Here is a 55904-nt window from a genome sequence, read left to right as displayed (position 1 = left end):
ACGGCCGCGGCAACATGATCCCGACCAACACCGATGCCAATGTCGTGCTGGGACGCCAGGGCACCAGCCTCGCCGGCGGGCATATGTCGCTCGATCCGAAACTCGCCCAGGCGGCGGTGGCCAAGGGCATCGCCGAGCCGCTCGGGCTCGAAGTCCACTCCGCCGCCAACGCCATCGTCCAGGTGGCGAACGCCAACATGGCCGATGCCGTACGCCTGATCTCGATCAGCCGCGGCTACGATCCGCGCGATTTCGCGCTGGTCGCCTTCGGCGGCGCCGGCGCGCTGCACGGCGCCGAGATCGCCCGCGACCTGGCGATCCCGGTCGTCATCGTGCCGCCCAATCCCGGCGTCACCTCGGCGCTCGGCTGCCTGCTCGTCGATGTCCAGCACGACCTTGGCCAGACCTTCATCAGCGAGGCGACGAAGACCGACATGGCGACGCTGCAAGGCCTGTTCGCCAGGCTGGAGGACGAAGCCTGGGAGTTGCTGCGGCAGGAGGGCGTCGAGCGCAAGGACGTCATCCTCGAGCGCTCCGTTGACATGATGTACCAAGGCCAGTGGCGCTCCCTCTCGGTGCCGTTCGGAGCAGCGCTGCACTCCATCGACGAGCTCATCGCCGCCTTCCACGCGCTGCATGAGCGCGAATACAATTTCCGCCGCGACGACGCGCCGGTCGACATCTACCGCGTCAATCTGAGCGCCATCGGTGTCACGCCCAAGGCGACGCTCGCCGAGCATCCGCTGTCCGACGAGGCGCCGGTGCCCAAGGAACGGCGCACGGTCTGGTTCGACGACAAGCCGTTCGCCGATACGCCGATCTATCAGCGCGAGGAGATGAAGGCGGGCGCCAGACTCGTTGGACCGGCCATCATCGAGCAATTCGATTCGACAACGGTGGTGCCGCCCGGCGTCAGCGCCGAGATCGACCGCTTCCTCAACATCGTCATCCGTTTCGGGGCCTGAGCCATGAAGACTGCCGCCGCCATGCAGCGCGCCGAAGGGTTCGCCCTCGATCCCGTCACCTTCGAGGTGCTGAAGAACTCCTTCATCAACTCGGTCAACCAGATGTCGGAACAGATTCTTCGGACCTGCTACTCCTTCGTCATCTTCAACCGCGATTTCTCCAACGGCCTCAGCGACGCCAATGGCGACTCGGTCGCCCAAGGCGACCAGGACCTTGCCGGCCATGTCGGCACGCTCCATCTCACCTGCAAGGACGTGATCCGCGTCTTCAAGGGACGCATGGAGGATGGCGACGTCTATGCCATCAACGATCCTTACGCCGGCGGCACGCATTTCTCCGACGTGCGGCTGATCCGTCCGATCTTTGTCGACGGCGAGGTCATCGGCTTTGCCCAGTCGAACGGCCACTGGACCGATGTCGGCGGCTCGACGCCCGGCTCCTTCGACGTGATGGCCAAGGACATGTTCCGCGAGGGCATCCGCATCACGCCGGTCAGGCTCTGGCATGCAGGCCGCTTCTGCGACGACGTGGCGAACCTGATCGCCGCGCAGACACGCGATCCCGCTTCCATCATCGGCGACATGCAGTCCCAGGCGCAGGCGACGATGATCGCCGCGCGCGAAATCCAGCGCCTCGTCGCGAAGTACGGCAAGGAGACGGTCAAGGCCGGCTTCGCCGACGTCCAGAACTATGTCGAGCGCGCCACCCGCCAGCGGCTGGCCGAACTGCCGCGGGGCACCTGGGAGACCGAGGATTTCCTCGACCGCGACCTCGGTGCGGGCGAGGGGCTGATCCCGATCAAGATCAAGCTGACGCTGACCGGTGAGAAAGCGATCTACGACTTCACCGGCTCGCATCCGACGGTCGCCTCGCTCTACAATTCTGCCTTTGGCGGCACCTTCTCGGCCTGTGTGGCGGCGATGAAGAACTTCTTCCCCGACCTGCCGCTGAACTCCGGCTTCTACCGCACGATCGAGGTCATCGCGCCGGAGAACACCATCGTCAACGCCAAATGGCCGGTCGCCGTCACCGGCTTCCTGATGCCCTTCGACAAGATCGTCAATTCGGTCGGCGAGATGTGGTCGCGCATCATCCCCGAACGCGCCATGGCCTGCACCTTCCATTCCGAATATCTGCTTACCGGCGGCCAGGATGCGCGCAAGCCAGAGCGCCCGACCTTCATGTTCTATGACTGGCTGCCGGGCGGCTGGGGCGGGCGAAACGGCAAGGATGGCTGCAACCTGACCACCTTCCTGTTCGGCACCGGCCTGCGCTCGCAGCCGGTCGAGGGCCAGGAGCGCGGCTCGCCGATCATCACCGACGAATACCAGGCGCTGCCCGATTCCGCCGGTCCCGGCAAATGGCGGGGCGGTGTCGGCGTCATCAAGCGCGGCACCATGCTCGAGGTCGACGCCGCGGTGATGTCCTATATATGCGACCGCGAGCGCTCCGTCGTCTGGGGCATCCAGGGCGGGCTGCCCGGCCTGCCGCACGGCATCACGCTGACGCGGGCCGGATCGGACAAGGGCGAGTGGATGGGCGCGGTCTTCTCCGACGTGGCGGTACAGCCGGGCGACCATTTCAGCCGTCCGACATCCGGTGGCGGCGGCTTCGGCGATCCACTTGAACGCGACCCGCAAGCCGTGCGCGAGGATGTGATCGACGACTATGTCACCGTCGGCCGCGCCAGGATCGACTACGGCGTCGTGCTTAAGGTCGTAGACGCGGACCTGCTCGAATACGAAATCGACGAGGAAGCGACGCTTGCCGAGCGCGTCCATATCCGCGCCAACAGGGTCGCCTGGGCGCGCGAGGACGCGGGAGCCGTCGCTGCTCGCTACCGGGTCGGCGAGATAGGCATGCTGGACGCGATCCGCCGCCATGCCGTCATCCTCGACTGGGGCAGCGGCGAATTGCTTCAGAAGACGACGCGCCAGTACCGCGCGGCGTTCGAGAAGCGCACCGTCGCGTTCTGGAGCGCGTAGCGCGATGGGTGAGCTTGCCCTGCAATCGGTCGATCTGGCCTTCGGCGGGCTGAAGGCGCTGCGCGGCGTGTCGCTTGCTCTGGGCGGGCGCGGCGTTATCGGGCTGATCGGGCCGAACGGCGCGGGCAAGACCACTTGCATCAACGTCATGACCGGTATGATCGCGCCGAGCGCCGGCGACATCACGCTTGACGGCGCGAGCCTTCTCGGCCTGGCGCCGAGCGAGTTGCGCCGGCGCGGGATCAGCCGCACGTTTCAGGCGGGCCGCCTGTTTTCGGCGCTGAGCGTGCATGAGAATGTCGCTGCCGCCGCGGTCGGTCTCGGCCGCTCGCGCGGCCAGGCCGATAAAGCGGCGGACGCGACGCTCGAATGGATGGGGATCGCGGCGCTCGGCGGCCGGCGCGCCGCCACGCTCTCCTATGCCGATCAGCGCCGGACGGCGATCGCGCGCGCTTTGGTCGAGACGCCGGCCTTCCTTCTGCTCGACGAACCGGCGGCCGGCATGTCGCAGCAGGAAGCGGCGGAGCTCGGCACGCTGATCCGCCGCATCCACAAGGAGCTCGGTGTCGCGGTGCTGCTCGTCGAGCACAACATCACGCTGGTGCTTTCGGTGTGCGACCACATCCATGTGCTCGACAGCGGCGCCGAGATCGCCGCCGGCTCGCCCGATGAGATCCGGGCGAGCAGCGCCGTGCGCGAGGCCTATCTCGGTTCTTCGCTGGAGCGCCAGGAAGCGGCGCGGGCGGAGGTCGCGGCATGACGATGCTCTCGCTCGACGACGTCAGCGTCAGCTACGGTCCGTTGACCGCGGTCCGCAACGTCTCGCTCGATATCGGGCGTGGCGAGATCGTCTTCCTCGCCGGCCCCAACGGCGCCGGCAAGTCGACGCTGATGCGCGCCATCGCCGGTGTGCTGGCGCCAAGCCAGGGCAAAATCACCGTCGCCGGCAAGTCGACCGCCGGCATGCGCAGCGAAGCGGTCGTCCGCCTCGGCTTCACGCTGGTGCCCGAAGGCCGCGAGATCTTCGGCTCGCTGTCGGTCGCCGAGAATCTCAGCATCGGCGCCTATCTGCGCCGCGATCGCGCCGGCATCGAGGAGGACATGGACTTCGTCCTCTCGGAACTGCCGGCACTGAAACCGCGCCTGCGCGACGCGGCCGGACTGCTGTCCGGTGGCCAGCAGCAGATGCTGGCGATCGGGCGGGCATTGATGACGCGCGCGCCGATGATCGCCATCGATGAGCCGTCGCTTGGTCTGGCGCCCAAGCTGATCGACCAGGTCTACGACATCCTGCTGGCGCTCCGGGAAAAACGCGACCTCACGCTGCTGATCGCCGAACAGAGTTTCATGCGCGCCGTCGAGGTCGACGCGCGCCTGGTCATGCTGCGCAGCGGTCATGTCGTGCGCGCGGGCAGGGCACGTGATCTGGCGGCGGAGCGCTCGCTCGAAGGCAGCTTCTTCGGCTTCGAGGGGGCGGCGGCATGATGCTCAACCTCGCCCAGAACCTGATCGACGCGCTCAGCCTCGGCAGCATCTATGCGCTGACCGCGCTCGGCATCGGCATGATCTTCAGTGTCATGCGCCTCGTCAATTTCGCGCAGGGCAACTACATAGCCTTCTGCGCCTTCGCGCTGCTGGTGCCGGCGGGCGAGGGGATCTCGCGGCCGTTCATCGGCCTTTTGCCCGGCTGGGCGCTGGTGCCGGTCGTCATCGCCCTGGGCATGCTGCTCGCCATGGCCTCCGAAATACTGCTCTTCCGCCATCTGCGCGGTGCGCAGCCCGCCACCATGATGATCGCCTCCTTCGGGCTGGGCTCGGCCTTGCAGAACCTTCTCTTGATGCTGTTCGGCAGCCGTCCCATCGCAATCAACCTGTGGCCGGCGCTGACCCAGCCGGTGATGATCGGCTCGCTGATGGTGCCGCGCCTGCAACTGGTCATCCTCGCGGTGACCGCGCTTGCGCTCGTCGCGCTCACGCTCTTCCTGCGGCGCACGCGCTTCGGCACCGCCATGCGCGCTTCGTCGGAGAATTTCCTGATGGCGCGCATGCTGGGCGTCCCGGCCGACCGTGTCATCCTCGTCGCCTTCGGCATTTCCGGCGCGCTCGCCGCGACCGCCAGCCTGCTGACGCTGCCGCAGACCGGCATCGCCGATATCCGCATGGGCGACGGCATCCTTTTGGTCGCCTTCGTCGCCACCGTCGTCGGCGGGCTGGGCAGCCTGACGGGCGCGGTGCTCAGCGCCTATCTGATCGGCCTCGTCAGCGTCTTCCTGCAGATCGCCCTGCCGCTCGCCGCGCGGCCCTATCGCGATGCCTTCGTCTATGCGGCGGTGATCGCCGTGCTGATGCTCAAGCCGGACGGCCTGTTCTCGGCCGACCGCCGGTCGCAGAGGATATGACCGGGATGAGTGCCAACCGTCCCCTTCAACGCCTGGCGGCACGGCATGCGACGTCGGTCATCCTGTCGCTGGCATTGCTCGCCACGGTCCTTCTGCTGACGGGCCTTGCCTCGCCGCTCGTCGTGCGCGTCGGCATCGGCACGCTGATCAGCGTCGTGCTCGTCGTCGGGCTTTTCATCTTCGTCGGCAATTCCGGCATTTTGAGCTTCGGCCATCTCGGCTTTGCCACCGTCTCGGCCTACGCCACCGCCTGGCTGACGATGCGGCCGGCGATGAAGAAGATGCTTCTGCCGGGCCTGCCCGAGTTCATCCTCTCGGCGCAATGGCCGTCTTTCCTCGCCACGCTGGCCAGCGGGCTGCTGGCCGGGCTCGTGGCGCTGGCCAGCGGCGTCTTCATCATGCGGCTCTCCGGCGTCGCCGCGTCGATCGCCACGCTCGCTCTGCTCGCTATTGTCAACACGGTCTACGCCAATTCCGACGCCGTCACCGGCGGTGTCGGCTCGCTCGCCGGCATCCCGACCGGGCTCGGCATCTGGACCGTTCTCGGCTGGGCCGTCTTCGCCATAGTCGTCGCTCACATCCATGCGACCTCGGCGGCGGGCCTGGCGCTGAAGTCCTGCCGCGAGGACCCGATCGCGGCGGAAGCCTGCGGCATACGCGGGTTCCGCGTGCGCCTGCTCGCCTATGTGCTGAGCGGCTTCGTCTGCGGCATCGCCGGCAACCTGCAGGCCCGCTATCTCGGCGTCATCAGCCCGGACTCCTTCTATTTCGGCGCGACGCTGCTGGCTTTGGCCATGCTGATCGTCGGCGGCATGTTCAGCCTGACCGGCGCCGTCGCCGGCGTGGTTGCGATCTCGGTGGCGATGGAAGTCCTCATCCGCCTGGAAGGCAGCATCGAGCTGTTCGGCTTCACCGTCAGTATCCCGGCGGGGACCGCGAACTTCCTGATCGCGGCCGCAATGTGCGTGGCGCTGGTGAAGCGTCCGCAAGGTCTCGTCGGCGATCGCGAGATCACTCTGCCCGCTTCCCTGCTGGGGAAGCTCGATCGCCACGCAAGCAACTCAAAAAACAACGTTGGGACAACCACAGTGGAGAACACACTATGAAGGGGAAGATTTTTCTGCGCCGCCTCGCGACGGCCTGCGCCGGCGCCGGCATCGCATCGGCTGCCGTTGCCCCGGCTTTTGCCGAGGAGATGAAGGTCGGTTTCGCCATCGCACAGTCTGGCTGGATGGAGGCCTACGACAAGGGTGCGACCCAGGCCGCGCTGCTGGCGATCGAGGAGATCAACGCCAAGGGCGGTCTGCTCGGCCAGACACTGAAGCCGGTGATCGAGGACACCCGCACCGATCTGGCGCGCGCCGCCCAGGCCGGCCAGACGCTGCTTGCCGACGGTGTCGGCGTGATGATCGTCAGCTGCGACTACGACATGGGTTCGCCCGTCGCGCTCGCCGCCGAATCCGCCGGCATCATCTCGATCTTCCTATGCGCCGCCGACATCAAGGCCGGCGTCCAGGGCATCGGCCCGCATTCCTACAGCGCCTCCTCGGTCGCCAATGCCGAGGGCGCGACCATGGCGGAGTGGTCCTACACCAAGCGCAAGGCCCGCACCGGCTATGTGCTGGTCGACACGACCATCCAGTATGACCGCAGCCTGTGCGCCGGCTTCGACTGGATGTTCCCGCAATTCGACGGCGCCAAGGTGGTCGGCGAGGACACGTTCAAGAACGGCGACACCTCGATCGCCTCGCAGATCACCCGCATCAAGGCGTTGCCGGCGCAGCCCGACGTCATCATGCTGTGCTCCTACATTCCGGGCGCTGCCAGTGTGGCGCGCCAGCTGCGCGCGGCCGGCATCACCTCGCCGATCCTCAACGGCACGGCGATGGACGGCGACTACTGGCTGGACTCGGCCCCCGGCCTCAAGGACTTCGTCGGCCTCGCCAAGGGCTCGTTCCGCGGTGACGATCCGCGCCCCGACGTCAACGCCTTCGCCGAGCGCTACAAGGCCAAGTACGGCGCACTGCCGGTCAACCAGAGCGTTTTCGACGGCTATGTCGCCATCCAGCTCTGGGCGAAAGCGGTCGAGAAGGCCGGCAGCTTCGATTCCGAGGCGGTGGTCAAGGTGCTGGACTCTTTCAAGGACGAGCCGTCGCTGCTCGGCCCGCGCACCTTCACGCCCGACGTGCATATCCAGACGCAGATCCCGTTTCTGGTAACCGACATCGTCGACGGCAAGTCGAAGGTGATCGACCAGTTCACGATCTCGAAGAACATCCCGCTGGACGTGCTTCTGGCGAAATGACAGCGCGGGGGCCGGCCTGACCGCCGGCCCCCTCAACCCGAACCATAGAGCCAAGCGCGCGCCGCCCAGCGTCGCGCGAGAGGCCGCCTTTTTACCTGGAGGACGCCATGTCTGCTTCGATCCCCAACTCCGTTGCCGCGCGCGACAAGGCGTTCGCCTTGCATCCTTTCGTCGATCCTCTCGCCAACATCGAGCCGTTCGTCGTCACCCACGGCAAGGGCGTGCGCGTCTTCGACGAGGAAGGTCGCGGCTACATAGACGCGGTCGCCGGCCTGTGGTGCGCCTCGCTTGGCTTCGACAATGAAAGGCTGGCGCGCGTGGCCTACGAGCAGATGCGCAAGCTGCCTTTCTACCATGCCTTCACCGGCAAGACGAACGTGCCGCTGGTCGACCTCTCGGAGCGCCTGATCCAGCTCGCGCCCTCGCCGATGAGCAAGGTCTTTCTCGCCAATTCGGGCTCCGAAGCCAACGACACCGCCATCAAGCTGATCTGGTACTACAACAATGCGCTGAAACGGCCTGAGAAGAAGAAGATCATCGGCCGCGTTCGCGGTTATCACGGCATCACGCTGGCAACCGCCTCCGTCACCGGCCAGGTCGTCAACCACACCTCGTTCGACGTGCCGCTCGCCCGCTTCCACCACGTGCAGACCCCGCTTTTCTACCACAACGGCCTGCCCGGCGAGAGCGAGGAGGATTTCGCCAGCCGCTGCGCCAAGGAGCTCGACGACCTGATCGTCGCCGAGGGACCGGACACGGTGGCGGCGATGTTCATGGAGCCGATCATGGGCGGCGGCGGCGTCATCGTGCCGCCACGCACCTATTACGAGAAGATCCAGGCGGTGCTGCGCCGCCACGACGTGCTGGTGGTGGCCGACGAGGTGATCTGCGGCTTTGGCCGCACCGGGTCCTACTGGGGGTCGCAGACCATGGGCATCGAGCCCGACATCCTGACCTGCGCCAAGGCCCTTTCGGCCGCCTTCTTGCCGATCAGCGCGGTGCTGATCGGCAAGAAGATCGTCGACGCGGTGGCCGAGGAGACGCATGCGATCGGCACCTTCGGGCACGGCTTCACCTATTCCGGCCATCCGGTGCCGGCCGCCGTCGCGCTGGAGACGCTCAGGATCTACGACGAGGAAAACATCATCGGCCGGGCGGCCGAGACCGGGCAGTTCCTTCAGACGGAGCTCAAGCGCCGTCTCGCCGATCATCCGCTGGTCGGCGATGTGCGCGGCGCTGGCCTGATCGCCGGTGTCGAGATCGTCGCCGACAAGGCGGAGCGGCTGAATTTTGCCGCCACCGACAAGATCGGCCCGACGCTGGTGCGGCTGTGCGAGGCGAAAGGCGTGATCCTGCGCTCCTGCCCCAATGACACCATCGCGCTCAGCCCGCCGCTGATCATCAATGCGGCCGAGATCACAGAGATCATCGATCGGATGGAAGCCGGGCTCGACCTCATCCATTCCACGTTGCGCAGCGGCAAGCCCGCCATCGCCGCCGCCTAGCAACGATCATTCGCAGGAGAAATCATGACCCCTTCCCTCTATATCGACGGCGAATGGACGCGCGGCTCGGGCACGCGTGCCGCGCCGGTCTTCGATCCGGCAACCGGAGCCTCCATCGGCGAGGTGCCCTTCGCCGAGAAGGCCGATCTCGACCGCGCGCTCGAGGCCGCGGAGCGCGGCTTCAGGCTGTGGCGCGACAAGAGCGCCTTCGACCGCTCGGCCATCATCCGCAAGGCGGCCTCGCTCCTGCGCGACCGGCACGAGATGGTGGCCGCCGCGATCAGCCGCGAGATGGGCAAGCCGATCGTCGAGGCGCGCCTGGAGGCGGTGATCGCCGCCGACCATATCGACTGGAACGCCGAGGAGGGCCGTCGCGCCTATGGCCGCGTCATTCCGGGCCGCGGCCCCGACATCACCCAGACCGTGCTCAAGGAGCCGGTCGGTCCGGTGGCCGGCTTCAGCCCTTGGAACTTCCCGGTGACGCAGCTCGTGCGCAAGATCGCGGCCGCCCTTGCCGCCGGCTGCTCGATCATTGCCAAGGCGCCGGAAGAGACGCCGACCTCGACCATGGAGCTGGTGCGCTGTTTCGCCGACGCCGGGGTGCCGGCAGGCGTCGTCAACCTGGTGTTCGGCGTACCGGCGGAGATCTCCGAGTACCTGATCCCGTCGCCGGTCATCCGCAAGGTCTCGTTCACCGGCTCGGTGCCGGTCGGCCGGCATCTCGGCGCGCTTGCCGCGCGCCATGTCAAGCGCGCGACGATGGAGCTCGGCGGCCATGCGCCCTTCATCGTCGATGGGGACGTCGATGCCGGCAAGGTCGCCAGCCTCGCCGTCGCCATGAAGTTCCGCAACGCCGGACAGGTCTGCGCTTCGCCGACGCGCTTCCTGGTGCATGAGCGGGTGTTCGACAGTTTCGTCGAGGATTTCGTCGCCCGCAGCGCAGCGCTCAAGGTCGGACCCGGCCTGTCGCCGGAAAGCCAGATGGGCGCGCTGGCGCATGGCCGCCGGCCGGATGCGGTCGAGGCTTTCGTGCAAGACGCCCGCGACCAGGGCGCAACGGTGCGCGCCGGCGGGCGGCGTCTCGGCAATGAGGGCTATTTCTACGCGCCGACCGTGCTCACCCATGTGCCGCTCGACGCGCGCATCATGAATGACGAGCCGTTTGGACCGGTCGCAGTGATCAATCCGGTCGCCTCGCTCGATGAGGCGATCAACGAGGCCAACCGCTTGCCTTACGGGCTTAGCGCCTACGCCTTCGCCAAAAGCCTGGAGGCCGCGGACCGCATCGCCAGCGAGGTGCAGGCCGGCACGATCTCGCTCAACCATTTCGGCCTGGCGATGCCCGAGACGCCGTTCGGCGGCATCAAGGACAGCGGCTGGGGCAGCGAAGGCGGCGTGGAGGGGCTGCAGGCCTATCTGCAGGACAAGTTCGTGACCCGCAAGCGTGCAGCCTGAAACCGCCTTGACGTCGATCGACGCATGAGGACATCATGACCAGCCATGTCATCCAGTCCCGTGGCATTTTTCACGGGCTTCCGACCTATCCGGAGACGCTCACCGGGCTTACGGCGATCGTCGCCGGCGCGAACGGCATCTCCGGCTCCTACATCGTCAGGGCGCTGGCGCAGTCGCCGCAGCGTTGGTCGAAAATCTGGGCGCTCTCGCGCCGGCCGGCCACAGGCACGCCGGCCGGTGATCAGGTCGAACATGTAGCGATGGACCTACTCGATGCCTCCCCGCAGTCCATCGCCGCCGAGCTCAAGGAAAAGGGCGTCAAGGCCGACTATGCCTTCTTCTGCGCCTATCTCCAGCCGCCGGCCGAGCCGGGCCGCACGATCTGGGAAGACGCCGAACGGCTGACGGCAGTGAATCTGAAACTGCTCGAAAACTTCCTCGAGGGGCTGGCGCTTGCCGGCTCGCTCCCGAAGCGCGTGCTCGTCCAGTTCGGCATGAAATATTACGGCGTCCATCTCGGCCCCGCGAACTATCCGCAGGAGGAATCCGACCCACGTGTCGGCGAGGCGCTGGAGCCGAATTTCTACTATGCGCAGCACGACCATCTGAAGGCGTTCTGCGCCCGCCACGGCATCGAGTGGGTCGAGACGCGGCCGGGCTGGGTGCTGGGCGCCGTGCCCGACGCGGCGATGAACATTACGCTGCCGCTGGCGATGTATGCCGCGATCCGCCGGCACATGAACGAGCCACTTGTGTTCCCCGGCGATCTCGCGGCCTGGGAATGCCCGGCCACGAACTCATCGGCGATGCTCAACGGCTACATGGCGGAATGGGCGGCGCTTGCGCAGACGACGGCCAACCAGAGCCTCAACATGACCGACGACAGCGCCTTCACCTGGGGCAGGCTGTGGCAGAAGCTCGCCGGATGGTACGGTATCGGCTACACGCCGCCGTCGGACGACGCATCGGCCTACCGGCATACGGATTTCAAATACGATCCGCCGCGCGGCTTCGGACCGAAGGGGCGCATCCGCTTCACCTTCACCTTCTCGGAATGGGCCGGGCGGCCGGCAGTGCAGGCGGCCTGGGCCGAGCTGGCCCGGCAACATGGGCTGACGCCGGCAAGGCTGACCGACATCGACCGCATCTTCGGCCTGCTCGACTACATACTGTCGGCGGTGCCGCAACTGCTCAACGCCGACAAGGTCAAGCGCCTCGGCTTCTTCGGCACGGTGAGCAGCTATGACACTTATCGCTCGGTAATCGAGGAGATGGCCGGCATGAAGATGCTGCCGCCTGTGGACCTTTAGGGCAGCTAAGCCTTCCTGCGCAGCGGGCTCTTGCTTGGCGCGGTGCCGGTCCATGTCCGGAAGGCGCGCGAGAACACCGAGCCGTCGGCGTAGCCGGCGCTGATGGCGATCTCGGTGATCGAGTTTATGCGCCCCTGCGCGAGAAGGTCCTCGGCGACGCGCTGGCGCTCTTGCCGCACGATGTCGCGAAAGCTCGTGTTTCGCTCGGCGAGCGCGCGTTGCAGGCTGCGCACCGGCATGCCGAGCTTGACCGCGACGTCGGCGATCTGCACCGTGCGCCGTCCCATCGACTGGGCGACGATGAGGCTGACCTGGCGTGCGAGGTTTTCGTCTAATGCCGTGGCCTGTCTGGCGAGCTGAAGATGCGCCTCGACGATCGGCAATAGCGCGTAGCTGACCCGTTCCGAGCGCAGCATGAGGTCGTCATTGCCGATAACCAGCTTGTTGACCGGCTGGTCGAAGAAGACGGGAGCATGGAAGATGCCTTCATAGACGCGCGCCCGCGATGGGTTGGAATGCGCCAGATGGACCTCGGTTGGCGCCCAGTTGCGCCCCATGCGGGTGCGGATCAGGCTGCACATATTGGCCAGCGAATATTCCACGTCCTGCCTGGTCGAAACGCCAAGCTCATGCACGCGGTAGACATAGTCGGCGCCTTCCGGCGTGTCGATGAACTCCAGCTCCCAGCCTTCCTGCATCGAGGCTCCCCAATGCGAGAAATGCAGCAGCGCCTCGCGCAAGGTCCGCGACGTCGACATCAACAGTCCGAGCGAGCCGACCTGCTCCGGACGGATCTCGGCGCCGATCCGCAGGCCGAGGCACGGATCGCCGACGAGATCGGCGGCGCTTTGCTGGATGGCGAGGAAGGCCCGGAACGGCAGGCGGAAATGCGGCTCGACCAGATCGGCGCTCTTCAGCCCATGCGCCGACAGCATCGGCGTCGCGTCGTGGCCTCTCGCCTCGACGGCCTCGACATAGGGCAGGAGCAGATAGCTCCTGATCATGCGCACAGTGTTCAACAACCTTTCTCCGTGCAGTACGGCGATTGGATCAAACTTCGCCGGTTTCGCCAAGGTTTGATAAAGGCATCAGTCGGGCGGTGCTCACATATGCGAGTAAAGCAGGGCGCCGGGCGCGGGCATCGCTGCCTCGAGGATGACGCCGCGCTCCGCCTCGGTGACGAAAAGCATGCGGCGGTCCGCTCCGCCATAGGCGACATTGGTCGTGCGCAGCCCGGCCGAGGAGCGGATCCTGAACAGCGGCTCGCCGAGCCGGCTGAAGAGCCATACCGTGCCGGCGCCGGCATGCACAACGGCGAGATTGCCGTCCTCGTCGAGCGCCATGCCGTCGGGGCCGGTCGGGCTTCCCGAGAGCTGCAGGAAGACACCCGCCTTGTGGATGCCGCGATAATCGGGCAGCAGCGGCAAGGATAACACCTGGTTGGTCCTGGTCACGGCCACGTAGAGCAGCGTCTCCTCGCGGTTGAGCACCAAGCCGTTGGGGCCGGCCAGGCCCTCCATCAAGAGGTCGAGCTCGCCGCTGGCACGCAGCCGGAAGACGCGACCGTACGGCGCCTCCAGCGCGCTGTCGCCCTGGTCGGTGAAGTAGAGATCGCCCGTCGACGAGAAGGCGAGGTCGTTGAGGCCGTGGAAGCGATCCGTGCCCGGGCCGGCCAGCCGCGTCTCGCGCGTGCCTTTGGCAGGGTCGAAGACGAGCAGTCCGTGCATCCGGTCGGCGACGAAGATGCGGCCGTCGCGGTGGATCTTCAGCCCGTTCGGCTCGCCTTCGTAGTCGGCGAAGACGGATGCCTCGCCATCGGGCGAGAAGCACAGGATGCGGCCATGCGCCAGGTCGACCGCGTAGAGCTTCCCCTGCCGGTCGAAGGACGGACCTTCCAGGAACGAATGCAGCGGCCCGCCGCGCCGCGCCGCGATCCAGTGGCTCGTCTCGCCGGAGCGGTACAGGCCCTCGGGCAGGCGGAAGGCGATCTTGGCGCGGATTTCCGCGGCTGGCGGGTACATGCCGGTCTCCGTAGCATTGCTTTGATCCGTATTTTGATCCTATAGTTCAAAATACGCAACAGAAGTCTGGATTTTAGGACATGAATAACTTTGTTCGCGTGGGTAGCGGTGCCGGCATGGCCGATGACCGGATCGCGCCCGCGCAGGCGATCGCCGAACGCGGCGGGCTCGACTATCTGGTGATGGAGTGCCTCGCCGAACGAACCATCGCCCGCGAGACGCTGGACCGTTCGAAGGATCCGTCGCGCGGCTACACGCCTTCGCTGCGCCAACGCATTCGCGCCGTGCTGCCGGCATGCCGCGCCAATGGCACGCGCATCGTCACCAATATGGGCGCGGCCAATCCCCGGAGCGCCGCCGCGGTGATCGCCGAGGAGGCGCAGGCGCTTGGTCTGGCCACACCCTTCAGCGCCGTCGTGCTCGGCGACGACGTCGCGGAGCTGGTGCGCGGCGAGGGCGGCCTCGCGACGCTCGAGGACGGCCTGCCGCTGGAGGAGATATTGCCTCGCATGGCATCGGCAAACGCCTATCTCGGCGCCGACGCGGTGCGCGATGCGCTGGGTACGGGCGCCGAGATCGTGGTGACCGGACGCGTCGCCGATCCGTCGCTGTTCCTGGGGCCGATGCTGCACCATTTCGGCTGGTCCTATGACGATCTCGACCGGCTGGCGGCGGGCACGGTTGCCGGCCATTTGCTGGAGTGCTCCGGGCAGCTCACCGGCGGTTGCTTCGCCGATCCCGGCCGCAAGGAGGTCGAGGACCTCGCCGGCCTCGGCTATCCCTTCGCCGATGTCTCGATGGATGGACGCGTCACGCTGTCGAAGACGCCGCAAAGCGGCGGCCGGATCGACCGCGCCACCTGCACGGAGCAGCTTCTCTACGAGATCCACGACCCGTCGCGCTACATCACGCCGGACTGCGTGCTCGACATCACCGGTGTCGACTTCGTCCAGCGCGGCAAAGATCGCGTCGAAGTCGTCGGCGCGGCGGCGCGTGCGCGCACCGACAGCTACAAGGTCGTCGTCGGTTATTTCGATGGCTATATCGGCATCGGCGAGATGGGCTTTGCCGGCATCAACGCGGTGGCGCGCGCTCGGCTAGGGGCGGAGGTCGTCAAGGAAAGGCTCAGCCGTCTCGGCTTCGTCTATCCGGAGATGCGCGTCGACCTGATCGGCATGTCGAGCCTGCACGGCGATGCCGCCTCTCGCCCGGAGCCCTACGAGGTCCGGCTGCGCATCGCTGCGCGCAGCAACGACCGCACCGCAGCCGCCGCGGTTGGCGCCGAGGTGCGTGGGCTGCACATGCAGGGGCCGGCCGGCGCCGGTGGCGGCTACAGCCTCGGCGTGCAGGAGGTGCTGGCGGTGAAGTCGGTGCTTCTGCCGCGCAACCGCGTCACGCATCGGGTGGAGACCATCGGCCATGCTCACTGACCAAGCGCCTGCCCGCAAGCGCGTTTACGACCTCGCCCATGCCCGTGCCGGCGACAAGGGCAACACCTCGAACATCTCGGTCATCGCCTATGACGAGGCGGCCTGGGAACTGCTCAGCGAGCGTCTGACGGAGAAGCGCGTCGCCAGGGCCTTCCATCATATCGCGGGAGGGCCGGTGCGCCGCTACGCGCTGCCCAAGCTGAGGGCGTTCAACTTCGTCATCGAAAACGCGCTGGGCGGCGGCGTGACGCGGTCGCTGGCGCAGGATCCGCATGGTAAGAGCCTGAGCACGCTGATGCTGACGATCGATCTCGCCGACGAGGACCGCGCCGACTGATGGACAAGACTTTGCGCAAGGGCTTGCAGTTGCTGGAGACGCTCGCCGCCAGCAATGGGCCACGCGGCGCCGCCGAGCTCGGCCGAGAGCTCGACCTGACGCGCTCCAACGTCTCGCGCCTGCTCGGCACACTTGCCGAGCTCGGCTTCGTGCGCCGCGCCGACGAGGCCGGCCGCTATGCCGCGACGCTGAAGGCCTGGGAGATCGGCATGCGCATCATGAGCCGCGACCCGCTGCGGCGCACGGCGCAGCCGTTCCTGCGCGCGCTGCATGCCGAGACTGGTCTCAACGTCTTCCTTGCGGTGCTCGACGGTGACGACGTGCTCTATCTCGACAAGGTCGAGGCCAATACCATCTCGCATGTCTCGGCCCAGCCCGGCATGCGTCTGCCGGCATTCCTCATTTCGTCGGGCCGTGCGATGCTGGCTTGGCATAAGCCCGAGATGGTGGGGGCGCGGGTCGCCAGTCATCCCCGCACCGCCGGCCTCGATAGGGATGATCTCAGCGCGGATCTCACGCTCACGCGCGAACGCGGCTGGGCGATGACCGTGGACGGATCGCGCGAAGGGGTCATCAGCTTGGCGGTGCCCGTGTTCCTGGCCGATCTGCCAGTCGCGGCCGTGGCAATGTCCGGACCGAAAGCTGAACTGGATCAGAAGCGACGAGAGGCTTTGCTGCCGGCCCTGCTGAACGCCGCGGCGCGGATATCGGAAGCGCTCGCGCATATCGGGTAGCGAGTAAAACAGCTCAGCCGCCAGATTCCGACGGCGACCCCCGCGCATTACTTTGCTTTTGTTGCGTTATGGCTCGCTCCCTCCATCCGGTCGCGCAATATACTCCATGCGAGCATGACGTTGGGGGCATAGCGGACCACGCCGTGCAAAGGGATCGGCGACGGCGGCGCACTGGGTAGCGGCAAGTCATGGGCGTCCGCGCCGCTCGCCCAGTCGGCCAGCGCCTTGCCCATTGCCGTGGTCATGGCGATGCCGCGGCCGTTGCAGCCGAACCCCGCGATCATGTCGGGCCCGAGATCGATGAGGCGCGGCAGGAAATCCGGCTCGATCGCCGCCACGCCTGTCCAGCTGTAGGCTATGGGCGGCAAATCGGCGAGATCGAGATGCCTGGCGAGCCGCCGCCAGATCGCTTGCGGCACACGCCTCTCGGCGCCGGCGCCGATTATGTGCATGCCGCCGCTGATCAGCCGGTTCTGCCCGTCGAAGCGGCAAGTGAAGAGGTTGCGTCTTGTATCACCGACGCCTTGTCCACCGGGCAGCAGGCGCGCGCGGAGGTCGCGCGGCAGCGGCTCCGTGGCGATCTGGAAGACTGTTAACGGCACATAGGTTAGGGCAAGGACGGGGTTGAGTGCGTCGCCATAGGCGTTGGTGGCGACCAGCACCTTGCCGGCCCGCACCGTGCCGGTCGCGGCCTTCAGCGCCCAGCCATCCGGTAAGCGATCGATGGAAGTGACACGCGTCCGTTCGAAGATGCGCGCGCCCGCCCGCTCCGCCGCGTCCGCCAGGCCGCGCGCGAACTCGACCGGATTGAGAACACCGCCGGATTTGTCCATCCAGCCGCCGACGTAACCGCGAATGCCGGTGAGTTCCGTAACCGCCCGGCTGTCCAGTGCGACGGCCGGCCGGCCGCGGCGCGCCCATTGCTCGGCGCGCGACTTAGTCTTTTCGGAGGCTGCCGTCGTGTGCGTCGGCTGGATCCAGCCGTTCTGCAAGGCATCGCATTCGATGCGGTGGCGTTTGATCAGGCCGAAGACGAGGTCGGCGCTGCCGGCGGCGAAGTCGATCAGGCGCTCGCCGCGCTCGGTCCCAAGCTTGGCGACGATATCGTCCGGGTCACGCTTGGCGAAGTTCGGCACGACGAAGCCGGCATTCCTGCCGGTCGCGCCCCAGGCAATGCATTCGGCTTCGAGAACTGCGACCGAAAGCCCTTTCTCGGCGGCGTGCAGCGCCGTCGACAGTCCGGAAAAGCCGGCGCCGACGATGGCCAGGTCGACGTCGAGCCCGCCTTGCAGCGTGAGCCGGTCGCAATGGTTACGGCTGACGGCATGCCACAGCGAAAGACCATTGCCGTTCGGCCTGGTCATGGCGCTCATGATCCGGAGCCGCCCTCGCTCGGGGCCATCCTTGCATGCTTGCCGAGGCGCGGCCGCCGCGGCCGGTCGCCGAACAGCCCCGTCGGCCGGACCAGCAGGATGACGCACAGCATGACACCGATGGCGACAATCTGCAGGGCCGCGGCGCGCGCTTGCTGCTCCGGCGAAAAGAGCACGCTGGTGAGCGCGCCCGAACCCGCCCAGATCGCCCAGACCAGCACGCTGCCGGCGACTGCACCCGCATTGCTGCCGGAGCCGCCGACGATCAGCATCACCCAGACCTGGAAGGTGAGGATCGGCAGGTAATTGTCGGGTGCGATGAAGCCGATGAAATGGGCCTGCAGCGCGCCGGCAAGCGCCATGATCGCGCCGCCGACGGCAAAGGCCTGCACGCGATAAAAGCGCGCGCTTTTGCCGAGCGAGACCGCCGCGCGTTCGTCTTCGCGCAATGCCTTCAGCACCCGTCCCCATGGGCTGCGCGCCAGGTGCTGCAAAGCGAGATACACCACCAATGTGACCGCCGAGACCACGGCTAGATTGGACAGGTTGAACAGCAGGGGCGTCTCGGCGAGTCCGCTGAAGGGGCGTGGGATGAAACCGATGCCGAACGGTCCGCCGGTGAGCTTCTGGGCGTTGAGCGCGACCAGTTGCACCACGACCGCGACCCCGAAGGTGGTGATCGCCAGATAGTCCGACTTCAGCCTTAGCGTGGCGATGCCGGTGAGGGCCGCGGCCAGACCGCCAACGACCATCGCGCCCAGCCAGCCGACGAGGATCGGCAAGCCAAGGCCGCCCAGTCGCGCGGGGTCGTCGGGCGTGGTCAAGAGCGCCGAGGTATAGGCGCCGATGGCGACGAAGCCTGCGAGCCCGACATTGAACAGGCCGGTCAGCCCCCATTGCAAATTGAGCCCCAGCGTGACCAGCGAGAAGATCAGCGCGGTGGTCAGGAAGAAGGCGCCGTAGCCGAGAAGATCGATCATCTTTCCCTCACGCCGAACAGGCCGATCGGCCGTACGAACAGCACCGCCATCAGAATGATGAAAGAGACCGCGGCGCGCCATTCTGCGCCGATCAATTGCACCGCGCCGGCTTCGGCCAGGCCGATGATCAGGCCGCCGAGCACGGCGCCCGGGATGCTGCCGATGCCGCCGAGGATGGCGGCGGCGAACATCGGCAGCAGCATATCGAAACCCATGAAGGGGCGGATCTGGATGAGGATGCCGATCATGACGCCGGCGACGCAGGCAAGTGCCGCGCCGATGATCCAGGTGACGCGTACGACGCCGGCGACGTCGATGCCGACGACGCGGGCAAGTGCCGGGTTCTGGCTCATCGCCTGCATGGAGCGGCCGGTCTGGGTGCGCGTCGTCAAAAGATGCACGCCGACCACCAGCACGACAGTCAGCACGAGCAGCGCGATCTGATCGGGCGTGATGCGGATGCCGAGGCCGACCGGCATGGCGATCTGGATAGCGCGGCTGAAATAGGTCGGGCGTGAGGTGAAGATGAATTCGAGCAGGCTTCTCAGCGCCATCGATGCGCCGAAGCTGCCCATCACGACGATGATCGCCTGTTCCTGCCGGCGCAGCCGCGAGAACAGCACCTTGTCGAGCAGCAGCACCAGCAGCGCGGTGAAGGCCATGCCGGCGATCAGGCCGACGATCAGCGGCCAACCGAAGGACAGCGGCGCGATCGGCGCCACCTTGCCGAACAGGGCGCCGATCGCGCCGACGCAGACCAGCGTCGCATAGGCGCCCCAGGCCATGAAGTCGCCATGGGCGAAATTGGAGAAGCGCAGGATCGAATAGGTCAGGGTCACGCCGATGGCGCCGAGGCCGATCATCGAGCCGGCAAGCAGCCCGTCGACGACGAATTGCAGGCTCATGCCGCGCCTCCCGCTTCCGGCTTCAATGGCCGCTGGCCAAGATAGAGCTCGGCGACCACTGGATCGTCCCATAGCGTCGAGGCCACACCCTCGTGCCGCTCCTTGCCTTCAACCAGCACATAGGCGCGATCGCCGATGGCAAGGGCCGCCTTGGCGTTCTGCTCGACCAGAAGGATGGTGACTCCGGATTTGCGGATGGCGGAGAGCATCTCGAACACCATCGACACGAATTTCGGCGACAGGCCGGCCGACGGCTCGTCGAGCACCAGCACCTTGGGATGGATGATCAGCGCCCGGGCCACCGCCAGCATCTGGCGCTGGCCGCCCGACAAATTGCCGGCCGCGCTCCGCTTCTGGCGCGCGAGGTCGGGGAACATCGCATACATTTCCGCGATGCGGGCCGGCGCCTCGCGCCGCTCCAGGATGCCGCAGGCTACCTTCAGATTGTCCTCGACCGACATTAGCGGGAAGACATTCTCGGTCTGCGGCACGAAGGCGAGGCCGAGCCGCACCATGGTATGCGCGGGCGCCGCTGTGATGTCGTTGCCGTCGAGAAGCACTTTGCCCCGGCTGATCGGGACGAGACCGGCGACGGCCTTGATCAGGCTCGACTTGCCGGCGCCGTTCGGCCCGAGCACGACGACGATCTCGCCCTTGTCGACGGTGATCGAGGCGCCGCGCACTATCGGCACGCCGGGCTCGTAGCCGGCCTCGAGGTCGCGCACGTCGAGCACGGTTTGGCTCATGCCGCGCCTCCGAGATAGGCCTCGATGACGCGCGGATCGCGCGCCACCTCTTCCGCCGTGCCCTCGCACAAAAGCTCGCCGCTCGCCATCACCAGAACGCGGTGGCAGAGCCGCGTCACCATGTCGATATTGTGCTCGATGAGCAGGAAGGTGATGCCGCTTTTGTTGATGTCGCGGATGCGGTCGATGATCACTTCGAGCAGGGTGGCGTTGACGCCGGCGGCCGGCTCGTCGAGCAGGATGATCGCCGGATCGGCCATCATCACGCGGGCGAGTTCGAGAAGCTTGCGCTGGCCGCCCGAAAGCACGCGCGCCGGCTCGTGCGCAAGGTGGGTCAGCGAGACGAGATCCAGCAGCTCGGCGGCCTTCTTCGCGGCCGCCTTCTCCTCGGCGGCGACCCGCCAGGGCGTGACGAAATTGGCGAGCAGCCGCTCGCCGGCCTGGCCTTGCGCGGCAAGCATGACGTTCTCGATCAGCGTCAGATTGGGCAGCGGCCGGGGTATCTGGAAGGTGCGCCCGAGGCCCCGGCCTATGCGGCGGTGCGCGGCCTCGCCCGAGACCAGCGCGCCGTTGAGCCGGATTTCGCCGCTGGTCGGCAGGATGCTGCCGGCGAGCAGGTCGAACATCGTCGTCTTGCCGGCGCCGTTGGGGCCGATCAGGCCGAGGATTTCGCCCGGCCGCACGTCCAACGACACGTTGTTGACTGCGACCAGGCCGCCGAAGCGTCTGGTGACGTTGGTCGCTGTCAGAACCGGCGCACGGGTCTGCGCCCCATTCTGTCTCGCCGTCTCGCTCATCAGTCCCTCTGGCCGAAAGCGATCATCGCCGCTTCCTGATTTTTGATATGTGATCACACTTGCTTTGATCACGCTATTCGGCTTTACTTTCTTCCGCAAGGCCGAAAAACGGCCGGACCCCAGAGGGTCGAGATCGGGAACGCCATGCAGAAGGCCGCTATCGAGCGCAACAACGAGGTGATCGCCGCGCAGCTCGCGCCGGTCGGCCGCGAGACCGTGCAGGATCGCGTCTATTCCGAATTGCGCCGCGCCCTGATCGGCGGCCTGTTCGAGCCGAGCCAGGTGCTGACCATCCGCGGCCTCGCCGACGCGCTGGTCACTTCGACCATGCCGGTGCGCGAGGCGCTGGGACGGCTGATCACCGAAAAGGCGCTCGAAGCGCTGCCCAACCGCTCCGTGCGCGTGCCGCCGATCACGCTGGAGCGCATCGACGATCTGCTGCGCGCCCGCATCTTGATCGAAGGCGAGGCAATCTCGCTCGCGGCCTCGCGCATGGGGCCGCGCCAGATCGCGACGGTCGAAGGCCTATTGCGCGAATGGGACGAGATCCGCGCGCTGAAACACAAGAAGGACGTCGACCGCGAGGTGACGCTCAACCAGAGCTTCCATTTCGAAATTTATCGCGCCTGCGGGTCGGCGGTGCTGATCCCGATGATCGAAAGCCTCTGGCTGCAATCGGGGCCGTGCATCCGTGTCGCCATCTACGCTTTCTCGGAAGCCGGCGAGGTCGACACCGCCCGCTATCACCGAACCATGGTGAGCGCGCTCGCCTCGGGCGATGCGCAGGCCGCGCGCGAAGCGCTGGTCGCCGACATCAGCCGTCCCTTCACCTTCCTGCGCAGCAAGCTTCAATCCGCGAAAGAGCAGACATGAAAGAGCCCGCCATCAGGATCACCGAGCCGGGCTCGAAGCTCTCCGTGACGGCGCGGCTGCTGCCGGAGAAGGCGCCGGAAAATGTGGCTTTCCTGTTGGCCTATCTGGCGCAGTCGCGCGTCGTCGGCGGCATCCACGCCATGTGGACGGGACCCGAAATCTCCTGTCCGGTTCCCAGTGCCCATCTCGAGGGCCAGCCCTACGACAAGCCGCTGCCGGCCGAGAACGTGACACTGACGCCGCAACCCGGCGACATCGTGCTCTCCTACGTGCCGCCGCGCGTCTGGGGCGGCGGTCCCAACGCGATCTTCGACATCGGCCTGTTCTACGGGCAGGGCGCGCGCCTGTTCTTCCCGATCGGCTGGCTTGCCGGAAGCGTCGTCGCGCAAGTGCTGCCCGAAGAGCGCGAGCAGCTTGCGGCGGCCTGCGGCGTCATCCGCGGCAACGGCGCTTGCGAAATCTCTTTCAGCTTGGTGGAGGCTTGAATGGCCGACGACGGCTTCGAGCTCTTCGACCTGCGCGTCGAGGCGGTCATTCCCGACGGCAAGCCGATCTATTGCGGCGCCAAGCCGGGGGACTTTTTCGAGCTCAAGGGCGAGATGCTGTCGCTGCCGGCCGGGCGGGGCTTCTCGATCTATTCGATCGCCGCCGTGCTGCCGCTGCTCGCCGCAAAACAGCGCCCGACGCACCAGAATGACTGGATGACGTCGGATGCCGAGATCGCCTGTCCCGATCCCAATTGCGCCAGCCGGCTCCGGATCGTCAGGCTGGGCAAGCGGCGCTTCAGCCATGCCGAGACGACGGCCGTGCCGCTGCCGGCGGAAGGTGAGGAGAAATGACGACCGTCGAGCTCAGCCCCGGCTACACGATCTCGCGCGTCATCCGCGGCGGCTGGCAGCTCGCCGGCGGCCATGGGGCGATCGACCGCAAACAGGCGGTCACCGACCTGATCGCCACCTTCGATGCCGGTATCTTCACTTATGACTGCGCCGACATCTACACCGGCGTCGAGGAACTGATCGGCGCGGCGCGGCTGAGGCTCGCCAACGAGCGCGGTCTCGACGCCGCCGCCAGGATGAAGGTGCACACCAAGCTGGTGCCGGACCTCGAGAGGTTGGCGGTCGTCAGCCGCGATTACATAAAGGGCATCGTCGAGCAGTCGCTGCGACGGCTGAAGACCGAGCGGCTCGACCTCGTCCAGTTCCACTGGTGGGACTATGAGCAGGCCCGTTATGTCGAGGCGATGGGCTGGCTGAACGAGCTGCGGCTCGAAGGCAAGGTGCGCAATCTCGGCACCACCAATTTCGACACGCAACGGCTGGGCGAAATTCTAGCGGCCGGCATTCCCGTCGTCAGCCAGCAGCTGCAATATTCGGTCCTCGACCAGCGTCCGGCGGCGAGCCTTGCCGCGCTGGCGAAGCAGCATGGCATGTATTTCCTCTGCTATGGATCGGTGGCGGGCGGCTTCCTTAGCGAGAAATGGCTGAATGCTGCCGAACCTGCCGCGCCGCTGGAGAACCGCTCGCTGGTCAAATACAAGCTGATCATCGACGATTTCGGCGGCTGGGACCTCTTCCAGTCCTTGCTCGAAACGCTGAAGGCAGTCGGGGACCGCCACGGCGTCGACATCGCCACCATCGCCAGCGCCTGGGTGCTGGAACAGCATCAAGTCGCGGCTGTCATCGTCGGCGCCCGCAACCAGGCGCACGCACTCGCCAATGCGCGGATCATGGACGTCGCGCTGTCGGCCGAGGACCGCGCGGCAATCGATGCCGTGATTGCCGAGAGTCCTGGCCTCGAAGGCGACGTCTACACGCTGGAGCGCGACCGCCATGGTCGCCATGGTTCGATCATGCACTACAATCTGAACGCAGGCCGGGTATGAGCGCCATGGACGCCTCGCTGTTCTCCCGCGCCAGCGCAGAGGTGATCGACTTGCACCGCTTCTTCGTCGACTGGTTCGTCGCCGCGCGTGCCGACGCCGTCGACTTTGATCGCTTCGAAGCCGTCATGGGCGAAGGCCTGACAATGGTCGCGCCGAGCGGTGCGATCCTCGATCGCGATGCGGTCGTCGACCATGTCAGGCAAAGCCGCGCCACCTGCGATGACGGCTTTGGCATCTCGATCGAGGACATCAGGCCTGGCTGGCAAACCGACGATATGATCGTCGTCCTGTATGTCGAGGCGCAACTGCGCGGCGGCAAGAGCAGCCGCCGCCAGTCCAGCGCCGTCTTCACCCGCAATTCATCGGCGCCCAACGGCGTCGAATGGCGGCATCTGCATGAGACCTGGCTGCAGATGCCGGGAGGCTGACCAGGCTAAGTTCGAAAACAAGAGTCGTGTAACGAAAGGGGAACCGCAATGCCAAAGACGATATTCCAGATCACCACCGCGCTCGGCCTGCTGATGGCGGCGAGCGCGGCGCAGGCCGCAGACTGCAAGATCACCGTCGGCCTGGTCATGGAGCTGACCGGACCGGCCGGTGAATATGGCCAGGCCGGCGCCAAGTCGGTCGAGATGGCTTTCCGCGACATCAACGACGCAGGCGGTGTGCGCGGCTGCGACCTCGCTACCGACACGCGCGACAGCCAGAGCCAGGGCAATGTCGCGGTCGACGCCGCCACCCAGCTCGTGCAGGTCAAGAAAGTGCCGGCGATCATCGGCGGCATCATCTCGTCGGTGTCGATCCCGATCCTGACCTCGGTGACGGCGCCGGCCAAGATCGTGCAGGTTTCGCCCGCGTCCTCCTCGCCGACGCTGACGGCGCTCGGCCGCGAAGGCAAGACCAACGGCATCTTCTTCCGCACCATCACCTCGGACGCGCTGCAGGGGGTAGCTGCCGCCAAATACGCCATCGACAAGGGCTTCAAGAAGCTCTCGATCATCCACGTCAACAACGACTTCGGCGTCAACATGGTGGCGGAGTTCTCGCGCGCCTATAAGGCGCTCGGCGGCACCATCGTTTCCGACACGCCCTACAACGAAAAGCAGTCGAGCTATGCCTCGGAAGTCACGGCGGCGATGGCCGGCGAGCCGGACGGGCTCTATCTCGTCTCTACGCCTGTCGACGGCGCCACCATCGCGCGCACCTGGATCTCGCAGGGCGGCGTGCAGAAATTCCTGCTCAATGACGGCATGAACAGCCCGGACTTCATTGATTCCGTCGGCGCCGACTACCTGAAAGACGCCTACGGCACGTCCTCGGGCACCAGCCCGACCGCATCGACCGACTATTTCAACAAGAACTACAAGGCGTTTTCCGGCATCGAGCCGTCGAACCCAGCGGCCGACCGTTCCTATGACGCCGGCGCCATCGTCGGGCTGGCGATCGCCATCGCCGGCTCGGAGGAACCGGCCAAGATCAGGGACGCGATTTACAAGGCGGTCGATCCGGCCGGCACGCCGATCTATGCGGGCAAGGACGAATTCGCCAAGGCACTCGGCCTGATCAAGGACGGCAAGCCGATCCGCTATGAAGGCGTCATCGGCCCGGTCTCCTTCGACAAATATGGCGACATCACCGGGCCGTTCCGGCTGTGGAAGATTGTCGACGGCAAGGTGACGACCGACGGCGAGATGACGACGGACGACGTCAACGCGCTGCAGGCGAAACTGCAGTAGCGCCTGTGCGACTTGTCCGGCGGCTCCTCACAATGGATCGCCGCCGGACAGCACAAACAATTGCGAAGCTGCCGGCAAGTTGCTGCTACAGGCTGCCAAAAAGTCTGCAATCCGCAATGTCGACCACATCGAGTTTCGAGCTCGGACGATCTGCGAATACCTGCTTCAAGTGGCATCGTCCGCATGATATCAGAGCGCATCATGCAAGCCGTCCCAAACGCCGGCGGCGCGCCGGACTAGCCACATCGGCAAGAAACCGGCTGGATCGACGTCATTTCGCGAGACATCCGCTATGACCATCACGGGGAACTGCGACCCACGCTTTGCCAGGGTGCGCGACGCGTTTGCCGAAAGCTTCGAAAGAGGCCTCGATCATGGCGCGGGCGTGTCGGTGGTGCTTGACGGCAGAACGGTCGTCGATTTCTGGGGAGGTCATGCGGATGCCGCTCTGACCCGCCCATGGCGGCAAGATACGCTGATCAACGTGTGGTCGTCCACGAAGGGCGTGGTTGCGCTGGCGGTCGCCATGCTGGTGGAGCGCGGCAAGCTCGACTATGCAGCCCCGATCGCAGGCTATTGGCCGGAATTCGCCGCTGGCGGCAAGGAACACATCACACTTGAACAGGTGATGTCGCACCAGGCCGGGCTCAATGGTCTCGCCGTGCCGATGGACGAGGCAGGCCTGCTCGCCTGGACCCCCTATGTCGATGCGCTCGCCGGCATGTCGCCGCTATGGGAACCCGGCAGCCGCTGCGTCTATCATGCACTTACCTTCGGTCATCTTGCCGGCGAAGTGCTGCGCCGCGTCGACGGACGTAGCGTCGGCCGCTTCATCGCGGAAGAAATCGCCGGCCCGCTCGCCGCCGACTTTTACGTCGGCCTTCCGCAAAGCCAGGATTTCCGGGCTGCAGATATGATCGAGGGGCCGCAGGCTTCGGATTGGATCGACTTTGTTCGCGCCTCTGCCTTTCCTCATTCGTGCGACAATCCTGCGCCGCGCGCATTGGCGCCCAACGATCGCGCCTGGCGCGCCGCGGAGGTGCCGGGCGGCAACGGCCAGTCAACGGCGCAGGCGCTGGCTCGTATCTACGGCATGATGGCGGCCGGCGGGATGTGGGACGGCTGTCGGTTGATCGGCCCGGCTGCAATCGAAGAGGCTGCACGGCTCAGGGTCCGTGGAATGGATGACAGCTTTGCAGTCCCGGCTGTCTTCTCTGCCGGTTACCAATTGGAAGACCCTGTCTATGCCGGTCGTGCCTCGTCGCAGACGTTTGGCCACGGTGGCTGGGGCGGAGCCATGGGCTTTGCCGATGTTGGGGCCGGTCTCGGATTTGGCTATGTCACCAACCGAATGTCGGGTTTCGACGACGTGGATCCGCGCCGCAAAGCCCTGATCGATGCCGTATACGACGCGCTCTGAGTTGCTCCAGGATCAAGGGCTGGGCAGTGCCGGTCCGACACATGTGCCGACATGCTGAAATGAAAGCCGTTGCCGCTCGGTGAGTTCCTTCGGCGTCGCTTCTCAAAATTCGGACTGTTGCACTGAGCTCAAAGCTTGGGTTTGATGCGACGATCGCACCTGAAACGCTCCGCCGGATGGATCGACCATGGTCTCGAGCTTACCGCCTCCCGTCTCCCAGTCGGTCGCGTCCAGGCTGACGCGGGCGGCGATCTTCCTGGTCGTGACGATCAATCCGGGATCGGCGGCCGAGGCGACGGTGCGCGGCCTGTGCGGCGATCTCTCCAGCCTGCTGCGCGGTGTCGGATTCCGCAATCTCAACGGACAATTGTCCTGTATCATGGGCTTCGGCTCCGATGCGTGGGATAGGCTGTTCGGTGAACCCAGGCCGAAGGAGCTGCATCCTTTTCGTGAAATCCGCGGCGTGCATCACGCCGTCTCGACACCCGGCGACATGCTGTTCCACATCCGCGCGGCGAGCATGGATCTGTGCTTCGAACTGGCGACGCACATCATGTCGCGGCTCGCCGGCGCGGTCTCGACCGTCGACGAGGTGCACGGCTTCAAGTTCTTCGACGACCGCGACCTCATCGGCTTCGTCGACGGAACCGAGAACCCGGTAGGGCAGGCGGCCGAGGCGGCCACGCTTGTCGGCGATGAAGATGCCGGCTTTGCCGGCGGCAGTTACGTGATCGTGCAAAAATACCTGCATGACGTGGAGCGCTGGAACAAGGTGCCGGTCGAGGAACAGGAAAACATCATCGGCAGGCACAAGCTGTCGGACATCGAGCAGCTCGATACGGTGAAGAAGCCTTATGCCCACAACGTGCTCACCAACATCAAGGAGAATGGCGAGCAGCTGCAGATCTTGCGCGACAACATGCCGTTCGGCGAAGTGGGCAAGGCCGAGTTCGGCACCTATTTCATCGGCTATGCCCGCTCGCCGGCGCGCATCGAGAAAATGCTGGAGAACATGTTCATCGGTAATCCGCCGGGCACCTACGACCATTTGCTGGATTTCAGCCGCGCGGTGACCGGCACGCTGTTCTTCGTGCCGACGGCGAGCTTCCTGGACGATCTCTAACCGCAGCCGGCGGGCACAATGTGCCGGCCGCGTTCAACTCGTCGGTCAGGGCAGGGGAGCGCCCTCTGCAACCAATCCCCGGTGTTTGAGATCGGTCCACAGACCGGATGGGATAGTCTCGCGCAGATAGGCCAGGTTCTGCCTTAGTTCGTCAGCGGACCGGGCGCCGGGAATGACGCTCGACACCAAAGGATGTCCAAGCGGGAACTGCAGCGCCGCCGCCGGCAGCGAAACGTGATGGCTGGCGCAGACCGCCTCGATCCGGCGCACGCGCTCCAGCACATGCTCGGGCGCCGGCCTGGTGTTGAAGGTCGCGCCCTTGACCGCGCCGGTGGCCAGGATACCGGAATTGTAGGGACCGCCGATGATGATCCTGGTGCCGCGCTGTTGGCAAAGCGGCAGCAAGGTCGCCAGGGGCTCCTGCTCGAGCAGCGTGTAGCGGCCGGCAAGCAGGAAATAGTCGAATTCGCCGGCGACGACGAAATCGGACAGCATCTGCCACTGGTTGATGCCGACGCCGACCGCCTTGATGACGCCTTGCGACCGAAGCTCGTCGAGCGCGGGATAGGCGCCGTCCATGGCTTCGCGGAAGCGGCTCCTGGCATAAGGGTCTTCGCCGGAGCCGAAATGGATCGCCTCGTCCGGATCGTGGATCGAAACCATGTCGACATAGTCGGTGTCGAGCCGCTTCAACGTGCCTTCGAGCGAGCGCATCACGGCGTCGCGTGAATAGTCGAACTCGGCCCGGAAGGCGCCCGGCTGGTCCCACAGGGCCGGCTTCAATTCCTCGGGTGGGATCGGCACCAGGTCATAGCCGATCTTGGATGAGATGACGATGTCCGCGCGCGGCAGGGACTTTATCGCCAGCCCAAGCCGGGTCTCGCTGACGCCGAAGCCGTAGACGGGCGCGGTGTCGAAGTAACGGATGCCGTTCTCATAGGCGGCATGCACGGTCTCGACCGCAGCGTCCGTGTCGACGGCGCGGTACATGTTGCCGAGCCCGGTGCCGCCAAGCCCGATCGTCGTCACCTCGAGCCCGTTCTTCGCCACGGCCCTGAATTCGATTTCAGCCATTTTTCTTCCCTTGCTCTCGATCCTGCCGGCCAAGCTCCAACCTCCGCACCGCGACCGACCCTCGAAAGGTCCCGCCGTCGATCCGGGGTCGAAAGGCCATTGACACCTAATTTGTCATATAACAATGTAACCAGATGACACACAAGCGGGCAATGCCTGCAAACGAAAGGGAGGAACAGATGGACGAAGAGACGAAAAAAGAGATGGCAATCAGCCGGCGCGGCGCGTTCGCGCTGGCCGGAAAGCTCGGCCTTGGCGCTGCCGGGCTTGCCGGACTGGCGGGCGGAAGCCTCGCCGGCATCGGCGCGGCGCAGGCCGCCGATTCATCGGCCGGCCTGCCGAAGAAGCCCTACAAGTTCCACTTCGTCTGCCATGTGACGCTGGACCAGTTCTTCACGCCGACCGTCTACGGCATCCAGGACGCCTGCGCCGCCTTCGGATGCAGCTACCAGTGGACCGGTTCGCAAAAGAACGTCGTCTCCGAAATGGTCAGCGCCATGCAGACGGCAATCGCACAGAAGTCCGACGGCATCGCGGTCTGCCTGGTCGACCCGACGGCTTTCGACGCCGCCACCGAAATGGCCGCGCAGGCGGGCATCCCGGTGGTCGCCTTCAATGCCGACGTGCCGGTCGGCAGCCCCAACAAGCGGCTCTCCTATGTCGGCCAACCGCTCTACCAGTCGGGCTACAATTCGGCGCTGAAGTGGCTGAAGCTGATCCCCAAGGGCGGCCACGTCATGCTGTCGATCGGCGTGCCGGGCTCGCTCAACACCCAGCCGCGCCTCGACGGCTACATCCAGGCGATCAAGGACTCCAACAGCGGCGTCACCTATGACGTGGTCAACACCGGTCCGGATCCGGCCACGGAAATCTCGCGCGTCGAGAGCTATTATCTCAGCCACAAGAATGTGAACGGCATGTTCGGCACCGGCGGTTCCGACACCTATGCCTGCGGCTTCATCTCGAACAAATACGGCCTGGTGAAGGGCGGCGGCGCGGTCGCCGGCTTCGACCTGTTCCCGCAGACGCTGGACTTCATCAAGTCGGGCGACGTCAACTTCACCACCGACCAGCAGGCCTATCTGCAGGGCTTCCTGCCTGTACAGCAGATGTATCTCTACAAGCTGTCGGGCGGCCTCGTCGGCCCGGCCAACAGCGACACCAGCCAGGCCTATGTGACCAAGGACAATGTCGACGCTTATGTCGGCAAGACGCGCTTCGAGGGCCGCAGCGACGCCGAGCCGACCTGAGCCCTTACGGCAGCCCGCCCCCGCCGCCCTCGCCACCTCATCTTAGGATGAGGCGGCGAGGGATCGGCTGCGGACACCCCGCCGCCGAACAACTCGCCTCGCATCGAAACCAGGAAGACAAGCGTGCCGCCCACCGCAATCCAGCCAGCGAAGAACGCCGTTGGCGTCAAGGTTCCCCGGACAATGCGGGGGCGGCTGCTCATCCTGTTGTCGCGCTACCGCGAGGCCAGCATCGCCGTCGTCGCCATCGTGCTGGTGATCTATTTTCAGCTCGGCAGCGATGGCGGTTTCCTGTCGCCCTCCTTCATGAGCGTGGTGCTGCGCGACACCGGGAGGCTTGGCCTGATCGCCGCGGCCGAAGTCATGCTGATGATCACCGGCGAGATCGACCTGTCGCTTAGCGCCATCTTCTCGATCGCGCCCTATGTCATGGCGCTGCTGTCGGTGACCTATGGCGTGCCGCTCGCCGTCGGCGCGGTGATCGGCGTGCTGATCGGCATCCTGGTCGGCGCCATCAACGGCATCATCACCGTGCGCTTCAAGGTGCCGTCGCTGATCACCACGGTCGGCACGCTGTTCTTCCTGCAAGGCATCGTGGTGTCGATCTACAACAGCCAGCCGATCGTGGCGCCGGTCGAGCAGCCCTTCAACGCGATCTTCGGCCAAAGCCTCTACCAGCCGACGGACGCGCTGTTGTCCTGGCATGGCGTCACCGCCTTCACGCCCTTCCTGTGGACGCTGCTGCTCGTGCTGGTGTTGGCGATGGTGCTCAACCGCACCACCTTCGGCCTGCATACGATCGCGACGGGATCAAACATCATCGGCGCGCGCGAGATCGGCGTGCGCACCGATCGCATGAAGATCTATAATTTCATGATCGCCGGCGGCTTCGCCGCCTTTGCCGGCATCATCAACACGGCGCAGTTCACCTCGGCCGACCCGCAGGCCGGCAGCCCGTTCCTCACCTTGCAGGCGATCGCCGCGGCGGTCATCGGCGGCACCTCGCTGCTCGGCGGTTCGGGCACCGTCATCGGCGCGCTGATCGGCGCTTTCGTCGTCGCCTCGCTGAACAACGGCCTGGTGATGATCGGCGCGCAGGCGACGGTCTCCGACATCTATCTGGGTGCTGCCATCATCGCCGCCATGATCCTTTCGATCCAGGTCGACCGCCTGCGCACACGGAGGCGCGTATGAACAATCAGACCATTCCGCCGCTGGCGCCCGATGCGCCTGTCGTGCTCGAGATGACCAATATCTCGAAAAGCTTCGGCGCGGTCACCGCGCTGGTCGACGTCTCGATCAAGCTGCGCCAGGGCGAGGTGCTGGCGCTGGTCGGCGACAATGGCGCCGGCAAGTCGACGCTGATCAAGATCCTGTCCGGCTTCCACCAGCCCGACACCGGCACCATCGTCTCGCAAGGCAAGGAAGTGCGTTTCGCCTCGCCGCGCGATGCGCGTGCGCAAGGCATCGAGACCGTCTACCAGGACCTGGCGCTGATCGGCGACCTCAGCGTCTTCCACAACATGTTCCTGGGACGCGAGTACCACAAGCGGGTGCTCGGGCTGAACCTGCTCGACAACAGGAAGATGCGCGAGCAGGCGCAGCTCTATCTCGACACGCTGGGCATCACGATCCCGAGCGTCAACAGCACCGTCGACCTTTTGTCGGGCGGCCAGCGCCAGTGCATCGCGGTTGCCCGCTCGATCTATTCGTCGCCGAAAATCCTGGTGCTCGACGAGCCGCTGGCCGCGCTCGGCGTGCGCGAAAGCGCGCATGTGCTCGGCCTGATCCAGAATTTGCGCCAACAGCGCCAAGTCTCGGTGATCCTGATCGTCCACAACTACAACCAGATCTTCGAGGTCTGCGATCGCATCAATTTCCTGCATTCGGGCGAGATCGCGCTCGACGCCTCGACCGCCGACACCAGTGAGGAAGAGCTGATCCGCATCGTCAAGTCGGGGCTCGGCCGCAAGGCGATCGACGCCGCTGCGGCCCAGACCCGGCCCGGCCTCCTATGAACCTGCCAACAGTTACGGCTGAAACAATCTTGCCGGCTCGACACCCTCCCGCCGGCCCTCGCATGGAGCACTTGCTTTGACCTTCTCTCCGACAGAGCTGACGAAATCCCTTGGCAAAGGACTGCTGTCCTTCCCGCTGACCTTCTTCGACCGGAACGGCGCCTTCAACGAAGACGGCTATCGCGCCCATGTCGCCGCCCAGGGCGCCGCCGGCGCAAGCGGGCTGTTCGCCGCCGGCGGCACCGGCGAGTTCTTCTCGCTGACGCTGGAGGAATACCGCCGTGTCGTGCGGGCGGCCTCGCAGGAGGTTCCCAAGACCCTGCCGCTGCTCGCCGGCGTCGGCTACGGCACGCATATGGCGGTGGAATTCGCCAAGGCGGCGGAAGCCAGTGGCGCCGACGGCCTTTTGGTGCTGCCGCCCTATCTGGTGAAATCCGAGCAGGAGGGCCTGCGCCGGCATCTCACCGCCATCTGCCGCGCGGTCGGCATCGGCGTCATTGCCTATAATCGCGACAATGCCATTCTGACGCCCGAGACACTCGAGCGCGTGGCGCAGGATTGCCCCAATCTGATCGGCTTCAAGGACGGCGTCGGCGACATCGAGCTGCTCACCGCCACGCGCTACCGCATGGGCGACCGACTGGTCTTCATCGGCGGCATGCCGACGGCAGAGGTCCATGCCAGCGCGGCGGCCGCCATCGGCATGACCACCTATTCGTCGGCCATCTACAATTTCGCGCCCGAGGTTGCGCTGCGGTTCTTCAACGCCTTGCGGGCCGGCCGCAAGACCGAGGTTGACGACCTCATCCGCTCGTTCTTCCTGCCTTATCTCGCCATTCGCAACCGGCGGGCCGGCTATGCGGTGTCGATCGTCAAGGCGGGCGCGCGCATTGCCGGCATCGACTGCGGGCCGGTCCGTTCGCCGCTGCTCGACCTGACGGCGGATGAGGAGCGCCAGCTTGCGGCGCTGATGCAGGCCTGCAAGATGCCGGTGGCCGAGATGGCTTAGGTCCGATGGATCGCGTGCTACGGCCTGGCCGCGCCGTCGACCATGCGGCGGTAGCGCTCGCGGCCCGCCTCCAGATGCTCGCGCAAGGTAAAGCGGGCGGCTTCGACATTCTGCCGCTCGATCGCCTGGTAGATGCGGCGGTGCTCCATCTGCACCTGCTCCAGATAGTGTCGCCGCTGCTCCGGAGTCTCGTCGCGCGGACGCATCAGCTGGCGCGGAATGATGACCGGTCCGAGGAAATGCATGAAGCGCTCGAAATAGGGATTGCCGGTGGCGGACGCGATCGCGCGGTGGAAGGCGAAATCCGGCTCGATGGCGCTCTCGCCGGCCGCGATCGAGGCGTCGATGGCATCGAGGCAGTCGCGCATGCGGGCAAGGTCCTCGTCGCCGCGTTTTTCGGCGGCGATGCCGGCGGCTTCCTGCTCGACCGCGAGCCGAAGCTGCAGCACGTTCTGAACCTCGGTCAGCGAGGTAAGCTCGTCGGAGATGATGCGGAAGGTGGTGTTGGCCTGATGATCGGCGACGAACACGCCGGCGCCCTGGCGGCTGACCACAAGCCCTTCCGAGCGCAGCGACGCCATCGCTTCGCGGATCACCGTGCGACTGACGCCGAATTGCGCGATCAGCTCCTGCTCGGTCGGCAGTTTCTCGCCGCTGGTCAAATGACCGGCCCGTATTTCGCGCGCAAACCAGTCGGCAACCTGCGCCGTGCGGCTGATCTGCGGAGGAAGGCCAAAGGAACGTTTCATGGTTGCCAAGCAATAACCGAACGGCGTTTCTTGGCAAGCCATAATTTGTCTGGTGATATGATGACATTTTCAACGGTCGCGCCGCGGACGATCTTCGCTCGCCTTGGCAAGTGCGCAGGAACATCGGCGCAGCGGCCGGGAAAGGGCAGGGCGTGATGCTCCCGACAAAACCCGTCTTGCTGACCGGAGCGTCCGGTACGATCGGGCGGCTACTCTCTGCCAAGCTGGCAGCGTTGGGCTGGACCTTGCGGCTGACCGATGTCGCGCCGTTGCCGATCCCGCTGCCGGACAGAGCGAGCTTCACGATCGCCGATCTCGAGGATCAGCAGGCGGTCAATGCGCTGGCGGAAGGTTGCGGGTTGATCCTGCATTTCGGCGGCATTTCCACCGAGCAATCTTTCGAGACCGTGCTCGGCCCGAATTTCCGCGGCGCCTACCACATCTACGAGGCGGCGCGCCGGGAGAAGGCGCGGGTCGTGTTCCCGTCCTCGGTGCATGCGGTCGGCCTCTATGAGCGGACGGAAATCCTCGACCAGGACTGCTTGCTCAGGCCCGACGGCTACTACGGCCTGTCCAAGGCCTATGGCGAGATGCTGGCCAGGCTCTATTTCGACAAGCATGCCGTCGAAAGCGTGCTGATCCGCATCGGGTCCGTACTGCCGCAAGTGCCGGACGAGCGGATCCTCTCGACCTGGATATCGCATGACGATTTCGTGCGGCTGATCGAGCGCTGCGCAGAGGCGCAGCGCGTCGATTGCTCGGTCATCTGGGGCCAGTCCAACAACAGCCGCGGCTTCTGGCGAAAGGATGCTCGCAAGAGGATCGGCTGGACGCCGCGCGACAGCTCCGACAGCCAGGCCGAACGCGTGCGCGGCAAGGTGACGGATAATCCGGTGGTGGAACGTTACCAGGGCGGCAAGTTCATTGTGGTGGATTACAGCCGCGATGGTTTTCCGCCGCGCGAGATGTTTTCGGAGGAGTGAGCTTGTTGCGGTGGGAGCGGATAATCGCAGGCGGCGCTATGCACATCTTGTCTGACTGGCGTGACTGATCAGGCCGAGGCTTGATTGCTAGGTGGTTCCCCCAATCCGTCGCTGCTTCGCAGCGCCACCTTTCCCCCCCTCCGGAGGGAAAGGAAGGGAGCGTGCTGGACGAGAGTTAATGGCAAAAGGCCTGGCGCCTTTCCTCTACCCCGTCGATCGGGGGAGAGGTGGCTCGGCGCGCAGCGTCGAGACGGAGTGGGGGTCGACCAGCGCGGCGCGATACAATGCATGTGCCAAGCTGCCGTGCGGGCGAAGCGCAGCCGCACGCGATTGCCTTGGTTATGCCGCCACCGCCGCCTTCCGTCCCGCGATCAGATCCGCAGCCTTCTCGGCGATCATGATCACCGCCGCATTGGTGTTGGACGACACGATGCGCGGCATCACCGACGAGTCGCAGACACGCAAGCCCTGCAGGCCACGCACACGAAGCTCGGGATCGACGACGCTGTCGGCATCACCGCCCATGCGGCAGGTGCCGACCGGATGATAGGCGCTGCGGCCATGCTCGCGGGCGAAGGCTTCGAGCGCCGCGCGGCCCTTCGTCGCCGCGCCCGGCAGGTGCTCGCGGCTGATGTATTTTGCGAAGGCCTGCTGCGAGAGGATCTCGCGGCTGATCTCGATGCCGTCGATGGCGCGTTCGAGGTCGTAGCACTCGGCGAAAGGATTGGGGTCGATGATGGGCTTGTCGCGCAGGTCGGCCGAGCGCAGCGTGACGCTGCCGCGTGAGCGCGGCCGCACATGGTAGGAATTGAGCGTGCAGCCATTGCCGCCCGGAACCGAGCCGATGCCTTCCTCGACGCCGGCGCCGGGCAGGAAATGGAACTGGATGTCGGGCGTCTTTTCCGCTCGGTCGCCCCACCAGAAGCCGCCGGCCTCGACGATGTTGGAGGCCACCGGCCCCTTGCCGAACAGCGCGTATTCGAGCCCGGCGACCGCCTGCCAACGCTTCTTCTTGTAGCGGTCGATGCCATGCGGCCCGTTGAGCTCGGCGACGACGTCGACATCCATATGGTCATGCAGGTTCTGGCCGACGGCGGCGAGATCATGCACCACCTCGATGCCGTGCTGGCCGAGCTGCGCGGCCGGGCCGATGCCGGACAGCATCAAAAGCTTCGGCGAGCCGATGGCCCCGGACGTGACGATCACCTCACGCTGGGCGCGGAGCAACTCTGTGCGGCCGTTGGCGATGATCTCGACGCCGCCGGCGCGGCCGTTCTCGACAACGACGCGGCTGACCGTGGCATCGGTGCGCAGCGTCAGATTCCGGCGGCCGAGCGCCGGCTTCAGATAGGCGACGGCCGTGCTCGAGCGCCTGCCGTTGCGCGTCGTCGTCTGGTAGAAGCCGGCGCCTTCCTGCTCGCCGGCGTTGAAATCGGCGCGAAAGGGGAGGCCGGCCTGCTGAGCCGCCTTGACGAAGATGCGGGTCAGCGGATGCGGCGCGCCGCTGGACACGCCGAGCGGTCCGTCGATGCCGTGCTCCGCACCGGCGAAGGTGTCGTTGCCTTCGGAACGGACGAAATAGGGCAGCACATCGGCGTAGCTCCACCCGGCGCAGCCGAACTCGGCCGCCCAGTCGTCGTAGTCCTGGGGACAACCTCGCGTGAAAACCTGGGCGTTGATCGAGGAGCCGCCGCCCAGCACCCGCGCCTGCGGGTAGACCATGACGCGGCCGTCGATCTGTTTGCCGGGCGCTGCGTCGTAGCCCCAGATCAGTGGCCCGGACGTCATCTTGAAGAAGCCGACCGGCATGTGGATGTAGCGGTCGGTGTCGGGTGGGCCGGCCTCGAGCAGGACGACCGACAGAGCTGGGTCCTCGCTCAGCCTGGCGGCGAGCACGCAGCCGGCCGAGCCGCCGCCGATGATGATATAGTCAGCCATTCCTGCTCCTTGCCGAGGCGAAATCGGCCTCGCTCTTTTGCGCGCGACGATCTCAAGTCGCTTGTGCCACGTCAAGAGAAAGGGTATGGTTGCCGTGTTGAAGGGTTGTCGTACAAGTAGAGGAACTTGTCGAGCCGTCAACCGGAGGCCCCGGCCGCGCTCCCCGCGCAGGCGCCGGGCGGGAACAAATTCAATCGGGAGGTTCAAAAATGCAGGATAGCAAGACGCTTACGTTTTCCGGTTCGGTCAGCCGCCGGACGCTGATGCTGGGCGCCGTCGCCGGCGCAGCGACGCTGGCCATGCCGAGAGTGCTGCGTGCGGCCGACAAGCCGACGCTGGTGACGTCGATCCGCTCCTTGTCCAATCCCTACCACGCTGTCTGGAAGACCGGCGCCGAGGCCTATGCCAAATGGGCCGGGCTGGAGCACGTCACGCTGGTCTCGGAAGGCAACTCGGAGAAGGGTATCGCCGACATCAAGGCGATGCTGGCCAAGACCAATGGCAACATGGTGCTGAATTCCGATCCCAACGACACGCCGGATGCGCGCCCGATCGTCGAGGCCTGCGCCAAGGCCGGCGCTTATGTGGTGACGCAGTGGAACAAGCCGGACGACCTGCACCCGAAGGATTTCAACCCGAACTATGTCTCGCATATCGAGTTCGATGGCATCGCCAGCGGCAAGACCATCGCCGAAATCCTGTTCAAGTCGATCGGCGGCAAGGGCGGCATTGTCGCACTCGGCGGCCTGATCTCGACCACGGCGGCGATCGAGCGCAAGAAGGGCCTCGACGCCGCGCTCGCCGCCAATCCCGACATCAAGCTGCTCGACTTCCAGGTCGCCAACTGGAAATCGACCGAAGCCTTCGACCTGATGGGCAACCTGCTCACCCGCTTCGGCGATGACATCAAGGGCATCTGGGCCGCCAATGACGACATGGGCTCCGGCGCGCTGGAAGCGCTGCGCGCCGAAAACCTCGCCGGCAAGGTGCCGATCGTCGGGGTCGACGGCATCAAGACTGCGGTCGACGCGGTGCGCACCGGTGAGTTCGCCTGCACGGTCACCTCGGATCCGTTCTGGCAGGGCGGCATGGGGCTCGCCATCGGCTACAACGCCAAGATCGGCAAGTTCGACCCGGCCAAGGAGCCGCCGGAACACCGCGAATTCTACGGCAAGGCGGTGCTGATCTCGCACGACAATGTCGAGGAATATTACAAGACCAATGTCGAGTCGAAACCGGAGATCGACTGGAACGACCTGTGGGGCCGGGTGACCGGAGCGATCCGCACCTGACCGTCAGGCGGGCTGCCGCTCCCTGGTGGCCCGCTCCTCCCGCAGCCGTCGCGATCCCCTTGTCGCGGCGGCTGTCACCAGCAGACGGGAAGCGGTTTCTTGACAATCGATACAGAACCCCTGAAGTCCGTTTCGGACATCGAGCGGACGACGCTTATGACATTGATCCCTGGCCGCATCGCCGCCCTGTTCGGCGGCAGGCGCTGGCGCAGCCTGGCGCCGCTGGCGGTGCTGATCGTGCTGTGCGTGCTGATCGCCATCGCCAATCCCAATTTCATCGAATTGCGCAACCTGGTGCGGCTCGCCAACTCGGCTGCCGTGCCGCTGACTTTAGCCATGGGGCTGACCTTCATCATCCTGATGGGCAGCATCGACCTCTCGGTCGAAGGCACGCTGTCGGTGTCGGCGATGGTGGTGGTGCTGCTTGCCGCCAATGACGCGAACGGCAACGACTATGGCTGGTGGGCGGTGCTGGCGGCCATCGCCGCGGGCACGGTCATGGGCCTGATCAGCGGCCTGGTGCAGACGATGCTGCGCATCCCCTCCTTCATGGCGACGCTCGGCATGTGGTTCATAGGGCTTGGCCTGTCGGTCTATATGCTGGGCGGCTCGGCCATCCGGCTCAACGACGCCTCGATCCGCGACCTCGCCTTGCACCGCTTCCTCGGCCTGCCGCTGGCGGTCTGGGTCGCGGTCGGTGCTTTCGCTCTGGCCGCCATCATCCAGTATCACACCAGGCTCGGCCGCCACATACTGGCGATCGGCGGCGACGAGGACGTGACCAAGCTCTCCGGCGTCAATGTCACCCGCGTGCGCATCGCGGCGTTCGCGCTGGCCGGTTTCTTCTTCGGCATTGCCGGGGTGCTTGCCGCCGCTCAACTCGGCCAGTCGCATGCCGTCATCGGCGACGGCAGGCTGTTCGCGGCCGTCACGGCGGTGGTCGTCGGCGGCACGGCGCTGACCGGCGGCGAGGGCGGCGTCGTCAACACGCTGATCGGCGTGCTGATCGTCACGGTTCTGGCCAACGGCATGATCCTGCTCGGCATTTCGCCCTATATCCAGCAGACGGTGCAGGGCCTGATGATCATCGCCGCGGTGGCGCTGTCGCTCGACCGCGTCCGCCTGAAGATCGTGAAGTGAGCGCCATGCTGCAGGCGTCGAACATCGTCAAGAATTTCCCCGGCGTCCAGGCCTTGCGTGACGTCTCCATCGAGGTGCGGCCTAACGAAGTGGTCGGGCTGATCGGCGAGAACGGCGCCGGCAAGTCGACGCTGATGCGGGTGCTGGCCGGCGGCTACCGGTTGGACGGCGGCTCGCTCACGTTGGACGGCGAGCCGCTTCGCATGCGCAACGCCCGCGACGCGGCCAGGCACGGCATCGGCATGGTGTTCCAGGAACAGTCGCTGGTGCTCAATTTGACCGTCGCCGAAAACATCTATCTCGGCGAGGAAGACCGCTTCACTCGCTTCGGGCTCGTCAACTGGCGCGCCATGAATGCCGCGGCGCGCCGGCAGCTCGCCAAGATCGGCGTCGATATCGACGTCACGGCGCGCACCTCCGAACTCACCTTCGCGGCGCGCCAGATGGTCGAGCTCGCCAAGGCGCTGACTTTGGAGGAGATGGTCGAGCGTCCACTGCTCATCCTGCTCGACGAGCCGACCTCGGTGCTCAACGCCGCCGATATCGAGGTGCTGTTCGCGCGGGTGCGCTCGCTGAAATCCCGCGCCAGCTTCGTTTTCGTCTCGCATCGCCTCGACGAGGTGCTGGCGATTTCCGACCGCGTCTACACGATGAAGGACGGCGCCGTCGTGGCCGAACACCGTGCGGCTGAAGTTACCGCGCCGGAGCTGCATGAAATCATGGTCGGGCGCGGGCTGCAGGCCGAATATTACCGCGAGGCGCGCCAGCAGCCGCCGGGCGAAAAGATCATGGTCGAAGCCAAGGGGCTTGGCGCCAACGGCTTCTATCACGGCGTCGATCTGTCGATCCGCACCGGCGAGATCGTCGGCATTGCCGGCGTCGTCGGCTCCGGCCGCGAGGAGGTGACGCGCACCATCGGCGGCTTCCTGCCGCATGACACCGGCGAGATGAAGATCGCCGGCGACACGGTGCGTTTCGGCTCGCCGGAACCGGCGGTACGCCGGGGTATCGGCTATGTGCCGCGCGAACGAAGGCTGGAAGGCCTGGTGATGTTCCTGTCGATCGCGGAGAACATTTCACTTGCCGATCTGTCAAGCGTCATGCGCAACGGCGCCATCGACTACGGCAAGGAGCGGCGGCTTGCCGCCGACTGGATCAAGCGACTCAGTATCAAGGCTCCCGGACCCGACGCCGCCTGCCGCAAGCTCAGCGGCGGCAACCAGCAGAAGGTGGTGCTGGCGCGCTGGATGACGGCTGGCTCGCGCATCCTGGTGCTCGACCATCCGACGCGCGGCCTCGATGTCGGCGCCAAGGAGGAGGTCTACGAGCTGGTCCGCGATCTCTCGGCGCAAGGCGTGGCGATCCTGCTGATCTCCGACACGCTGGAAGAGACGATCGGCCTGTCGCACCAGGTGCTGGTGATGCGCGACGGCGAGATCACCGCGCGCTTCGACGCCAGCCCGGGCAACAAGCCGGATCAGGTCGAATTGCTACGAGCGATGGTGTGAGCCGATGAACGAAGGTTTTTCCATCAGGCAGGTCTTCGAGGGCAAGTGGACGCAAGGCGCCATCCCGCTGGTGCTGCTCGTGGCGCTGTTGTTGATCATCGAGATCGCGGCGCCTGGCTTCCTGACCGGCGAGACGCTGGCGCTGCTCTTTGCCAACACCGCCGTGCTGTTCATCCTGGCCACCGGGGTCACCTTCGCCATCCTGCTCGGCGGCATCGACCTGTCGATCCAGGCGGTGGCCTCGCTGGCGAGCGTCATGCTGGCGCAATTGCTGCCCTCGCTCGGTTTCGCCGCCTTTCCGGTGGCGATCCTGTCCGGCCTCGCCTTCGGACTGCTCAGCGGCATCGTGCATGTGAAGCTGCGCGTGCCGTCCTTCGTCGCGACCCTGGCTACCGGCGGCGTGGTTACGGGTCTCGCGCTGTGGGTCTCCAACGGCCGCGCCATCACCATCGAGGAGGCGGGCCGAGAAAAAACCGCGTGGATCAACGCCACGGTTTTCGGCCTGCCGATGGTGGTGTTGATTTCGGCTGTCATTGGCATCGCCGCCTTCCTGGCGCTGCGCTACACGCGCTTCGGCCGTCAGGCGATCGCGGTCGGCGCCGGTGAGCCGGCGGCCTGGGCTGCGGGCATCAATGTCGACCGCACCAAGATCATCGCCTTCGCCGCGTCGGGCATGCTGGCGGCCATCGCCGGCGTCGTGCTGGCGGCCAGGCTGTCGAGCGGCTCGCCGGTTCTGGCCAATCAGCTGCTGTTGCCGGCCATCGCCGCCGTCATAGTCGGCGGCACCGCCATCACCGGCGGTCTCGGCGGGGTGGCACGCACGGCGGTCGGCGCGCTGATCATCTCGATCGTGCGCATCGGCATGACCTTCGTCGGCGTCAACATTTTTCTGGAAAACATGGTGTTCGGGGCGGTGCTCATCGCCGCCGTCGCCATCACCATCGACCGCAGCAAGATCGCGGTCATCAAGTGACGAACCCATCCGCATCGCCTCCCAGGCAAACGCGGCCGCGAGGGGACCGCATCGGCGCGAAGCCGGTGCGGTCCAGTCTGGGACTACTGCATGGTGTCGAGACCGATCAGCTCGATCTTGTAGCCGTCCGGATCCTCGACGAAGGCGATGTGGGTGGTGCCGTGCTGCATCGGTCCGGGCTTGCGCGGGATCTTGGCGCCGCGCTTCTCGAGTTCGGCGCAGACGGCGTAGATGTCGTTCACGCCAAGCGCCAGATGGCCGAAGCCGGTGCCGACCTCATAGGGTTCCTCGCGGCCCCAGTTCAGCGTCAGCTCGACGACCGCTTCCTTGTCCTCCGGCCCGTAACCGACAAAGGCGTTGGTGAACTTGCCGCCGGGATAATCGTCGCGGCGCAGCAGGGTCATGCCGAGCACCTCGGTGTAGAAGGCGATCGATTTGTCGAGGTCGAGCACCCTGATCATGGTGTGCATATAGCGAAAGCCTGGAGCGTCGCTCATTGGGAAAGTCCTCCGTATCGGGTGATTTGCCGTTCTGACCATCCACATCAAACGGTTGGCGGGAACCATGACGTCGCTTGATGTTCTCAATCAGGGTTGTATGATAACACGACAAGATTGGTGGTTGTCCAGTCGTTTTAAGGAAGGTCCCAGGTTCAGTTCATGAATGCCGTGCCGCCCAATTCCGCATCGCTGATCGCCGCCCTGGCCGGCGTGCTGCCGGATGGCGGGCTGCTGACCGAGCCGCAAGACCTGGCGCGCTACAGCCGCGACTGGTCGGGCGACCATTATGGACGGCCGCTGGCGGTGGCGCGGCCGCGCTCGGTGGGAGAGATGTCGGCGCTGCTCAAGCACTGCCATGCCGAGCGCATCCCCGTCGTGCCCCAGGGCGGGCTGACCGGCCTTGTCGGCGCGGCGGTAGCTTCCGACGGCAACGAGGTGGTCGTCTCGCTGGAGCGGATGAACCGGATCCGCTCGATCAGCCCGATCGACTTCGCCATGGTGGTCGAGGCCGGCTGTATCCTCGAGGACGCCAAGCGCGCGGCGGAGGAGAGCGACTGCATCCTGCCGATCACCTTCGGCGCGCAAGGCAGCTGCCGCATCGGCGGCAATGTCGCCACCAATGCCGGCGGCTTCAACGTTTTGCGCTACGGCATGACGCGCGACCTGGTGCTCGGCCTCGAAGTCGTGCTGGCCGACGGTCGCATCTGGAACGGGCTGAAAGTGCTGCGCAAGGACAATCGCGGCTACGACTTGAAGCAGGTCTTCATCGGCTCGGAAGGCACGCTCGGCATCGTCACCGCCGCGGCGCTGAAGCTCTTTCCCAGGCCGACGCAGATCGAGACGGCGCTTGTCGGCCTACGCTCGGTCGAGGACGCCATGGCGCTCTATGCCCGCGCCCGGCGCGATTGCAGCGACCTGCTCACCGCCTTCGAACTGATCCTGCGCGGTGGCATCGAGATCACCATGCGCGAGAACAAGGATTTTCCCGAACCGCTCAGCAAGCCATACCCGGCCTATGTGCTGATCGAGGTTTCGTCCGGCGGGCTGATCGACCTCAGGAACATGCTTTTGAGCTTTCTCGGCGGCGTCGAGGACGTTGTCGAGGACGGCATCATCGCTTCGACAAGGGCGCAGGGCGAGCGGCTGTGGCTCTATCGCGAGATCATGGTCGAGCGGCAGGGCCGCGGCGGCCGCTACCTGCGCACCGACGTCTCGGTGCCGATCTCGAAGCTTGCCGATTTCGTCACCGACGCGCTGTTCGAGCTGGAGCGGGCGAGGCCCGATGCGCTGCCCGTCACCTACGGCCATGTCGGCGACGGCAACATCCATCTCAACGTCGTGCCGCCGGAAGGCATGGAGGCCGAGGCGATCGAGCATCTGTTCGAAGAGGCGGAAGCCGAGATTTTCGCCGTCGTCGACCGCTATGGCGGCTCGATCAGCGCCGAGCACGGCATCGGCCGGGTCAAGCAGCGGGCTTTCCTCAACCGCATCGACCCGGTGACGCTCGATCTCGCGGCCGGCATCAAGGACGCATTCGACCCGCGCCACATCTTAAGCGACGGCCGCATTCTGGCGTCCGCATCCGCGCTCGACTATAGGTGAGCGATGACGCTGAAGCTCGACAAGGTCAATCGCGGCCCGCACCTCTCCACCCTGGTGGCAAGTTCCATCTCGCGCGAGATCGCGCAGGGGCGGCTGAAGCCCGGCGATCAGCTGCCGACCGAGCAGGCGCTGGCGACCACGTTCGGAGTCAGCCGCAACGTGGTGCGCGAGGCGATCGCCAGGCTGCGCTCCGAAGGCCGGATCTGGTCGCAGCAGGGCAGGGGCGCCTTCGTCGCCGACGCGACCAACGCCACGGTGCTGACGATCGACTATGAGACCTTGCAGCGGGCGGATTCCTTCCGCAACCTGTTCGAGCTGCGCGGCATGCTGGAGGTGCAGATCGCAGCACTCGCCGCCGCCCGCCGCTCCGATGCCGACATCGCGGCGATGGAAGAGGCGCTCGACGGGATGCGCACCGCGCCCTATGGCAGCGTCGCCTGGCTGAAGAACGACCTCGGCTTCCACCGCGCCGTCGCCGAGGCGACGCAGAACCCCTATATGGGCCAGTTCCTCGTCTTCGTCTCGGAGCGGGTGCGCGAAAGCATCCTGGCCGCCGGCAACCAGCAGAAGTCCGACGACATGGCGCGTACGACGCTGGGCGAGCACGAGCGCATCCTGGCGGCGATCAAGGCCGGCGACGCAAAGGGCGCGAGCGCGGCCATGACGCGGCATCTGGCGGGTGCGGCTTCGCGCGTGGGGTTGCCGGGAGGCGAGGCCTCGGCGAAGCCGGCATCACCGGCGCGGCATTCGAGGCTGCGGAAGGCCGTGCGGGGGCAGGCGGCGGGGTAGGGCAATTACCCGTGCTGCTGGCACCGGCTCGTTCATATGCTTCGCAGCAATGCCTTCTACCGGTGGATTGGCATAGGCGATCCCCGAACTGTGCGAAGGTGTATTGCTTCGATGTAGTGTGCTTTGCCTTTTTTCAGCTGACTCGTTGAAGCCGCACCAATGGTGTGTCTGGACTTGCCGGCGTTTCGAGCATTCACTTGAGCGTGTTATTGAGTCTTTTGCCGTCGTCTGTTTTTGGATATCAGCATGGCCCTTGGCCCCTATTCCATTCGTTTCGTCATGCGGGATACATTGCCGCATAATCTCGAAGTTATACTACCTAACGCAGATCCGACCAAACCAGACCCACTCCGCGAGGATGGCAAAATCTACATCCCCGATTTTATGCCCAAAACGCGTGACCATTACACCATATTGGGTGAGTTCGTTGGTGACTGGGGCCGCGTGGAAACTAACCTGGCGTTCCTCTTCAACGCACTCTTAGGCAAGACTGATATCCAATCGAGTTGGACAGTATTTTCCAAGATGGGCATGAAGCAGGTTATCGACGCTGTAAACGGTCTTGGAACATTGAAGTTGACTGATGAGGGAATCGCCGCCCTCGTCGCGTTGATGGAACGCACTTCGAAATTGAACTCAAAGCGCAACGTGATAGTTCACGGCCACTGGTGTCTGGAGCTGTTCTTTTGGGTGTACAAGGGCGACGTGCGAGTGGGGTCGCACCTGCTTCGGATAGTGCAACCGGACGATCATAGACTGCAAAAGGAGTTTAACGATCCTAAGAATCAGAAAGTTCGAACGAAGTATTCTTTTACTCCCAAACGTATCGCCGCCGCTACAAATGACGCCGTAAGCCTCGCAAAGGATTTGACGGATTTTCGGCAAACCCTTGAGGGTTATCTTCTTCCAGAAGATCAAGCACAGAAACAATAGGGCGTACTACCCCCTGCGTTATTCTCCTGGGGGCTCCGCCAGCGACACCCCATTCAACCCCGCCACAATATCCGACAGCGCCGGCACGAATTTTTCGCCATGCCCCGTAGCCACCGCCGTGGCAAAGCCGTTGCGCACCACGGCGCCCACCGGATTGGCCACTCCTGCGGCCTGGGCGAAGGAGGCGAGGTAGGTCATGTCCTTCAGCGCGTTGGCGATGGCGAAGCGCTGGGCGTTTTCGTTGCGGTTGAGCACGAAGTCGAAGAAGGCCTGGTAGAAGCCGCAATCCATGCGGCTGCCTGAGATCACGCTGTTGAAGACCTGCGGCGTCAGCCCGGCCTTGGCGCCGAGCGTCAGCGCCTCGGAATAGATCGCGGAATAGCCCATCGAGATGAAATTGTTGAGGAGCTTCATGGTGTGGCCGCTGCCGGTCGGGCCGGTGTGGACGATGCGCGCGGCGAAGGCCTCGAGCACCGGCCGCGCGCGAGCGACCGCTTCCGCCGCGCCGCCGACCATGACGTCGAGCTTGCCTTCGGCGGCTTCCTTGGGCGTGCGCGCCAGCGGCGCGTCGATCAGCGCCACGCCCTGGGCAGCAAGCTCGGCGGCTAGCGAGATCGTCGAGGACGGGTTGGAGGTCGAGCAGTCGATGATCAGCAGCGACTTGCCGGCGGAGGCAAGGCCATCAGGACCCTTCACCACCGCTTCCACTTGCGGCGAGCCGGTCACGCAGAGGAGAACGATGTCGCAGCTTTCGGCGAGCGCGCGTGGCGTCGCCGCCTGGCGGGCGCCGGCATCGACCAGTTTGAGCGCGGCCTCCTGGTTGCGGTGCGCCCAGACCGTCAGCGGCCAGCCCTTGGCCAAAAGGTTGGCCGCCATGCCCGAGCCCATGGCGCCGAGGCCGATAAAGCCGATTTGCTGCTTCATGTTGGTCTTCCCTTGCTGTTCGGGTTTCTGCCTTGATGCATGCCGTTGTCCCGGAACCGCTGCGCACTTCCGGGCGGCATGCATTGGAGACGAAGGATTGCCGTTGCAACCAAGCGGTGCGATCCTTGGCGCAAGAATCGATTTAAGGGGCCGGTTTTCCGATGACGGATCGCGAGGGAGCAATGTTCGGCGCCATTCGCCAGTCCCCCAATCTGAGGGGCGAGCTGGTGGACAAGTTTGCCGCGCAGATCGAGGCCGGCGATCTTGCGCCGGGACAGCGGCTGCCCACCGAGCAGGAAATCGTCAACGCCACGGGCGTCAGCCGTACAGTGGTTCGCGAGGCGCTGGCCTCGCTGCGCGCGCGGGGGTTGATCACGACAAGGCAGGGTCTCGGCGCCTTCGTCGCCCAGGAGCCGCCGCCGAAGACCTTTTCGATCGTGCCGACGGATGTCGAATCGATCGACGAGATCCTGGCGGTGCTCGAACTGCGCATGGGTGTCGAGGCGGAAGCGGCGGCGCTGGCGGCCGCGCGCCGGACCGCCAAGGACCTTGCCGTCATGGCCAAGCAGCTCGACGCCATCGACCGGGCGATTGCCGAAACCGGCCTTGCCGCGGCCGAGGATGCGGCTTTCCACCGGGCGATTTCGCTGGCCACCCACAATGCCTATTTCAGCCGGCTGTTCGACACGTTCGGCACCGCGATGATCCCGCGCCAATGGACGCAGTTCGACCGGCTGGAGCCGGATGAACGCGAGCGGCATTTCGAGCGGACGCGGCGCGAGCACCGGGCGATCCACGACGCCATCGCGGCGCAGGACGCCAAGGCGGCGCAGCGCGCGATGCGGCTGCATCTGTCGCGCTCCCACAAGCGCTTCGAGCAGCTTCGCGAAGGCGCCGGGCGTCCGAAATAGATTTATCTGCAATAGATGCGATGGCGCGCGAACGGCATACGGACCGACGTGCGAGAACGCCGGCAGTGGCCGCTCGCCTGTTCCGCCTCCCGACAAAGCCCTAACGGCCCTATCCATCGTAACCTTTTGCATGCTTACAGGGTTGTCATACAACTATCCGATCTGATATTCCTGCCGGCACGACCCGTCAAGACGACGTGGGCTTTGAGGAGTGAGTTTCCATGCAGCAAAGGCGATTTGGCCGCACCGGTTGGCAAGTGTCGGACATCGGCTTCGGGAGTTGGGCGATCGGCGCCGACTGGGGCGATGTCGAGGAGAAGGACGCGATTGCGGCGCTCAATGCGGCGCTCGATGCAGGCGTCAGCATGATCGACACGGCCGATGTCTATGGCGACGGCCGGGCGGAAAAACTGATCGCAAAGACGCTGAAGGGGCGGGGCGGGGCGAGGCCGATGGTCGCCACCAAGGCCGGCAAGCGGCTGAACCCGCATGTCGCCTCCGGCTACAATCGCCAAAATCTCACCAGCTTCGTCGAGCGCAGCCTGCGCTATCTCGAGGTCGACGTGCTCGACCTGGTGCAGCTCCACTGCCCGATAACGGAAGTCTTCTACCAGCCCGAGACGTTCGAGGCGCTGGAGAAACTGGTCGAGGAAGGCAAGATCCGCCATTACGGCGTCAGCGTCGAGAAGGTCGAGGAAGGCATCAAGGCGCTGCAATATCCGGGCGTCGTCAGCGTCCAGATCATCTACAACATGTTCCGGCAGCGCCCGGCGGAATTGTTCTTCGACATGGCGCGCCAGAAGGACGTCGCCATCATCGTCAGGGTGCCGCTGGCCAGCGGGCTCTTGTCCGGCAAGTTCCGCGCCGATTCCAGCTTCAGCGCCAAGGACCACCGCAACTACAACCGTCAAGGCGAGGCCTTCGATGTCGGCGAGACGTTCGCGGGCGTGAATTACGAGGAGGGCCTGCAGGCGGTCGAGGAATTGCGGCCGCTGCTGCCGCCGGGCGCCACCATGGCGCAATGGGCGCTGCGCTGGATCCTGATGAACCCGGCGGTGACGGTGACCATCCCGGGCGCCAAGTCCGTCCGCCAGGCTGAGGAGAACGCCGCTGCGTCCGACCTGCCGGCGCTGTCGCCGCAGCTGATGGAGCGCATCGCCGACATTTATGAGCGGCGCATCAAGGCTGCCGTGCATCAGCGCTGGTGAGCGCCATGGGCAGCGACAAGCCCTTGGTGATCGACGGGCACCAGCATTTCTGGGACCCGGCGGACGGGTCCTGCGGCTGGATGACTGAGGATTACGCCGCCATCCGCCGGGTGTTCTCGCCCGAGGATCTGCGGCCGGCGCTCGCCGCGGCTGGCGTCGACAAGACCATCCTCGTCCAGACATGGCATTCGCTTAACGAGACGGTGGCGTTCCTGGAGACGGCAAGCCGGACCGATTTCGTCGCCGGCGTCGTCGGGTGGGTCGACCTCACGGATCGGCAGGTGGCGGCGACGCTGGCGTCTCTCAAGGCGCGTCCGGATGGCCACTACCTGGTCGGCATCCGCCACCTTGTCCACAATGAGGCGGATCCGAACTGGCTGCTGCGCGCGGATGTCCAGCGCGGGCTGGCCGCGGTCGCCGAGGCGGGGCTGGCCTATGACCTGCTGTTGAAGGAACCGCAGATCCCCGCGGCCCTGGAGACGGTGGAGCGGCATCCCAATCTGCGTTTCGTGGTCGATCACATCGCAAAGCCGCGCATTGCGGAGCACGCGATGGAACCCTGGGCCGGATTGATGCAGAGCTTCAAGGCGTATCGCGACCATGTCTGGTGCAAGCTCTCCGGAATGGTCACGGAAGCCGACTGGCGGCACTGGAAGCAGCAGGACCTGCAGCCCTATGTCGACGAAGTGCTTTCGATCTTCGGGCCGTCGCGATGCCTGTTCGGCTCGGACTGGCCGGTCTGCCTGGTCGCCGCCGACTATCAGTCGGCGAAACGCGCCCTTGGCGATTGTCTCTCCGGGCTGACGGAAGAGGAGCGTTCGCAGATTTTCGGCGCTTCCGCCGTCGAGGCCTACCGCTTGTCGCTGTGACAGTGACAAGGCCCTGAACGTCTCCCGGCTCGGCGACCGCCGAGCCGCATTCATCATCACCATGATCGTGGCGCATGTCTCCGCGTCGGGCATCCTTGTCCGACTGCGATGAACTTTTCTCATTCATCCGAGATCAGAAAAAGGACGACCGAAAAGAGGCGGCGCGACGCTACCAGTTCGTTCGCTCCGCGGCGGAGTCATGTTGACAGCCGTGTTACATGGTAATAGGGTTGTATGACAAGTTGGCCATGTAACGGGAGGAACATGCATGAGACAGCTAGGACTTGGATTGACCATGGCGGCCGCGGGGCTCGCCATGGCTTTGCAGACGGCCCGCGCCGACGAGGAATTGCCCATCGGCGTCATCGCCGCGCAATCGGGCTCATTCGTTTCGGCCGGCAACACCATTGTCGGTGCGGCCAATCTGGCGGCGCAGCAGATCAACGACGCCGGGGGCATCAAGGTCGGCGACAAGACCTACAAGATCAAACTCTATATCCGCGACAACCGGACGGATGTGAATGTCAGCATCGCGGCCGCGCGCGAGCTGGTCAACGACATCGGTGTCAAGGCGATCTGGGGCACCGAGACGCATGACTTCTCGGTGTCGATGGCCAAGATCACCGGCCCGGCCAAGGTGCTGCAGTTTTCCGGCAACAGCTCGCTCGGCGCCGTGCTCGACGACAAGGCGGTCGCCGACGATGGCTGGCTGCATTACACGTTCCAGAGCGAGCCGCAGGAATGGCAGCGCAGCGGCAGCACCGCCAAGGGCGTGCTGTCGTTGCTGACGCCGCAGCTGAAGTCGCCGCCGAAGCACTCGGTGGTGTTCGTCGGCAACGACGCGACCGGACAGTATCTGTCGTCGCACTACGTCAAGGCGCTCGAGGCCGAGGGACAGAAGGTCGACCTGGTGCAGTATCCGCCGGATACGACCGACTTCTCGCCGCTGCTCACCCGCATCAAGGGCATGAAGCCCGACATCGTGCATTTCTGGTACAATGGCGATTCAACGCTCACCGCCTTTCCGCAGGCCCTCAAGCTCGGCGTGGCGCCGTCCTATTTCCTGTTCGGCGTCGACCCGGGCATATACCAGGAGCGAAGTCTCAAGGCCGACGTGCCGGTGACGATGAGCTGCGTGCCGGTGTGCTGGGGTTCCTCGCCGTTCCCCGAGGTGAAGCAGTATTTCGAAAAGTATTTCGGCCTCGGCGCCGCAAAGGGTCCGCAGTCCTCGGTCTCGCTGCTCTACTATGATTACTTCTTCTGGTACGCCAAGGCGCTGGAGAAGGTCGGCAAAATAGACGATCCGGACGCGGTGGTCGCGGAGCTCCTGAAGTCGGACTACAAGGGCGTCGTGTCGCCGGTGCCGCTTGTCTTCAACAAGCATCACCAGGTCACCTTCGCGACCGAAGTCTGCATGGTCGAGCCCAACACGTCCGACAAGTTCAAATGCGCGGTCGAGCAGCCACCGGCAGCTCCGCCGCCCGGCGACAATGGCGGCTGAGGCAGCTCGCTGAAACATCCGAGATCGGGATGGGCGGCGAAGGGGCCGCCCATCCTTCCCCTGCAGGTTCGCCAACCGGATTTCACGATGGACATTTTTGTGCAGCAACTGGTGAACAGCCTGTCGGTTGCCAGCGTCACCATTTTAATCGGCATCGGCATCACGCTGATCTTCGGCCTGGCCGGCATCGTCAATTTCGCGCATGGCGAGTTCCTGATGGTCGGCGGCATGGCGACCTGGTTCATGGTCGGCGCCGGCATGAACTTCTTCGTGGCGCTGGTCTTCGCCGGCCTTTTGGTCGGGGCGCTCGGCTTTGCCGCCGAACGATGCCTGTTCCGCTTCACGCTCAACCGGCCGATGAACGGCTTCATCATGTCGATCGGCCTCAGCGTGATCCTGCAGCACGCCGTCATCCGCGTCTTCAACGAGTTCCAGAAAAGCATCACCGATCCGATCGGCCTGGTCTGGACGATCGGCGGCGTCGACATCGTCGCCATGCGCGCGATCGTCGTCGCGATAACGGCCGTCATCGTGGCGATCACCTATTTCGGCATCTCGCGCAGCCGCTACGGCATGGCGCTGCGGGCGAGCGTTTCGGACCGCGACACCGCCGAGTTGATGGGCATTCCGGTGCGCCGCTACGTCACCGGCGTCTTCATCTATGGCAGCCTGCTTGCCGGCATCGGCGGCGCTCTGATGATTTCGCTCTTCCCGATCACGCCCTTCACCGGCAGCGTCATAATCATCCGCGGCTTCGCCGTCTCGCTGATCGGCGGTCTCGGCAATGTCGGCGGCGCTGTCGTTGGCGGCCTTGTGCTCGGCCTCGTCGACGGCCTCAGCGCCGGCTACGGCTATCCGGAATGGACCGACGCCTATTCGCTGGTCGTGATGATCCTGATCCTGGTGCTGCGGCCGCAGGGCCTGCTTGGCGGCACGCTCGGCCCCAAGGCATCGTGAGATGTCGATGCCGATGACCGACAACAGCGCCGGCAAGGTGGGCGCCGCGCCGGAAGGCGCCAGAGCCCGGGATCGCCTGGCGCTGCTGACGGCGGACAATGCCTCGGTTCCGCTGCCGGCCGGCGTCCAGGCGATCACGGCGATCCTTTTGGCGGCGCTGCTCATAGCCTTGCCCTGGCTTGGCCTCGGCTACCGCTTCCTGTCGATCGCCATCACCACGCTCTATACAGCGATAGGGCTCTACGGCCTCGGGCTGCAGTTCGGCCAGGCCGGCATCATGTCGGTCGGCCATGCGGCGCTGATGGGTGTCGGCGCCTACGCTTCGGCCATCCTGTCGGTGCAGCTCGGCCTGGGCTTCTGGACGTCGCTGCCCTTCGCCATGGTCCTGTCGGCGATCGTCGGCGGCGTCATCGGCCTGCCGACGCTGAGGGTCGGCGGGCAGCACTACATCATCATCACCTTCTGCTTCTGCGCCCTGTTCGTCATCGTTCTCACCAATGGCGGCACCTTCACCGGATCCGCGACGGGGCTCGATGTCGGCTCGGTGACGCCCTTGCCCGGCATCAATTTCGACAAGCTCTCCAACAATTACTATCTGGTCCTGGCGGCGCTGTTCCTGGCGCTTGCCGCGACCTATCTCATCGGCATTTCGCGCTATGGCCGCACGTTGCGGGCGATCCGCGAGAACGAGCAGCTGGCGCGTTCGGTCGGCATCAATGTCGACCTGCACAAGCTTGGCGTGCTGATGGTCTCCGGCCTGTTCGCCGGTCTCGCCGGGGTGCTGCAGCTCTATTATTTGCGCCACATCTCGCCGACCTTGTTCGGCGCTTTCCCGAGCCTGTATCTCGCGCTGATGGTCATGCTGGGCGGCGCCCGCTACCTCTACGGGCCGCTGATCGGCGCGGTCATCGTCAACTTCCTGCCGGAGGTGCTCAATCTCGATCCGGTCGATTCCCGCATCGCCTACGGCGTCTGTCTGCTTCTGGTGATCCTTCTGCTGCCGGGCGGCGTCGGCGCCGGCATCAAGAACATCTATTGCGCGCTCGCCGGGGGCTTCGACAAGCAAGGCGGAGGCTCGAATGGCCGCGCTTGAGGTGAGGGGCCTGCGCAAGCAGTTCGGCGGCGTCGTCGCGCTCAACGGCGTCGACCTCGACATCGACACCGACCGGGTCGTCGGCATCGTCGGCCCCAACGGCTCCGGCAAGACCACATTGTTCAACGTCGTCACCGGCGTCCATCCGGCGACGGGCGGCACCGTATCCTGGCAGGGGCAGGACATAACCAATATCGGCGCGCACCGCATCGCGCGAATGCGGCTGGTGCGGACCTTCCAGCAGGCGATGTCCTTCCCTGGCCTGACCGTCGACGAGAATGTCCGGATCGCCTGGGAGCAGGGCAGGAAGAGCGGCGGCCGCTGGGCTTCGCCCGGCATGATCCTCGACTTTGTCGGCCTAGCGCCGCTCGGCAAGGCGATTGCCGGATCGCTGCCCTTCGGCAGCCTCAGGCGCCTTGGGCTGGCCGTCGCGCTCGGCGTCTCGCCCGAACTCCTGCTGCTCGACGAGCCCGGCGCCGGGCTGAACGACAGCGAAGCCCAGGCCTTCGCGGCGGTCATCGCGCAACTGCCGCCGCAAGGCATCGGTGTGTGCCTCATCGACCATGACATGGACATGATGTCCGAGCTCTGCGACCGCCTCATCGTGCTCGATTTTGGCACCAAGATCGCGGAAGGCCCGCCGGCTGAGGTGCTCGCCGACCCCAAGGTGCGCGAGGTCTATCTCGGCCCCGACAAGAAGGTGGGCGCGTCATGAGCCTGCTTGCCGTCGAGCATGTCGATACCGGCTACGGGCCCGTCGCGGTCAATCGCGACGTCTCGCTCGCGGTCGGCCAAAACGGAATCGTCACCATCCTTGGCCCCAACGGCGCCGGCAAGACGACTTTGCTGCGTTCCATCGCCGGTCTGGTCAAGCCGCGGCGCGGCACGGTGACCTTCGACGGCCGCGACGTCACCGCGCTTCACGCCGACGAAAAGGCGACGCTCGGCGTCGTCATGGTGCCGGAAGGCCGGCGCGTGTTCGCCGATATGAGCGTGCGCGAGAACCTCTTGCTCGGCGCCTACTGCCGCAAGGACCGGGATGCGGTCGAGGCCGACATCGCCTTGATGGAGAATTATTTCACCATCCTTGCCAAGAAGCGCGACGCCAAGGCCGGCACGCTGAGCGGCGGCCAGCAGCAGATGCTGGCGATCGCGCGCGGCCTGATGGCAAGGCCGCGCATCCTGTTGCTCGACGAGCCCTCGCTCGGACTGTCGCCCTTGCTGGTGTCGGAGCTGCAGGGCATCATCATCGACGTGCGCGAAAAGTTCCGCGCGGCGGTGCTGCTGGTCGAGCAGAACGCCGGACTGGCGCTCTCTGTGGCCGAACACGGCTATCTGATGAATTCCGGGCGCATCGTGGCGTCAGGCAGCATCGAGGAGTTGCAACAGTCGTCGGTCATGCAGGAGCTCTATCTCGGCAAGAAGGCGCGGGAAGATCACGGTGCTTTGCAGGCATCGCCCACGCCCGACAATTCCTGAAGCCTGGCGCTGAAACAGATTCAGGCAACGCGCCTAAGGCGTTGTTTTGATGCATGTCGTTGCTTCAAAATCGCGCGGGGGCTTTCAAGCGATATGGATCGAACTGACTATCCATGAACCACCGGATTCTCAGAGCAAGGCCAAGCCGTTCGGAGCCGTGAACGTCAGCCCCGGGACGATCAACTGGTTGTTCTTCGAGGCTATGAGTACGGCGGTCGAGACCAGGACCTGCGCCGCTGCGTTCCCAAATGCCATTCGGTTCGCCGAGAAAAATTCCAAAACCGGCGCGGCAAATAGAAAAAACTAACTCTACAGATTCAGTAGACTGATGTTTGATGAGCCTATCCGGGCGACGCCTGAGCGCGTAGTCTCCGTTCGCTTGCTTCATCGAGAAATCACCGACATGGCTTCCGAAATCCCCGATCGCATCAAGGTGCTGTGGTTCCTGCCGACACATGGCGACAGCCGCTATCTCGGCACCTCCGAGGGGGGCAGGGCGGTCGATCTCGACTATCTGACCCAGGTGGCGCAGGCCGCCGACACGCTGGGCTATTACGGCGTGCTGCTGCCGACCGGCCGCTCCTGCGAGGATTCCTGGGTTGTCGCCTCGGCGCTGGCGCCGTTGACGAAACGGCTGCGCTTCCTGGTCGCCGTGCGGCCGGGCCTGCAGTCGCCGACGCTCGCCGCGCGCATGACGGCGACGCTCGACCGTATCTCCAACGGCCGGCTGCTGATCAACGTCGTCACCGGCGGCGATCCGCTGGAAAACAAGGGCGACGGCATATTCCTGTCGCATGCCGAGCGCTACGAGGTGACGCAGGAATTCCTGCAGGTCTACAAGCGCGTGCTGAGCGGCGAGACGGTTCAGCACCAGGGCAAGCATTTCCGCATCGAGGATGGCCGGCTGCTGTTTCCGCCT

55 protein-coding genes (2 of these 55 running past the window's edge) are annotated in these 55904 nt (G+C 65.4%); 42 read left to right on the top strand and 13 right to left on the bottom strand.

All coding sequences use genetic code 11. The features are described from left to right. The 10 genes from FJ988_RS08540 to FJ988_RS08495 all read left to right on the top strand — a co-directional run. Positions 1-965, top strand: partial view of a hydantoinase/oxoprolinase family protein gene (locus FJ988_RS08540; protein WP_140816425.1) — the final stretch only. It extends 1063 nt beyond the left edge of the window; the window shows 965 of its 2028 coding nt (coding positions 1064-2028); the start codon falls outside the window, past its left edge; its stop codon occupies positions 963-965. Positions 966-968: 3 nt separating this feature from the next. After that, entirely contained in the window at positions 969-2951 is a 1983-nt protein-coding gene (locus tag FJ988_RS08535; protein ID WP_246688477.1) for a hydantoinase B/oxoprolinase family protein, read from the top strand. A 4-nt stretch (positions 2952-2955) separates the two neighbouring features. Beyond that, positions 2956-3711, top strand: a complete 756-nt coding sequence (locus FJ988_RS08530) for an ABC transporter ATP-binding protein (RefSeq protein ID WP_140816423.1) — start codon at positions 2956-2958, stop codon at positions 3709-3711. Beyond that, entirely contained in the window at positions 3708-4436 is a 729-nt protein-coding gene (locus tag FJ988_RS08525; protein WP_140816421.1) for an ABC transporter ATP-binding protein, read from the top strand. Before FJ988_RS08530 ends, FJ988_RS08525 begins: the two co-directional genes overlap by 4 nt. Next, positions 4433-5350, top strand: coding sequence for a branched-chain amino acid ABC transporter permease (locus FJ988_RS08520; protein ID WP_246688476.1), 918 nt, complete (start codon positions 4433-4435; stop codon positions 5348-5350). Before FJ988_RS08525 ends, FJ988_RS08520 begins: the two co-directional genes overlap by 4 nt. Positions 5351-5355: 5 nt before the next feature. Beyond that, positions 5356-6456, top strand: a complete 1101-nt coding sequence (locus tag FJ988_RS08515; RefSeq protein WP_181183465.1) for a branched-chain amino acid ABC transporter permease — start codon at positions 5356-5358, stop codon at positions 6454-6456. Next, a complete protein-coding gene (locus FJ988_RS08510; RefSeq protein WP_140816417.1) occupies positions 6453-7655 on the top strand; it encodes an ABC transporter substrate-binding protein in 1203 nt (400 codons plus the stop codon). The genes FJ988_RS08515 and FJ988_RS08510 overlap by 4 nt, the downstream gene beginning before the upstream one ends. 107 nt (positions 7656-7762) lie before the next feature. Continuing rightward, the gene (locus FJ988_RS08505) at positions 7763-9160 is read left to right on the top strand and encodes an aminotransferase (RefSeq protein WP_140816415.1); all 1398 of its coding nucleotides are present in this window, start codon (positions 7763-7765) and stop codon (positions 9158-9160) included. 24 nt (positions 9161-9184) lie between these two features. Continuing rightward, positions 9185-10615, top strand: a complete 1431-nt coding sequence (locus FJ988_RS08500) for an NAD-dependent succinate-semialdehyde dehydrogenase (RefSeq protein WP_140816413.1) — start codon at positions 9185-9187, stop codon at positions 10613-10615. A gap of 35 nt (positions 10616-10650) precedes the next feature. Then, entirely contained in the window at positions 10651-11925 is a 1275-nt protein-coding gene (locus FJ988_RS08495) for an SDR family oxidoreductase (protein WP_140816411.1), read from the top strand. A gap of 5 nt (positions 11926-11930) precedes the next feature. Here FJ988_RS08495 and FJ988_RS08490 read toward each other — a convergent pair whose 3' ends face one another. Then, the gene (locus FJ988_RS08490; protein ID WP_246688487.1) at positions 11931-12935 is read right to left on the bottom strand and encodes an AraC family transcriptional regulator; all 1005 of its coding nucleotides are present in this window, start codon (positions 12933-12935) and stop codon (positions 11931-11933) included. A gap of 93 nt (positions 12936-13028) precedes the next feature. Further along, on the bottom strand, positions 13029-13946 hold the full coding sequence (locus FJ988_RS08485; protein ID WP_140816407.1) for an SMP-30/gluconolactonase/LRE family protein: 918 nt from the start codon (positions 13944-13946) through the stop codon (positions 13029-13031). Between the two features lie 80 nt (positions 13947-14026). Between FJ988_RS08485 and FJ988_RS08480 the strand changes: the two genes are divergently transcribed. From FJ988_RS08480 to FJ988_RS08470, 3 genes are read left to right on the top strand one after another with little or no spacing between them, the layout of a single operon-like run. Next, a complete protein-coding gene (locus tag FJ988_RS08480; RefSeq protein ID WP_140816405.1) occupies positions 14027-15376 on the top strand; it encodes an acyclic terpene utilization AtuA family protein in 1350 nt (449 codons plus the stop codon). Continuing rightward, entirely contained in the window at positions 15366-15713 is a 348-nt protein-coding gene (locus tag FJ988_RS08475; RefSeq protein WP_140816403.1) for a hypothetical protein, read from the top strand. The genes FJ988_RS08480 and FJ988_RS08475 overlap by 11 nt, the downstream gene beginning before the upstream one ends. Further along, a complete protein-coding gene (locus tag FJ988_RS08470; protein WP_140816401.1) occupies positions 15713-16447 on the top strand; it encodes an IclR family transcriptional regulator in 735 nt (244 codons plus the stop codon). The genes FJ988_RS08475 and FJ988_RS08470 overlap by 1 nt, the downstream gene beginning before the upstream one ends. Positions 16448-16494: 47 nt before the next feature. On the opposite strand, the gene FJ988_RS08465 is transcribed toward FJ988_RS08470, so the two are convergent. From FJ988_RS08465 to FJ988_RS08445, 5 genes are read right to left on the bottom strand one after another with little or no spacing between them, the layout of a single operon-like run. After that, entirely contained in the window at positions 16495-17820 is a 1326-nt protein-coding gene (locus FJ988_RS08465) for an FAD-binding oxidoreductase (protein WP_140816399.1), read from the bottom strand. After that, positions 17817-18800 carry a branched-chain amino acid ABC transporter permease gene (locus FJ988_RS08460; RefSeq protein ID WP_181183464.1) on the bottom strand — a complete coding sequence of 328 codons (984 nt, stop codon included), beginning with the start codon at positions 18798-18800 and terminating at the stop codon, positions 17817-17819. The genes FJ988_RS08465 and FJ988_RS08460 overlap by 4 nt, the downstream gene beginning before the upstream one ends. After that, a complete protein-coding gene (locus FJ988_RS08455) occupies positions 18797-19705 on the bottom strand; it encodes a branched-chain amino acid ABC transporter permease (RefSeq protein WP_140816397.1) in 909 nt (302 codons plus the stop codon). Before FJ988_RS08455 ends, FJ988_RS08460 begins: the two co-directional genes overlap by 4 nt. Further along, on the bottom strand, positions 19702-20451 hold the full coding sequence (locus FJ988_RS08450) for an ABC transporter ATP-binding protein (RefSeq protein ID WP_140816395.1): 750 nt from the start codon (positions 20449-20451) through the stop codon (positions 19702-19704). Before FJ988_RS08450 ends, FJ988_RS08455 begins: the two co-directional genes overlap by 4 nt. After that, the gene (locus tag FJ988_RS08445) at positions 20448-21248 is read right to left on the bottom strand and encodes an ABC transporter ATP-binding protein (protein WP_140816393.1); all 801 of its coding nucleotides are present in this window, start codon (positions 21246-21248) and stop codon (positions 20448-20450) included. The genes FJ988_RS08450 and FJ988_RS08445 overlap by 4 nt, the downstream gene beginning before the upstream one ends. 144 nt (positions 21249-21392) lie before the next feature. On the opposite strand from FJ988_RS08445, the gene FJ988_RS08440 reads away from it, so the two are divergent. The 8 genes from FJ988_RS08440 (at position 21393) to FJ988_RS08405 (ending at position 28285) form a co-directional block, all read left to right on the top strand. Further along, positions 21393-22121, top strand: a complete 729-nt coding sequence (locus tag FJ988_RS08440) for a GntR family transcriptional regulator (RefSeq protein WP_140816391.1) — start codon at positions 21393-21395, stop codon at positions 22119-22121. Then, positions 22118-22606 (top strand): DUF3830 family protein, encoded by a 489-nt coding sequence (locus FJ988_RS08435; protein WP_140816389.1) that lies wholly within the window; start codon positions 22118-22120, stop codon positions 22604-22606. Before FJ988_RS08440 ends, FJ988_RS08435 begins: the two co-directional genes overlap by 4 nt. Next, entirely contained in the window at positions 22607-22960 is a 354-nt protein-coding gene (locus FJ988_RS08430; protein WP_140816387.1) for a TIGR04076 family protein, read from the top strand. Next, positions 22957-24006 carry an aldo/keto reductase gene (locus tag FJ988_RS08425; RefSeq protein ID WP_140816385.1) on the top strand — a complete coding sequence of 350 codons (1050 nt, stop codon included), beginning with the start codon at positions 22957-22959 and terminating at the stop codon, positions 24004-24006. Before FJ988_RS08430 ends, FJ988_RS08425 begins: the two co-directional genes overlap by 4 nt. Next, complete coding sequence (locus FJ988_RS08420; RefSeq protein ID WP_140816383.1) at positions 24003-24434, top strand: DUF4440 domain-containing protein; 432 nt, start codon at positions 24003-24005, stop codon at positions 24432-24434. Before FJ988_RS08425 ends, FJ988_RS08420 begins: the two co-directional genes overlap by 4 nt. Before the next feature lie 48 nt (positions 24435-24482). Then, positions 24483-25742 carry an ABC transporter substrate-binding protein gene (locus tag FJ988_RS08415; RefSeq protein ID WP_140816381.1) on the top strand — a complete coding sequence of 420 codons (1260 nt, stop codon included), beginning with the start codon at positions 24483-24485 and terminating at the stop codon, positions 25740-25742. A gap of 292 nt (positions 25743-26034) precedes the next feature. Further along, positions 26035-27162 carry a serine hydrolase domain-containing protein gene (locus tag FJ988_RS08410; protein WP_140816379.1) on the top strand — a complete coding sequence of 376 codons (1128 nt, stop codon included), beginning with the start codon at positions 26035-26037 and terminating at the stop codon, positions 27160-27162. A 187-nt stretch (positions 27163-27349) separates the two neighbouring features. Further along, the gene (locus FJ988_RS08405) at positions 27350-28285 is read left to right on the top strand and encodes a Dyp-type peroxidase (RefSeq protein ID WP_140816377.1); all 936 of its coding nucleotides are present in this window, start codon (positions 27350-27352) and stop codon (positions 28283-28285) included. Positions 28286-28330: 45 nt separating this feature from the next. Here FJ988_RS08405 and FJ988_RS08400 read toward each other — a convergent pair whose 3' ends face one another. After that, complete coding sequence (locus FJ988_RS08400) at positions 28331-29359, bottom strand: aldo/keto reductase (RefSeq protein ID WP_140816375.1); 1029 nt, start codon at positions 29357-29359, stop codon at positions 28331-28333. 179 nt (positions 29360-29538) lie between these two features. Between FJ988_RS08400 and FJ988_RS08395 the strand changes: the two genes are divergently transcribed. From FJ988_RS08395 to kdgD, 4 genes are all read left to right on the top strand, one after another. After that, positions 29539-30609: a sugar ABC transporter substrate-binding protein gene (locus FJ988_RS08395; protein WP_140816373.1), complete on the top strand. Its 1071-nt coding sequence runs from the start codon at positions 29539-29541 to the stop codon at positions 30607-30609. A gap of 123 nt (positions 30610-30732) precedes the next feature. Beyond that, complete coding sequence (locus FJ988_RS08390; protein ID WP_140816371.1) at positions 30733-31803, top strand: ABC transporter permease; 1071 nt, start codon at positions 30733-30735, stop codon at positions 31801-31803. Beyond that, positions 31800-32627: an ATP-binding cassette domain-containing protein gene (locus FJ988_RS08385; protein ID WP_140816369.1), complete on the top strand. Its 828-nt coding sequence runs from the start codon at positions 31800-31802 to the stop codon at positions 32625-32627. Before FJ988_RS08390 ends, FJ988_RS08385 begins: the two co-directional genes overlap by 4 nt. Positions 32628-32703: 76 nt before the next feature. Beyond that, the gene (gene kdgD / locus FJ988_RS08380; protein ID WP_140816365.1) at positions 32704-33636 is read left to right on the top strand and encodes a 5-dehydro-4-deoxyglucarate dehydratase; all 933 of its coding nucleotides are present in this window, start codon (positions 32704-32706) and stop codon (positions 33634-33636) included. 17 nt (positions 33637-33653) lie between these two features. Here the strand turns inward: kdgD and FJ988_RS08375 are convergent, their stop codons facing one another. Next, positions 33654-34385: a FadR/GntR family transcriptional regulator gene (locus FJ988_RS08375; RefSeq protein WP_140816363.1), complete on the bottom strand. Its 732-nt coding sequence runs from the start codon at positions 34383-34385 to the stop codon at positions 33654-33656. A 155-nt stretch (positions 34386-34540) separates the two neighbouring features. Here FJ988_RS08375 and FJ988_RS08370 point away from each other — a divergent pair, with 155 nt between their 5' ends. Continuing rightward, complete coding sequence (locus FJ988_RS08370) at positions 34541-35368, top strand: NAD(P)-dependent oxidoreductase (protein ID WP_140816749.1); 828 nt, start codon at positions 34541-34543, stop codon at positions 35366-35368. Positions 35369-35707: 339 nt separating this feature from the next. On the opposite strand, the gene FJ988_RS08365 is transcribed toward FJ988_RS08370, so the two are convergent. Beyond that, complete coding sequence (locus FJ988_RS08365; RefSeq protein WP_140816361.1) at positions 35708-37306, bottom strand: GMC family oxidoreductase; 1599 nt, start codon at positions 37304-37306, stop codon at positions 35708-35710. A gap of 209 nt (positions 37307-37515) precedes the next feature. Between FJ988_RS08365 and FJ988_RS08360 the strand changes: the two genes are divergently transcribed. The 4 genes from FJ988_RS08360 (at position 37516) to FJ988_RS08345 (ending at position 42219) form a co-directional block, all read left to right on the top strand. Next, complete coding sequence (locus FJ988_RS08360) at positions 37516-38598, top strand: sugar ABC transporter substrate-binding protein (RefSeq protein WP_140816359.1); 1083 nt, start codon at positions 37516-37518, stop codon at positions 38596-38598. Between the two features lie 156 nt (positions 38599-38754). Continuing rightward, complete coding sequence (locus FJ988_RS08355) at positions 38755-39738, top strand: ABC transporter permease (protein ID WP_140816357.1); 984 nt, start codon at positions 38755-38757, stop codon at positions 39736-39738. 5 nt (positions 39739-39743) lie between these two features. Next, positions 39744-41246, top strand: coding sequence for a sugar ABC transporter ATP-binding protein (locus FJ988_RS08350; RefSeq protein WP_140816747.1), 1503 nt, complete (start codon positions 39744-39746; stop codon positions 41244-41246). A gap of 4 nt (positions 41247-41250) precedes the next feature. Then, positions 41251-42219, top strand: coding sequence for an ABC transporter permease (locus FJ988_RS08345; protein ID WP_140816355.1), 969 nt, complete (start codon positions 41251-41253; stop codon positions 42217-42219). An 83-nt stretch (positions 42220-42302) separates the two neighbouring features. On the opposite strand, the gene gloA is transcribed toward FJ988_RS08345, so the two are convergent. After that, entirely contained in the window at positions 42303-42716 is a 414-nt protein-coding gene (gloA, locus tag FJ988_RS08340; protein ID WP_140816353.1) for a lactoylglutathione lyase, read from the bottom strand. Positions 42717-42878: 162 nt separating this feature from the next. Here gloA and FJ988_RS08335 point away from each other — a divergent pair, with 162 nt between their 5' ends. The 3 genes from FJ988_RS08335 (at position 42879) to FJ988_RS08325 (ending at position 46043) form a co-directional block, all read left to right on the top strand. After that, positions 42879-44321: an FAD-binding oxidoreductase gene (locus FJ988_RS08335; protein WP_140816351.1), complete on the top strand. Its 1443-nt coding sequence runs from the start codon at positions 42879-42881 to the stop codon at positions 44319-44321. 3 nt (positions 44322-44324) lie between these two features. Next, a complete protein-coding gene (locus FJ988_RS08330; protein WP_140816349.1) occupies positions 44325-45110 on the top strand; it encodes a FadR/GntR family transcriptional regulator in 786 nt (261 codons plus the stop codon). 246 nt (positions 45111-45356) lie between these two features. After that, positions 45357-46043: a hypothetical protein gene (locus tag FJ988_RS08325; protein ID WP_140816347.1), complete on the top strand. Its 687-nt coding sequence runs from the start codon at positions 45357-45359 to the stop codon at positions 46041-46043. A gap of 18 nt (positions 46044-46061) precedes the next feature. On the opposite strand, the gene FJ988_RS08320 is transcribed toward FJ988_RS08325, so the two are convergent. Continuing rightward, positions 46062-47051 (bottom strand): NAD(P)-dependent oxidoreductase, encoded by a 990-nt coding sequence (locus FJ988_RS08320; RefSeq protein WP_140816345.1) that lies wholly within the window; start codon positions 47049-47051, stop codon positions 46062-46064. Between the two features lie 77 nt (positions 47052-47128). Between FJ988_RS08320 and FJ988_RS08315 the strand changes: the two genes are divergently transcribed. The 8 genes from FJ988_RS08315 to FJ988_RS08280 all read left to right on the top strand — a co-directional run bounded on the left by FJ988_RS08315 (position 47129) and on the right by FJ988_RS08280 (position 54985). Further along, positions 47129-47878: a FadR/GntR family transcriptional regulator gene (locus FJ988_RS08315; protein ID WP_140816343.1), complete on the top strand. Its 750-nt coding sequence runs from the start codon at positions 47129-47131 to the stop codon at positions 47876-47878. Between the two features lie 221 nt (positions 47879-48099). Next, positions 48100-49086 carry an aldo/keto reductase gene (locus tag FJ988_RS08310; protein ID WP_140816341.1) on the top strand — a complete coding sequence of 329 codons (987 nt, stop codon included), beginning with the start codon at positions 48100-48102 and terminating at the stop codon, positions 49084-49086. Between the two features lie 5 nt (positions 49087-49091). Then, positions 49092-49955 (top strand): amidohydrolase, encoded by an 864-nt coding sequence (locus FJ988_RS08305; protein ID WP_140816339.1) that lies wholly within the window; start codon positions 49092-49094, stop codon positions 49953-49955. A 268-nt stretch (positions 49956-50223) separates the two neighbouring features. After that, positions 50224-51456, top strand: a complete 1233-nt coding sequence (locus FJ988_RS08300; protein ID WP_140816337.1) for an ABC transporter substrate-binding protein — start codon at positions 50224-50226, stop codon at positions 51454-51456. Positions 51457-51543: 87 nt separating this feature from the next. Then, positions 51544-52413, top strand: a complete 870-nt coding sequence (locus tag FJ988_RS08295) for a branched-chain amino acid ABC transporter permease (RefSeq protein WP_140816335.1) — start codon at positions 51544-51546, stop codon at positions 52411-52413. Positions 52414-52420: 7 nt separating this feature from the next. Further along, positions 52421-53506: a branched-chain amino acid ABC transporter permease gene (locus FJ988_RS08290; RefSeq protein ID WP_181183463.1), complete on the top strand. Its 1086-nt coding sequence runs from the start codon at positions 52421-52423 to the stop codon at positions 53504-53506. Then, positions 53493-54221: an ABC transporter ATP-binding protein gene (locus FJ988_RS08285; RefSeq protein ID WP_140816331.1), complete on the top strand. Its 729-nt coding sequence runs from the start codon at positions 53493-53495 to the stop codon at positions 54219-54221. Before FJ988_RS08290 ends, FJ988_RS08285 begins: the two co-directional genes overlap by 14 nt. Continuing rightward, a complete protein-coding gene (locus tag FJ988_RS08280; RefSeq protein WP_140816329.1) occupies positions 54218-54985 on the top strand; it encodes an ABC transporter ATP-binding protein in 768 nt (255 codons plus the stop codon). The genes FJ988_RS08285 and FJ988_RS08280 overlap by 4 nt, the downstream gene beginning before the upstream one ends. A 129-nt stretch (positions 54986-55114) precedes the next feature. Here FJ988_RS08280 and FJ988_RS31365 read toward each other — a convergent pair whose 3' ends face one another. Then, positions 55115-55240: a hypothetical protein gene (locus FJ988_RS31365; RefSeq protein WP_281407746.1), complete on the bottom strand. Its 126-nt coding sequence runs from the start codon at positions 55238-55240 to the stop codon at positions 55115-55117. Positions 55241-55388: 148 nt separating this feature from the next. Between FJ988_RS31365 and ssuD the strand changes: the two genes are divergently transcribed. Then, a protein-coding gene (ssuD, locus tag FJ988_RS08275) for an FMNH2-dependent alkanesulfonate monooxygenase (RefSeq protein ID WP_140816327.1) crosses the window boundary here: on the top strand, positions 55389-55904 show its 5' portion. It continues 657 nt past the right edge of the window; only the first 516 of its 1173 coding nucleotides appear in the window; its start codon is at positions 55389-55391; its stop codon lies off the right edge, out of view.

Source organism: Mesorhizobium sp. CU3 (assembly GCF_006442965.1).
GTDB lineage: Bacteria > Pseudomonadota > Alphaproteobacteria > Rhizobiales > Rhizobiaceae > Mesorhizobium.
Note: the sequence above shows the minus strand (reverse complement) of the source record. Positions and strands in the feature narration are given on the sequence as shown.

Coding starts and splice junctions, on each gene's coding strand:
- FJ988_RS08535 (WP_246688477.1), top strand. CDS start 969: ATGAAGACTGCCGCCGCCATGCAGCGCGCCGAAGGGTTCGCCCTCGAT.
- FJ988_RS08530 (WP_140816423.1), top strand. CDS start 2,956: ATGGGTGAGCTTGCCCTGCAATCGGTCGATCTGGCCTTCGGCGGGCTG.
- FJ988_RS08525 (WP_140816421.1), top strand. CDS start 3,708: ATGACGATGCTCTCGCTCGACGACGTCAGCGTCAGCTACGGTCCGTTG.
- FJ988_RS08520 (WP_246688476.1), top strand. CDS start 4,433: ATGATGCTCAACCTCGCCCAGAACCTGATCGACGCGCTCAGCCTCGGC.
- FJ988_RS08515 (WP_181183465.1), top strand. CDS start 5,356: ATGAGTGCCAACCGTCCCCTTCAACGCCTGGCGGCACGGCATGCGACG.
- FJ988_RS08510 (WP_140816417.1), top strand. CDS start 6,453: ATGAAGGGGAAGATTTTTCTGCGCCGCCTCGCGACGGCCTGCGCCGGC.
- FJ988_RS08505 (WP_140816415.1), top strand. CDS start 7,763: ATGTCTGCTTCGATCCCCAACTCCGTTGCCGCGCGCGACAAGGCGTTC.
- FJ988_RS08500 (WP_140816413.1), top strand. CDS start 9,185: ATGACCCCTTCCCTCTATATCGACGGCGAATGGACGCGCGGCTCGGGC.
- FJ988_RS08495 (WP_140816411.1), top strand. CDS start 10,651: ATGACCAGCCATGTCATCCAGTCCCGTGGCATTTTTCACGGGCTTCCG.
- FJ988_RS08485 (WP_140816407.1), bottom strand. CDS start 13,946: ATGTACCCGCCAGCCGCGGAAATCCGCGCCAAGATCGCCTTCCGCCTG.
- FJ988_RS08480 (WP_140816405.1), top strand. CDS start 14,027: ATGAATAACTTTGTTCGCGTGGGTAGCGGTGCCGGCATGGCCGATGAC.
- FJ988_RS08475 (WP_140816403.1), top strand. CDS start 15,366: ATGCTCACTGACCAAGCGCCTGCCCGCAAGCGCGTTTACGACCTCGCC.
- FJ988_RS08470 (WP_140816401.1), top strand. CDS start 15,713: ATGGACAAGACTTTGCGCAAGGGCTTGCAGTTGCTGGAGACGCTCGCC.
- FJ988_RS08465 (WP_140816399.1), bottom strand. CDS start 17,820: ATGAGCGCCATGACCAGGCCGAACGGCAATGGTCTTTCGCTGTGGCAT.
- FJ988_RS08460 (WP_181183464.1), bottom strand. CDS start 18,800: ATGATCGATCTTCTCGGCTACGGCGCCTTCTTCCTGACCACCGCGCTG.
- FJ988_RS08455 (WP_140816397.1), bottom strand. CDS start 19,705: ATGAGCCTGCAATTCGTCGTCGACGGGCTGCTTGCCGGCTCGATGATC.
- FJ988_RS08450 (WP_140816395.1), bottom strand. CDS start 20,451: ATGAGCCAAACCGTGCTCGACGTGCGCGACCTCGAGGCCGGCTACGAG.
- FJ988_RS08445 (WP_140816393.1), bottom strand. CDS start 21,248: ATGAGCGAGACGGCGAGACAGAATGGGGCGCAGACCCGTGCGCCGGTT.
- FJ988_RS08440 (WP_140816391.1), top strand. CDS start 21,393: ATGCAGAAGGCCGCTATCGAGCGCAACAACGAGGTGATCGCCGCGCAG.
- FJ988_RS08435 (WP_140816389.1), top strand. CDS start 22,118: ATGAAAGAGCCCGCCATCAGGATCACCGAGCCGGGCTCGAAGCTCTCC.
- FJ988_RS08430 (WP_140816387.1), top strand. CDS start 22,607: ATGGCCGACGACGGCTTCGAGCTCTTCGACCTGCGCGTCGAGGCGGTC.
- FJ988_RS08425 (WP_140816385.1), top strand. CDS start 22,957: ATGACGACCGTCGAGCTCAGCCCCGGCTACACGATCTCGCGCGTCATC.
- FJ988_RS08420 (WP_140816383.1), top strand. CDS start 24,003: ATGAGCGCCATGGACGCCTCGCTGTTCTCCCGCGCCAGCGCAGAGGTG.
- FJ988_RS08415 (WP_140816381.1), top strand. CDS start 24,483: ATGCCAAAGACGATATTCCAGATCACCACCGCGCTCGGCCTGCTGATG.
- FJ988_RS08410 (WP_140816379.1), top strand. CDS start 26,035: ATGACCATCACGGGGAACTGCGACCCACGCTTTGCCAGGGTGCGCGAC.
- FJ988_RS08405 (WP_140816377.1), top strand. CDS start 27,350: ATGGTCTCGAGCTTACCGCCTCCCGTCTCCCAGTCGGTCGCGTCCAGG.
- FJ988_RS08400 (WP_140816375.1), bottom strand. CDS start 29,359: ATGGCTGAAATCGAATTCAGGGCCGTGGCGAAGAACGGGCTCGAGGTG.
- FJ988_RS08395 (WP_140816373.1), top strand. CDS start 29,539: ATGGACGAAGAGACGAAAAAAGAGATGGCAATCAGCCGGCGCGGCGCG.
- FJ988_RS08385 (WP_140816369.1), top strand. CDS start 31,800: ATGAACAATCAGACCATTCCGCCGCTGGCGCCCGATGCGCCTGTCGTG.
- FJ988_RS08375 (WP_140816363.1), bottom strand. CDS start 34,385: ATGAAACGTTCCTTTGGCCTTCCTCCGCAGATCAGCCGCACGGCGCAG.
- FJ988_RS08370 (WP_140816749.1), top strand. CDS start 34,541: ATGCTCCCGACAAAACCCGTCTTGCTGACCGGAGCGTCCGGTACGATC.
- FJ988_RS08365 (WP_140816361.1), bottom strand. CDS start 37,306: ATGGCTGACTATATCATCATCGGCGGCGGCTCGGCCGGCTGCGTGCTC.
- FJ988_RS08360 (WP_140816359.1), top strand. CDS start 37,516: ATGCAGGATAGCAAGACGCTTACGTTTTCCGGTTCGGTCAGCCGCCGG.
- FJ988_RS08355 (WP_140816357.1), top strand. CDS start 38,755: ATGACATTGATCCCTGGCCGCATCGCCGCCCTGTTCGGCGGCAGGCGC.
- FJ988_RS08350 (WP_140816747.1), top strand. CDS start 39,744: ATGCTGCAGGCGTCGAACATCGTCAAGAATTTCCCCGGCGTCCAGGCC.
- FJ988_RS08345 (WP_140816355.1), top strand. CDS start 41,251: ATGAACGAAGGTTTTTCCATCAGGCAGGTCTTCGAGGGCAAGTGGACG.
- gloA (WP_140816353.1), bottom strand. CDS start 42,716: ATGAGCGACGCTCCAGGCTTTCGCTATATGCACACCATGATCAGGGTG.
- FJ988_RS08335 (WP_140816351.1), top strand. CDS start 42,879: ATGAATGCCGTGCCGCCCAATTCCGCATCGCTGATCGCCGCCCTGGCC.
- FJ988_RS08330 (WP_140816349.1), top strand. CDS start 44,325: ATGACGCTGAAGCTCGACAAGGTCAATCGCGGCCCGCACCTCTCCACC.
- FJ988_RS08325 (WP_140816347.1), top strand. CDS start 45,357: ATGGCCCTTGGCCCCTATTCCATTCGTTTCGTCATGCGGGATACATTG.
- FJ988_RS08320 (WP_140816345.1), bottom strand. CDS start 47,051: ATGCATGCCGCCCGGAAGTGCGCAGCGGTTCCGGGACAACGGCATGCA.
- FJ988_RS08315 (WP_140816343.1), top strand. CDS start 47,129: ATGACGGATCGCGAGGGAGCAATGTTCGGCGCCATTCGCCAGTCCCCC.
- FJ988_RS08310 (WP_140816341.1), top strand. CDS start 48,100: ATGCAGCAAAGGCGATTTGGCCGCACCGGTTGGCAAGTGTCGGACATC.
- FJ988_RS08305 (WP_140816339.1), top strand. CDS start 49,092: ATGGGCAGCGACAAGCCCTTGGTGATCGACGGGCACCAGCATTTCTGG.
- FJ988_RS08300 (WP_140816337.1), top strand. CDS start 50,224: ATGAGACAGCTAGGACTTGGATTGACCATGGCGGCCGCGGGGCTCGCC.
- FJ988_RS08295 (WP_140816335.1), top strand. CDS start 51,544: ATGGACATTTTTGTGCAGCAACTGGTGAACAGCCTGTCGGTTGCCAGC.
- FJ988_RS08290 (WP_181183463.1), top strand. CDS start 52,421: ATGCCGATGACCGACAACAGCGCCGGCAAGGTGGGCGCCGCGCCGGAA.
- FJ988_RS08285 (WP_140816331.1), top strand. CDS start 53,493: ATGGCCGCGCTTGAGGTGAGGGGCCTGCGCAAGCAGTTCGGCGGCGTC.
- FJ988_RS08280 (WP_140816329.1), top strand. CDS start 54,218: ATGAGCCTGCTTGCCGTCGAGCATGTCGATACCGGCTACGGGCCCGTC.
- FJ988_RS31365 (WP_281407746.1), bottom strand. CDS start 55,240: ATGGCATTTGGGAACGCAGCGGCGCAGGTCCTGGTCTCGACCGCCGTA.